This is a genomic window from Nitratireductor sp. StC3, from assembly GCF_003015025.1.
Classification (GTDB): domain Bacteria; phylum Pseudomonadota; class Alphaproteobacteria; order Rhizobiales; family Rhizobiaceae; genus Mangrovimarina; species Mangrovimarina alexandrii.
The window spans coordinates 385,307-442,514 of the sequence record NZ_PYBP01000004.1 but is presented as its reverse complement, the minus strand read 5'-3'; the positions used below and the strand labels follow the sequence as shown (position 1 = coordinate 442,514).

Below are 57,208 nucleotides of genomic sequence, written 5' to 3'. Positions count from 1 at the left end.
GTCAGGTGCCGAAAAGCTCGATGCCCATTTCTTGCCGCTTGGCGTCCAATATCGCGCGCAACAGCGACAGGAAACGCTCGCCGATTGAGCGGTGTCATCTGCAAGCCGTTTCTTGCCCACTTCGAGGAGGTCGTTCGACCAATTGTAGTAGAAGCTCTCGGCTATGCCCTCGCGCCGGCAGAGCGCGGCAATGTTGTCCTCGCCACGCAGGCCTTCCAGCACGATGCGGAACTACTCTTCCGCCGAACATTGTTTGCAGGTGGCGCGGCGGATGTCGTTGATGGTCTTTTCCGCCGGTTACGTCCGAGTCTCGGATTTTCGTCTCAACTGTGCCCCTTGAAGGGCTACGATAAGCCAGAAATCCTCCTCTATCCGTCGGGCCCACATTGCCTCATTGGCGCTGACGGCGGACGCCTTCCGCCCTCGATGACCCGGCTCACATGGCGCGACCCGCAAGAGACGGACCTGAATCGTAACGAGCGACAATCGCCCGTGTCGGCCGTCTCGAGTGTGCCGGCTATGGGGACGGCGCGGTCCTTGGCCGCCCGCCGGCCGGCCGAGTTCGCAATCCCATATCGCGCGCTTCGGCGAAAACGATTGTCGCGATGGGCAAAGTTTTTTGATCCTTCCTCGGCTTAGGAGGATCCATGAGCGACTACGATCTGATTATCACTGGACAAGTGGTGGATGCGCAGCGCGTCCGCGAAAACGGCTATGTCGCGATCCGCGGCGGACTGGTGGAGCGCATCGGCGAGGGGACGCCGCCGGCCGCACGCGAGCGCCAGGATTTCGGCGACGCCTATGTCATGCCGGGCGCCATCGACGCACAGGTCCATTCGCGTTCGCAGCGCGGCCAGGAGGATTTCGTCTGGTCGACGCGCGCGGCGGCGGCTGGCGGCGTGACGACCATCGTCGACATGCCTTATGACGACGGCGTTTTGATCTGCACCGGCGAGCGGCTTGCGACCAAGGCGCGCGAGGCGGGCGAGCAGGCGCGCGTCGACTTCGCGCTCTATGGCACGGTGCATCCCGAGGACGGCCCGCGCCACATCGCCGAGATGGTCGCCGCCGGCGCCGCAGCCTTCAAGTTCTCCACCTTCGGCACCCATCCGCAGCGTTTTCCGCGCATTGCCCCGCACATGCTGCAGGCCTGCTTTGCCGAGATCGCCCGGCACGGGCTGGCGGCCGGCGCCCACAACGAGAACGACGAGGTGGTGCGCGCCGCCGAGGCGGCGGTGCGGGCCGCCGGCATCACCGACTATCGCGCGCACGGCCTGGCGCGCCCGGCTCTGGCCGAGGCGCTGGCGACCGCCGAGGTCTACGAGATCGGCGCGGCGACCGGCTGTTCTGCCCATATCGTGCATTGCTCGATCGGCCGCGGCTACGAATTGTGCCAGGACCATCGTGCGCGCGGCCACGACGCCACCATCGAAGCCTGCATCCACTATCTCGTGCTCGACGAGGAAGAGGACGTCGCCCGGCTCGGCGGCAAGGCCAAGATCAACCCGCCGATCCGCCCGCGGGCCGAGGTCGAGGCGTTGTGGCGTCACCTGGCGGCGGGCCACGTCACAGTGGTGTCGACCGATCATGTGAGCTGGTCGGAGGATCGTAAGACCGATCCCGTCATGCTCGACAATGCCTCCGGCGTCCCGGGCCTGGAAGTGCTTTATGCACTGCTTCTCGACGGCCTGACGAAGCGGGGGCTGAGCCCGGTCTGGGCGGCGCGGCTTCTGGCCGCCAATCCGGCTCGGTTGTTCCGCATCGGCCACCGCAAGGGCGCGCTCGAGCCCGGCCGCGACGCCGACATCGTCGTCATGGCGCGCGATCCGCGTCGTTACGACGCCGGCGCCAGCGGCAACAACGTCGTCGGCTGGAGCCCGTATCAGGGCATGGCGCTCGACTACAGGCCGGTCGCTACCTTCCAGCGCGGCGAAATGGTTTTCGACGGCACGCGTGTTCTGGCCGAGCCGGGCGCGGGCCGGTTCGTCACGCCGGCGCGGGCGCTTGCGGAGAATGGCGGGCAATGACGGCGCGACGCACGAACCTGCCGGTCGACGGCGGCCGGCTATGGGCCGACCTGATGGCGCTCGGCACCATCACCGAGCCGGACAAGCCCTATACCCGGCGTTCCTTCTCGCCGCTTTTTCTGGAAGGGCGCGAGTGGCTGGCCAAGCGCTTCGCCGCGGCCGGCCTGTCGGTGCGCATCGACACTGGCGGTAACTTGATCGGTCGTATGGAAGGCGCACGCGCCGATGCCGGCACGATCATGATCGGCTCGCATTCCGACACGGTCCCGGCCGGCGGCCGCTTCGACGGCGTAGCCGGCGTGATCGTGGCGCTCGAGATCGCCCGCTCGCTGCGCGAGGCCGGCCGGCAGCTCGATTGCGCGATCGAGATCGTCGACTTCCTGGCCGAGGAGCCGAGCGAATTCGGCCTGTCCTGCGTGGGCAGTCGCGCCCTGACCGGCCGGCTGACGGACGAGCAACTCGGTTACCGCGACCCGACTGGCGAACGCCTCGATCAGGCGATCGGCCGCGTCGGCGGCGATCCGGCCCGGCTCGCCGCCGCGCGGCGCGACGACATTGTCGGCTTTTTCGAGCTGCATATCGAGCAGGGCATCGTGCTGGAGCAGCAGGGCATCGACCTTGGCATCGTCACCGCGATCGCCGGCATCGCCCGCGTCGAGATCGTGTTCGACGGCCGTGCCGACCATGCCGGCACCACACCGATGGACCTGCGCCGCGATGCCGGACTGGCCGCGGCGATCACATCGGCCTTCGTCGCCTCGACGGCACGCGAGGCCGCCGCCGGCGGCAACGGTCATTTTGTTGCCACCACCGGCGTATTCGAGCAGTTTCCGAACGCGGCCAATGTCGTGCCAGGCAAGGCGCGTCTCGTCGTCGACATCCGCGCCGAGGACCATGCCGTCACCGAGCGTTTCCTGGCCGCGCTCGATGCGCGCAGCGGCGAGATCGCCGCCGAGTGCCGCGTCGAGCGCGCCCGCTTTGCGCTTTTGTCTGACACCGATCCGGCCCCCTGCGACACCGCGCTGCAGTCGCTCTTGTCGCAAAGTGCCGACGCACTCGGCTATTCGTCCCTGCCGATGGCGTCGGGCGCCGGCCACGACGCGGCCTTCATGTCGCATATCGCGCCGAGCGCCATGGTGTTCGTCCCGTGCCGCGACGGGCGCAGCCACGCGCCGGAGGAATGGGCCGAACCGGATGCGATCGCCGCCGGCGCGGCGGTCATTCACGACGCGGTGCTGCGTCTGGACGAAAGACACAACAAGACCGAATCCGAAGGGAGCGACGCCAGATGACACGAATTCTGAGGGCCCACGATATCGAGGCCGCCGTCAAGGGCGGCGCGGTCTATGCCGCCGGCGGCGGCGGCTGGGCCGACCACGGACGTATGCTGGGAACGGCCGCCGTCAATGCCGGCGAGCCGGAACTGGTATCGATGGACGATGTCCCCGACGAGGCTTGGATTGCCACCGCCGCCGCGATCGGCGCGCCGGCCGGCACGACGGAATGGCAGATGCTGGGTGTCGATTACGTCAAGGCGGTCCGGCTGGTTGAAGAAGAACTCGGTGCGCCGATCTATGGTCTCATCATCGGCCAGAACGGCAAGTCGAGCACGCTCAACGCCTGGCTGCCCTCGGCGATCCTCGGCACCAAGGTGATCGACGCCGTCGGCGATATCCGCGCCCATCCGACCGGCGACATGGGCTCGATCGGTCTGGCCAATTCGCCCGAGCCGATGATCCAGTCGGCGGTGGGCGGCAACCGGTCCAAGAACGCCTATATCGAACTCGTGGTGCGCGGCGCGACCGCCAAGGTGTCGCCGATCCTGCGCACCGCCTCCGACATGTCGGGCGGTTTCATCGCCTCGTGCCGCAACCCGGTGCCGGCGGCCTATGTGCGCGAGCACGCCGCGCTTGGCGGCATTTCCATGGCGCTGGCGCTGGGCGAGGCGATCATCGCGGCCGAGCCGCGTGGCGGCACGGCGGTGATCGACGCCATCTGCAAGCAGACCAAGGGCGAGATCATCGGCCAGGGCAAGGTCGTTGCCAAGGACGTCGTCTACACCAACGAGGCCTTCGATGTCGGCACGATCCAGGTCGGCAGCGGCAAGGGCGCCTGCGTGCTGCACGTCATGAACGAATACATGGCCGTCGACGATGGCGAGGCAAAGCGCATCGCCGGCTATCCCGACGTCATCACCACGTTGAATACGGACGGCGTGCCGATGAGCGTCGGCGAGGTCGTCGAGGGCATGGAGCTTCTGGTGCTGCGTGTGCCCAAGACGGTGATCCCGCTGTCCTCCAGCGTCACCGACCCGGCGGTCTATCCGTCCGTCGAGGCGACGCTCGGCATCAATCTCACAGACTACGCGCTCGGCTAGGGAGACCGTCATGCATCGAGACTTTACCGTGACGAGCGGCGCGACGCTGCGTTGCAAGGGCTGGCGCCAGGAAGGGCTGCTGCGCCTTTTGGAAAACGTGCTTGCCGTCGGCGAGGACCCCGACAATCTGATCGTCTATGCCGCGCTCGGCCGTGCCGCGCGCGACTGGCCCTCGCACGACAGGATCGTCGAGACGCTGAAGACGATGGAGGATGGCGAGACGCTGATCGTCCAGTCTGGCAAGCCGATCGGCGTGGTCCGAACCCACCCCAAGGCCCCCGTCGTGCTGATGGCCAATTGCAACATGGTCGGTCAGTGGGCGAAGGCGGAGAATTTCTATCGCTGGCAGGACGAGAACCTGATCTGCTGGGGCGGGCTGACGGCCGGAGACTGGCAATATATCGGCTCGCAGGGTGTCATTCAGGGCACTTACGAGATCTTCATGCGTATCGCCGAGCAGAATTTCGGCGACGATCTCGCCGGACGTTTCGTGCTCACCGCCGGGCTCGGCGGCATGGGCGGCGCGCAGCCGCTCGCCGGTGTGATGGCCAAGGCCGCGATCCTGTGCGTGGAGATCGATCCCAAGCGCATCGAAAAGCGCATCGAGGTCGGGTATCTCGACAAGCGGGCCGAAACGCTCGACGAGGCGCTGGCGCTGATCGAAGAAGCCCGTGCCAACAAGGAACCCCTGTCGGTCGGCCTGTGCGCCAACGCCGCCGACGTCTTCGAGCAGATCCGCCAGCGCGGCATTGTGCCCGACGTCGTCACCGACCAGACCTCCGCCCACGACCTGATCTACGGTTATGTACCGGCGGATTACGATCTGGAGACGGTGCGTCGCATGCGCCGCGAGGCGCCCGACGAATTGATGGCCGCCTCGACTCGCTCGATCGTGCGCCATGTCGGCGCGATGCTGGCCTTCCAGAAGGCCGGTGCGGTGGTGTTCGACAACGGCAATCTGATCCGCACCCAGGCCAAGGAAGGCGGCGTCGACAACGCGTTCGACATCCCGATCTTCACCGAGGCCTTCCTGCGGCCGCTGTTTGCCCGCGCCATCGGACCGTTCCGCTGGATCGCCCTGTCGAACGATCCCGACGACATTCGCAAGATCGACGACTGGCTGCTGGACGAATTCAAGGACGATGCCGGCGTCACCCGCTGGATCAAGCTGGCGCGCAAGCACGTGCCGGTCGAGGGCATGCCGGCGCGCATCGCCTGGCTCGGCCACGGCGCGCGCACCAAGCTCGGCCTTGCGGTCAACCGCATGGTGCGCGAGGGCGTGCTGGCTGGGCCGGTCGCGTTCACCCGCGACCATCTCGACGCCGGCGCCATGGCGCATCCCAACATCATGACCGAGAACATGCGCGACGGCTCCGATGCGATCGCCGACTGGCCGCTGCTCAACGCGCTCGTCAACTGCGCTTCGCAGGCCGATCTGGTCGCGATCCATTCCGGCGGTGGCGGCTATTCGGGCTATATGACAAGCTCGGGCGTGACCCTGGTCGCCGACGGCTCGGCCGAAGCGGACGAAAGGCTGGAGATGACCCTGACCAACGACACCACCACGGGCGTCATGCGTTATGCCGATGCGGGCTACGAGGAGTCCTTCGACGAGATCGAGCGCAAGGAGATCCGGCATTTCCGGCTCGACACGACCGGCAAGGGCGGAGCCGGGGCATGAGCATCGACCAGAGCATGCGCGGCTTCCTGGCCGCGCTTGAAGAGAGCGGCGATCTGCACCGGATCGCCCGTCCGGTCGATCCGCGCTTCGAGCTGGCCTCGGTCCTGTCCTTGCGCGACGACGGCGACGCACAGCTTTTCGAGCGCGTGCAGGCTCACGCCATGCCGGTGGTCGGCAATCTCTATAATCGCCGCGCCCGTTTCGCCCGCGCGCTGAATATCGCCGAAGCGGACCTCGACGCGCATTGCTTGGCGGCGCTGCGCCAGCCGGTCAAGCCGGTCGTGGTCGAAGACGGGCCGGTGCAGGAGGTCGTCCACCAGGCGCCCTTCGACATCGGCGAACTCATGCCGGTGCCGCATTGGTTCGAGAAGGAGGGCGCGCCCTATATCACCGCCGGGGTGATCGTGGCCAAGGACCCCGAAACCGGCCGCCGCAACGTCTCCATCGCGCGCTTCCGGCTCGAAGGCGGGGGGCGCATGATGGCGGGCATTGCCAAGAACCACCATCTCGCGCAAATGGCCGAAAAGGCCCGTCATCTCGGACGCGATCTGGAGATCGCCGTTGCGATCGGCAATCATGCCGCCGTCCTGCTCGGCTCGCAGCTCTATCTCGAACTCGGCGATGACGAATTCGACAATGCCGGTGCGCTGCTCGGTGCGCCGATCGAACTCGTCAAGTGCAAGACGGTCGATCTCGAGGTGCCGGCCCATGCGGAAATCGTCATCGAGGGCCGGCTCAAGCCCGACGACCTGATCGAGGAAGGTGCGGTTTCCGAATTCCCCGGCTTCTATGTTTATTACGGCCCCGGAATTGGCGTCGAGGCGAGCTGCGTGACGCACCGCAAGGATGCGATCTATCAGGCAATCCTGCCCGGCTATGCGCGCGAGCACTGCCTGATCGGAGCGGTGTCGATCGGCGCGACGCTGACGCGCGATCTCAAGCGCGCCATTCCGGCCGTCCGCCGTGTCTTCGTCACCGAAGGCGGCATGGGCCGCCTGCACGCCGTCATCACCATGCACAAGCCGCGCCTCGGCGAGGGCAAGCGCGCGGTGATGCTGGCGATGGGCTCGGTCAACCTCTTGAAATTGGTCATCGTCGTCGACGACGACGTCGATCCCGAAGACTGGCGTCAGGTCGAATGGTCGCTGGCGGCCCGGTTCCGGGCGCATGAGGATTTGATCGTGCTGCCGGGCGTCAAGGCGGACCGCTGCGATCCGGTGCACGAGGACCTGGTGGTCACCAAGATCGGCATGATCGCCACCACCCGTCCGGGCGACGGCGAGCCGGGCGGCCGCTCGGAATTCGTGCGTCCGCCCGAAGAGATTTATGAAAAGGTGCGCCGCGACCTCGAGTCCTACTAGGACCGGGGGCGTCCGACGCCTTGCGAGGGCATATGACCAAACGCTTCATTGTCGCGATCACCGGAGCCTCGGGCCATGTCTATGGCATCCGGCTGCTTGAGGTCTTGCGCGCGCTCGGCTGCGAGACACATCTGGTGATGTCGCGCTCTGCCGTCGTCGCGCTGGCCCACGAAACCGATTTGAAGCAGGCCCATATCCACGCGCTGGCCGATCACGTGCACTCCAACGACGACGTCGCCGCCTCCATATCCAGCGGTTCGTTTCGCGTCGACGGCATGTTCATCGCGCCGTGCTCGGCCAAGACATTGGGCGAGATCGCGTCCGGGGCCTGCGGCACGCTGGTCTCGCGCGCTGCCGATGTGAGCCTGAAGGAACGGCGGCGGCTGGTGCTTCTGTTCCGCGAGACCCCGTTGCATCTGGGCCATTGCCGCAACATGGTCTCGGTGACGGAAATGGGCGCGATCGTCATGCCGCCGGTGCCCGCCTTCTATCCCCGTCCCGACACGGTCGAGGAAATGGTCGATCACACGGTCGGCCGGGTACTCGACCTGGTCGATATCGATGCTGGAATCGTCAAACGTTGGAAAAGCTAGGCCGCAAACCGCTCGAGCTTCGTCTTTCGTGATTGTCCAGTTTCGCAAAACCTATTTCAGCGCGGGTGCCCGCACACACGATAATTTTCGCCGTCATACGAACATAGCCGTGTTCCTGGTCGCCAGGCGCGAGCTCGAAAGGGAGAGACGATGACAACGATCAAAAAACTGACCATGGCTGCCATGCTTCTGGGCAGCGCGTTCGTGCAGCCGGCTCTGGCCGAATCGCCTGTGGTGCTGAAATTCGCCAGCGCCTTCCCGCCCGGCACGAAGACCAATTCGATTTCGATCCCCGCGTTCATCGAGGCGGTCGAGAAAGCCGCCGAAGGCACGCTCAAGATCGAGCACTATCCCGGCGGCACGCTGGGCGCCAGCCCGACCACCCAGCTCAAGCTGGTCGAGGACGGCGTCGTCGACATCGCCGAAGTTGTCGCCTCCTACACGCCTGGCCGTTTCCCGGAACTGGAAATGTTCGAGCTGCCCTTCGTGTTCGAAAACACGCGCGAGGCCAGCCTGACCGCCTATGCGCTCTACGAAAAGGGCCTGTTTACCGGCTTTGACGAGCTCGAGCTCGTCGGTATCGCCGAGGTCGGGCCTTATTATCTGCACAGCAAAAAGGAACTCGCCACGGTCGAGGATATTTCCGGCCTCAAGCTGCGCGCCGGCGGCCCGGTCCAGGGCGCGGTCGTGCAGGCGATGGGCGGCGTTCCCGTCGGCGGCATGCCGGCCACCCAGATCGCGGAGAACATCTCGCGCAACGTGGTCGACGGCACGCTGATGGATATCGGCAACATGTTCAACTTCCGCATTGCCGACGCGGCCGGCTACCACGTCATCAATGCCCCGCTGGGCAATGTCGCGGTGATGTTCCCGATGCGCAAGGACACTTATGAGAGCCTGCCGCCCAAGGCCAAGGCCGCCTTCGACAAATATCGCGGCATGTGGTTCTCCGATGTCCTGGCCGAAAACCTGGACAAGCAGAACGAGGAGTCCGCAGCGCGCCTGGAGGCCGACGCCGAGCATAATATGGTCGAGTTCTCCGCCGAGGACATCGATACGCTCAAGGATGCCTTTGCAGGCCTCAAGGAGCGTTGGGATGCCGACAAGGACGGCGTGAACCTGTATCAGGAGATGCTGTCCGCTCGCGACGCCGTGCGCGCCGACAAGTAAAAACCGGACCGGCGGTTGCGGCTTGGCCGCGGCCGCCGGGCCCCGCTGCGCGTCAGCGCGCGGCAAGCCGAGAGCTCCCCCATGACATTGCTGGCAAATATTCGCAGACTTGCCCAGTTCACGGCCACGATCGGGCTTGCCGCCCTCGTCGTCCTGTCGATCATGACCATGGTCGACATTGCCGGGCGGGAACTGTTCGGTATGCCGGTCACCGGCTTCAGCGACATCTCGGACCTGATCATCGTGATCGCCGCCGCCGCCTGTTTCCCGGCCTCGCTGGCCACCAACCAGCATGTCGCGGTGCGTTTCGCCGGCATGGCGCATTGGCGTCTGGGGGCAGTGCTCGATTTCCTCGGCCATGTCGTCATGCTCGCCGTCTTCGTGCTGATCGCCTGGCAGCTTTGCGTCTACACGATCGACGTCTACACATCCGGCCAGACCACCTGGCTGATCTACATCCCCGTCTGGCCGGTATGGGTACTGACGACGGCCTTGTTCATTCTATGTGTTCCCGTCCAGTTTTCCCTGGTCGTCGCCGCGGCCGGCGACATCCGCTCCACCGCGCAGGATCCAACCGGGCTGACGGACGCATCGGCGGTCTCCGAACGCGTCGAGAAAAAGGAGGGGCCCGATGGCACCGATTGAAGTCGGCCTCGTCGGGCTCGCCTGCCTGATTGCCGCGATCCTGTTGCATGTGCCCGTTGGCATCGCCATGGCGGCGGTAGGGGCTGCGGGTTACGTGATGTTGACCGGCAATCTGTCGGGCATGGTTTCCCTGTTCGGCACCGAAACCGTCAACATGCTCACGAACCAGGATTTCGCGGTCGTGATGTTCTTCCTGTTGATGGGCGGCTTCGCCGGTGCGGCCGGCATCTCAGCCGACATCTACCGCGTCGCCAACACCTGGATCGGCCATTATCGGGGTGGGTTGTCGATGGCGACCATTCTGGGCTGCGCCGGTTTCGGCGCCATCGCGGGGTCGTCGATCGCCACCGCCGCCACCATGGCCAAGATTGCCCTGCCGGAGATGGAAAAGCGCAACTACGCGCTGTCGCTGTGCACGGGCACGCTGGCGGCCGGCGGGACACTCGGGTCGCTGATCCCACCGTCGATCATCATGGTGATCTATGCCGTCCAAGTCGAGCAGTTCGTCATCGATTTGTTTCTTGCCGCGATCATTCCCGGCATCCTGTCGGTCGCCCTGTTCGTCCTCGCCATCCGCGTGCAATTGCTGATCTCGCCGCAATTGGCCGGCGCCGGCGAGCGCATCGCTTGGGGTGGCCGGATGCGAGAGACGGGGCGCGCCTGGGCGCCGCTCGGTATCATCGTCGTGGTGATGGGCGGCATCTATTCCGGCTTCTTCACCGTCAACGAGGGTGCTGCGGTCGGTCTGGTGCTCACGCTGATCTTTGCGCTGGCGAGAAAATCCCTGACGCGCGCCACCTTCGCCGAGACGCTGTTCGGGTCGGCCGGTTCGATCGCCATGCTTTACATGATCGTGATCGGCGCCAATATTTTCGGCTATTTCCTCACCTTGTCGCATATGCCCAGCGAAGTCGCGACCTGGGTGCAGAGCCTCGACGTGCCGCCGCTGGTGATCATCTTCCTGATCATCGCCATGTACGTGCTGTTGGGCTGCGTTTTCGACGCGCTTGCCGGCATGGTGCTGACGCTTCCCTTCGTGGTGCCGATCATCAGCGGGCTCGGATACGATCTGGTCTGGTGGGGCATCGTCAATGTCATGGTCATCGAGATCGGCATGATCACGCCGCCCGTCGGCATCAATGTGTTCGTCATCAAGGGGCTGCGCCAGGACATTCCGTTGGGAACGATTTTCCGCGGCATCACGCCGTTCCTGATCGCCAACGTGATCGCGCTTCTGCTCGTTGTTTTGTTCCCGCAGCTCGCAACCTGGCTGCCCGATCTGCTGCGCTAGGGCGCGCTTTAGAACTGGAGATGAAAATGTCTTCGTCCAAGCCCTTCGCCGGGGTGACCGTGCTCGACTTCAGCCGGGTTCTGGCAGGCCCGTTCTGCACCGCCATGCTGGCCGATCTCGGCGCCGAGATCATCAAGGTCGAGCCGCCCACCGGCGACGACCAGCGCTCCATGGGCGCCTTTTCCCACGGCATCAGCGTCAGTTTCGAGCTGATCAACCGCAACAAACGCAGCATCCGGCTCGACCTGAAGAGCGAGGAAGGCCGGGCGATCGCGCGCCGCCTGGCGGCCAAGAGCGATGTGGTGGTGGAGAATTTCCGCCCCGGCGTCGCCCGCAAGCTCGGCATCGGCGCCGAGACGCTGCGCGGCGAGCGCGCCGATCTGATCTACTGCTCGATCTCCGGTTTCGGTCAGGACGGGCCGCTGGCTCGCGCGCCGAGCTACGACGTCGTCGCCCAAGCGCTGTCGGGCCTGATGAGCATCACCGGCGAGCCCGACGGCGAGCCGATGATGGTTGGCGATTCGGTCGGCGACACGGTGTCGGGCCTTTACGCCGCCTTCGCGATCGCTGCGGCGCTTTATAGGCGCGCGACGACCGGCGAGGGGGCCACGCTCGACATCGCCATGTTCGATTCGCTGTTTTCCCTGCTTCCGACCGCTCTGGCGCAGCTTCAGGTGACCGACGTGCCGCCGACCCGGCAGGGCAACCAGCATCCGCTATCGGCTCCTTTCGGCGCCTTCGCGGCCAGCGGCGGCACCATCATCATCGCGATCGCCAACAATTCGCTGTTTGCCCGTTTCGCCGCCACCATCGGCCGGCCGGAACTGGCCGACGATCCGCGTTATGCCTCCGACCGCGAGCGCCGCGTCAATCGCGACGCGCTGCGCGTCGAAATCGAGTCCTGGTCGCGGGCGCTGGCGCCGGAAGCCGCGGTCGAACGCCTGGCCGAGGCCGGCATTCCCGCATCGGTGGTGTGGAACGTCGCTGAGGCGGCCGATAGCGCCCATGCGCATCATCGCCGGCTGATGACGACGGTCGACCACAACAGGCTCGGCACACTCAGACTGCCCGAACAGCCCGTTCATGTCGCCGGGCTCGACCGGGGCGAGGCGCGTCCGGCGCCGGAGTTGGGCGAGCATGGCGGCACGATCCTGCAAGACATGCTCGACATGGACGCGGGCGAGATCGCGCGGCTGCGGACAGCCGGCGTCATCTGACACCTGACAGCGGAACCAGACCATGACGATGATTTTTTCCGAAGAGGACAAGGCCTTCAGCGCCGAGGTCCGCGCCTATCTGAGCGACAACCTGCCTGCCGAACTGGCGCGCAAGGTGCGCTACAATCAACGACTGACCAGGGACGACTACACCTCCTGGCAGGACGTTCTGGCGGCCCGCAACTGGTACGCGGTCGGCTGGCCCGCCTCCGCCGGCGGACCGGGCCTGACCCAGACCCAGCGCTATCTGTTCGAGCGCGAATATGGCGCCCTGTCATGTCCGCATCCGTGCCAGTTCGGTATTGCGATGGCCGGTCCGGTCATCTTCACCTTCGGCAATGACGAGCAGAAGGCGCGTTTCCTGCCCGGTATCCGCGAAAACAAGGACTTCTGGTGTCAGGGTTATTCCGAACCGGGGGCCGGTTCCGATCTCGCCGCGCTGAAGACCACGGCGGTGCGCGAGGGCGACCACTATCGCGTCAACGGCCAGAAGATCTGGACCACCTGGGCGAACTGGGCCGATTGGATGTTCTGCCTGGTCAAGACCGATCTCGAGGTGAAGCCGCAGCGCGGCATCTCCTTCTTGTTGATCGACATGCGTTCGCCCGGCATCACCGTGCGCCCGATCAAGACGATCGACGGCGACGAGGAGTTCAACGAGGTCTTCTTCAACGATGTTTTGGTGCCGGTCGAAAACCGCATCGGCGAGGAGGGCCAGGGCTGGACCTATGCCAAGTTCCTATTGGAATTCGAGCGGTTTTCGATGTCGGGCGCGGCGCGCTCGCGGCGTGTCCTTTCCGAGATCCGGGCCGACGCCGAGGCACTCGGCAAGGCCGATGACGCGCGCCTGGCCGAGCGGCTGACCCGCCTGGAAATCGAGCTTCTGGCGCTGGAGCACATGGAGCTGCACCTCCTGGCACGCAGCGTCGGCGGCGAAAATCCCGGTCCGGAAGCCTCGAAGCTCAAGATTCGCGGCACCGAGATCGCCCAGGCGCTGTCGAGGCTCAGGGTCGACCTGCACGCCGAGAACTGCCTCGTCCATTCCGAGGCCTTCCTGGATGCGTTGGAACCGTCCGACAATCCGTCGGCGATGGGCGCGATCGCGACCTATCTCAACCAGCGCAAGCTGACGATCTGGGGCGGATCGAACGAGGTTCAGCGCATGATCCTCGCCAAGCAGATTCTGGAACTCGGGTGAGCGGCGATGAGCACCAATCTTGATGATGAACTCCACATGCTTACCGATACGGTGGCGCGCTACGTCGCAAACCGGTCGGAAGGCAAGGCTCAGATAGAAAACGGTTGGAAGGAACTGGCCGAGCTCGGCTGGCTCTACCTGCCCTATCCCGAAGAGGTCGGCGGGCTCGGGCTCGGCACGGCCGGTGTTTCGGCCGTCATGCAGGGCCATGGTCGCGGGCTGCTGGCAACCCCTTATCTGCCGTTCGCCGTCATGGCCGGCGGCGTGCTGGCGCGCTGCCCGCGCGCTTCGCACGCGCTTGCGGCGGTGATGGAAGGCGAGCAGCGCGTTGCGGCGGCCTTTGCGGTCGGCGCCGCCCCGACGCTTGCGGCGCACCCGGCCGGCGCCGGCTGGCGCCTGGTCGGCGCGTGCGATCATGTCCTGTCCGTCGACGAGGCCGACGCGGTGCTGGCTGTGGCGCGGATCGGCGCGACCGAGGAGACTGGCCTGTTTCTGGTGCGGGCCGACGCGCCAGGCGTGACGATCACGGTCCAGCCCCTGCCGGACGGGCGCAAGGCGGGACGTGTCGGTTTCGACGATGTCGCGGTCGACCGCCTGGACGAGGACGGCGAGGCCGAAGCGCTGCTGCGCGAAGTGGAGACCGAGGCGCTGCTTGCCGCGGCTGCCGACAATCTCGGCGCCATGCAGGTGCTTTACGAGCAGACGCTCGACTATGCGAAGTTGCGCAAGCAGTTCGGCCGGCCGATCGGTTCGTTCCAGAGCCTGCAGTTCCGGCTGGTCGACATGTGGATCAAGCTCGACGAGGTCCGTTCCCTGGTCGCCTCGGCGGCGGCTGCCCCGGATCGGAACGAGGCCGGAGCGCTGGCGGTCGCGGCCTGGATCCAGTCCGTGTGGTCGGGCCGGCTGATCGGCGAGGAGGCGATCCAGATTCACGGCGCCATCGCCATGACCGACGAGCACGCGGTCGGCCGCTACGTCAAGCGCATCCTGGTCAACGAACTGGTGTTTGGCGCGCCGGAACGGCATTTTTCCCGTTACCGTTCGATGCGCTAGCCTGGGGCGCCGCCTATGCCAGGTGGCGCCTGAGCGTGTCCACCAGGGCGCGCTCGATCTCCGTCAGGCTGCGCGACGTCGAAAAGATGATCGACAGCCGGCGGTGGATCGCCGGCTCGACGATGGTGTTGATCTGGAAGGCGCCTTCGGCCACGAACGGCTGGACCGTCGTTTCCGGCATGACCGTCACCAGCGGCATGCGGCGCACCAGCGCCAGCACCACGGCGAGTGAATTGACCTCGATGCGCGGCACGATGGAAACGCGGGCTTCCTCGGCGGCCCTGTTGATCAGTTGCCGAAGGCCGAACGTGTCGCTCGGCAGCACCAGGGGCAGGTCCGCAAGCCGCGCAAGCGGCACATCTCCGGGCGCGAGCATGGCGCGGCCGGATTTCGAGACGACCACCAGCCGGTCCTGGCTGTTCAGATCGAGCTGAACCGAGCGCGACACGTGCGCCTCGACCAGGCCGAGGCTGATCTGGCCGGTCTCGACCCAGCGGTGCAGCACCGTCGCCGCCGCCTCGACCACGTGCAGCTTGACGTCGGGATACGCCGTGGTCCAGTCCTCGAGCGCACCGGCGATGGCTTTCACCAGCGTGCCGCGATGGTTGAGAAGCGGAACCACGCCGACGGTCAGCCTGCGGCCCTGTTGCGAGGCCTGGCGGCGCGCCTCCACCGTCACGTTGCTGCAAAGCTCGACGGCTTCCTCGATCAGCGGCGCGAGAGCTTCGGCCTGCGGAGTCGGCTTCAGGCCGGTGCGCTGGCGCTCGAACAGCGGTCGGCCGATCATTGCCTCGAGTTTGCGCAACTGATTGGACAGCGCCGGCTGGACGACGTTCAGCTTGCGTGCGGCGGCGGTCATGTTCATCTGGTCGAAGAGAACCAGGAAGTAGCGCATTTGCCGCAGCGTGATGTGCGGGTCGTAGACGACCGGGCGGTCGGGCTCCTTGAGGATGCGCTTCAGGTGCTCGACATAGGCCTGACCAAGTTCGCTGCCGTCGTGAACGCTGGCCGCGACCGGGCTGACGAGTTCACGCGGCAGGCTGACATGGTCGAGTTGCAGGCGCGACAGTCCCCCGGCGACAAGACTGCGCGGCGCAAGCAGCGCGAATGGGCGGGCATCGCGCGAAAGCGTGGGAAAGGTCCCCACGTCCTCCTCCACGATTACCGGTTCGGGCAGGTTGTGACGGGCGCAATAGGCGCGCGCATGCCGCGTCTGCGCCGGCAGCAATGGCGGCAGCAAAAGGCGCAGGTTTCGCAAAGTGTCGAAATCGATCACGCGGCCCTGTTCCAGGCTGCGATCGAAATTGGTGATCGCGATCCAGTCGTCCTGAAACAGCAGATCGTCCGGATCCGCCTCGTCCACATATTCCAGCGTCACGCGTTCGACCGGGGCCGAGCGGCCGGGAATGGGCAAAGCCAGGTCGCCGTCCTCGGCCAGCCAGTTGGTTCGGAATTGAACCCGGGCGAGCGCTTGAGGGTGTGTTTTTCCCAGATCCCGCACGGCTTGGCTCGCGGCGCGCGAGAGACGCCCGAGCATGAATTGCAGCGGCGTGGTGATTTCCAGGCGCTTGAAGCGCACGTCGCGGACCCGGTCCGCTCCCGCCTCGAGGGTTTCGATCCGTTGCAGCGCCACCTCGACGCGCTGGTAGAGCCAGCGCGCGGCCTCGCTCGGATAGTGCCCGAGCGGCCCGCGCTGGAACAGCTTGATGCCCAGCTCCTCCTCGAGCAGCCGCAGGTTTTCGCTCAGCGCCGAGGCGGAAATCCCGGCATGCGCGGCGGCCTCGGCATGGTTCTTGTGCTGGCACGCGACGAGGAAATAGGAGAGCTGGCGTGTCTCTATCGTTTTGCTCCCGATATCTGTGATACCACGAATTCACCAACATAACCGGCGGCCTGACTGGAGCCGGTCCAGTCGATTAGGCCAGCCGGCCGGCGGGAGCAAGCCAAAGCCGACTCTGCGTCGGCGAACGCGCAAGCCATTGCTCGTTCGCACTCGCTCCCTGTTGAACGGAGCCGTCTTAGGCCGCCGGCCCAAGCCTTGTCTTATTGTGGTCCGTTTGCCGGTGGTGCGCAAATCCAGGTTCGTGGCGGTCTCGGCGTTTACCCACCGACGTGTCGTCGAGGCCTGTGTCCGGTGGCGAGAATGTTGAGATTGGACCTGTCGTTTCGCTCGAAACCGGCTCTGTCCGCAGGCCGCATCATCGGGTATCTGCTGGACTGTCCGGTCCGCGACCTTATCGGAGTTCAGGCGGGCGTCGGTCGAGACAGCAGGAAGGTGGCATGTCCGCAAAGCAAGGAATGCGCGCGCCGGGGCTTGAACTGCCGCGTCGCGTCCTGCTGGCTGCGGTTGGCGACCTGACTGTCCGGGGGAGACGGTGAGCGAAGAGGCGGTTCTGCGGAGCGGGACGAGCCGCCTGCGCATACGCCGTCGTGGCGCGGAGGTCGTTGCATGGCGTGTGGGCCCGGATGAGCTCGTGTGGTCCGCAGGGCCGCAATGGCCGCGGTCGAGCCCGCTGCTGTTTCCGGTCGTCGGCCGGGTCAAGGACGGCATGATCAGGGTCGATGGCCGCCGCTATCCCATGCCCACGCACGGTTTTGCGGCCGGCCAGGATTTCGTGCCGGTCGAACGCACCGAAACGACGCTTCGGCTAAGGTTGCGCGACAATGACGAGACCCGCGCCGCCTATCCGTTCGCGTTCTGCCTGGAGGTGTTCTATCGCCTCGGCGAACGGGCGGTCGAGGCCGTCTTTACGCTGACCAACCCGGGTTCGGGCCCGCTGCCCTATGCGCTCGGCCTGCATCCCGGCTTTCGCTGGCCGTTCGCCGACGGCGAACCCGAAGACTATCGCATCCTGTTCGAGAGCGCTGAGCAGGCCTCGGTGCCGGCGATCGACCCGGACGGGCTGTTTACCGAGGCGCGCCGCGCGCTCCCGCTCGAGGGGCGCGACCTGCCGCTGGCCGGCGATCTGATGGCGCGCGAGGCTTTGTGTTTTCTCGACGCCCGCAGCCGAGGCCTGCGTTTCGTCTCGCCCGGCGGTGCGGCGATCGCGGTCGAGACGGAGGGGTTTGCCCATTTCGCGCTGTGGGCCCGCCCGCCCGCCCGGTTCCTGTGCATCGAGGCCTGGACCGGTCACGGCGATCCGAGCGGTTTTGCCGGGGAACTGGCGCAAAAACCCTCGATGGTTTTCCTCGCCCCGGGTGGAGACGCGCGTCACATCATGCGCTGGCGTTTCGAGGCGGGGTCGGCGTGACCGGAGCGCGAAACGAAAAGCAAGCGGGCCGAAGCGGCCCGACGGGAGGACGGACATGCCGACGGTCTTGATTACCGGCTGCGACACCGGGCTCGGGCGCGAGTTTGCCCGCCAATATGCGCGCGACGGCTGGGCGGTGATCGCCACCCATCGCGATCCGGCGAACGCCATTGATGCTCAGCCGTCGATCCGCAACCACGCGCTCGACGTGACCGATCCGGCCCAGTTCGCCGCTCTGAAGCGCGAACTCGGCGACGAACCGGTCGATCTTTTGATCTCCAACGCCGGCGTGGGGCTGGATACCGGCCGTCTCGGCAGCCTCGATTTCGACTATGTGCGCCGGATGTACGAAGTCAACACGATCGGGCCGTTGCGGCTTGTCGAAACCTTCGTCGACAATGTCGCGGCCAGCACGCAGCGCCGCGTGGCCGTCATCACCAGCCGGATGGGGTCGATCGGCCTCAACCTGTCGGGCGGGCATTACGGCTACCGGGCCAGCAAGGCCGGCCTCAACGCCTTGACCCGCAGTCTTGCGGTCGACCTGTTCGCCCGCGGCATCACCATGCTGCTCATTCATCCGGGCTGGGTCGACACGGCCGGCGGCGGCGGAGGCGGCGCGTTGTCGGTCGACGTCAGCGTGACCTCCATGCGCGGCGTGATCGGTCGGCTCGGCAATCACGAAACCGGCCAGTTCCTGTCCTATGACGGCACGCCGCTGCAATGGTGAGCGAGGCACCGCCGCACGACCTGCTTCTGACCGGCGCAAGGCTGGTCGATCCGCGCAACGGCATCGACGGGGTGCGCGACATCGCGATCTCCGATGGCAGGGTCGCGGCGGTCGCAGCCAGCCTCGATCCGGGGTCCGCGCGCGCGGTTCGCGATCTGCGCGGCCTCCTCGTGACGCCGGGACTGATCGACCTGCACACCCATATCTACCACCGGGCCACCTCCTACGGGGTCGCGCCCGATCCGGTCGCCGAGCGGTCGGCCGTGACCTGCATGGTCGATGCCGGCAGCGCCGGCGCCGGCAATTTCGCCGGGCTCAGGGACTTCGTCATCACGCCTTCGCGCTCGCGCGTCCTGGCTTTCCTCAACATTTCCTTTCCCGGCATCTTCGCGTTCGACAGAGGCTTGATGTTCGGCGAGGCGAGCCTTTCCGAACTGCTTTCAGTCGAGCGCTGCGTGGCGGTTGTTGGTGAAAATCGCGACGTCGTCGTCGGCATCAAGGTGCGCCTCGGCGCCGGCACGTCGGGCCGGATCGGTCTTGAGGCGCTGGAGCGGGCTCTCGAGGCGGCGCGGCAGACCGGCCTGCCGGTGATGACCCATGTCGGCAAGCCGCCGCCCGGCTATGACGAGATCCTGGCCCGGCTGCGGCCGGGCGACATTCTTACCCATTGCTTCCGGCCGGCGCCCAACGCGCCGGTCGACGATGCCGGCCGTCTCTTGCCGGCGCTGCTGGAGGCCCGGCGGCGCGGTGTGCTGTTCGATATCGGCCACGGCATGGGCGCCTTCGGCTTTTCCAGCGCCGAGGCGGCGATCGCGCACGATTTCGCGCCCGATATCGTCTCCAGCGACGTGCATATGTTGTGCGTGGACGGCCCGGCCTTCGATCTCCTGCACACGATGAGCAAGCTGGCGACCTGCGGCGTCGGCCTGTCGGATGTGATCGCCATGGCGACCGACGCGCCGGCGAAAGCCATGCGGCGCCCGGATCTCGGTCATCTCTCGGTCGGCGCGCCGGCCGACATCAGCCTGCTCGAGACGGTCGAGGCGCGCTATCCCTTCGTCGACGTGGCCGGCGTGGAGCGCGAGGGGGCGATGCTCTTTCGCCCACGCGGCCTGCTGCACGCCGGTCAATTTTGCGAGCCCGTCCCGCGCTTGTGGGAGACGCCGTATTATCGAGATGGAGTGTTGCACGATCACTGACACGGTCGCGCGGCGGCCGGGCGGTCGCCTTGTCGCTGCCGGCTTACCTGCAAAGCCTCGCCAAACACGCAAAACGAAAGGCCAGTCCATGACCACAAATGTCACGCGCGTCGCCCTTGCCGGTTTCGGAGCATGGGGGCAGATGCATGCCAAGGCGCTGTCGGCGATCGCCGATGCCGAGATCGTCGCCCTTTATTGCCATGGCGAGAATTCGGCCAGGGCGGCCGCCGACAAGCTGCCTGACGTGCCACGCTACACCGACTACGACGCCATGCTTTCGGCCGGCGGGTTCGACGTTGTCGACATCACCGTGCCCAACCATGTTCACAGCCGTTTCGCCACCGCCGCGCTCGACGCCGGCGCCAACGTGTTCCTGGAAAAGCCGCTCGGCCTGACGCTCGACCAGTGCGACGAAATCATCGCCGCCAGCGCGCGCAGCGGCGGCCTGGTGGCGGTCAATCACGAATTGCGGGTGTCGCGCCAATGGGGCGCCATGCGCGACATCGTCGCTTCGGGCGACCTCGGCAAGGTGCGCTATCAGCATTTGTCGCTGTTCAGACACAAATTCCGTCAGGGTTCCGGCGGCTGGCGCTACGATCCCGAGAAGGTCGGCTCCTGGATTCTGGAGGAGCTGGTTCATTTCTTCGATCTGGTGATGTGGTACGCGGCCGAAAACGGCAAGCCGGCCCGGGTGCGGGCGATCGGCAATGGCGGCGAAAGCGGGTTGGTGCGCAATTTCGCCACCACGCTGGAATGGGAGGACGGGTCGATGGCCCTGCTCAGCCAGTGCCTGTCCGGCTTCGAGCATCACACGCTGCTGGAGGTCGCCGGCGAGGCGGGCGCGGCCCGCACCTGGTGGTCGGGCGCGATGGACCGCACCGAACATCCCGATTTCCTTTTGAAGGTGCAGCGGCGGGACGGCGAGCCGGAAGAGGTGGCAATCCCGCAGTCGGGCGAGGTCTTCGAACTGGAGGAAAACCTGCGCCGCGCCTTTGCCGGCTTTCGCGAGGGCCGATCGATCTTTTCGCCCGTCGAGGCCAGGCTCGCCGTCGAGATCTGTCTGGCCGCCGAGGCCGCCTTTCGCAGCGGCGGGACGGTCGAGATCCCCGCATCATCCGCGCAGTAGCGGATCGGCAGGGCCGTTTGGGCGCTTCAGCCGGCGGCCGGCCGCTCGTTGCGGTAGTCCTCCATGATCGCGGCCAGCCGCGCCGCCGCGTTTTTCATCTCCACGGCGGTGAAATTGCCGAAGCCGAGAAGCAGCGCCGGCGGCAGCGTGCGGTCCACGGTCAGTCGCGACAGAGGCGTCATTTCAAGGCCGGCTGCCGCCGAACGTCTTGCGATTTCGGCATCGTCCCAGCCGTCCGGCAGCCAACCGAGCATTTGCAGCCCCGTGTCGGACGGTCGTAACCGCAGATGATCGGGAATGGCCTGGCGGAAGGTCTCCATCAGCACCGTCCGTCGTTCGGCGTAGAGCCGGCGCATGCGCGCGATATGGCGCGCGAGATGGCCTTCGGTCATGAATTTCTCGACCAGCACCTGTTCGAAGGTCGGCGACTGCCGGCCGGCCACGATCCGGGCGTTGACGAACAGGTCGACATAGGGTTTCGGCACGACGAGATAGGCGAGCCGCAATCCGGGAAACAGCACCTTGGAAAACGTGCCGATATAGACGACCCGCACGCCGCCATCGAGCCCCTGGAGCGACCGCACCGGGCGGCCGCGATAGCGGAATTCGCTGTCGTAGTCGTCCTCGATGATCCAGCCATCGTGCCGGCGGGCCCATTCGATCAACGCCAGCCGGCGCGCCAGAGACAAGGTGCTGCCGAGCGGAAATTGCGAGGACGGGCACACGACCGCGAGGCGCGCATCGGGATGAAGCCGCATGCCGGTCTCCACGTCGATGCCGTCGGCGTCGACCGGCACGGCGCCGATCGTCGCCCCGGCGGCTAGCAGCGCGGCAACGGAGCCGGGAAAGCCCGGATCCTCGCACCACACCTTGTCGCCGGGGTCGAGCAGCAGGCGTGCGGCGAGATCGAGCCCCTGTTGCGCGCCGGCCACGATCACCACCTGCTCGGGCGTGCAGGTGACGCCGCGGCTGATCATCAGGTAGCGTGCGATCGCCTCGCGCAGCGGTCCGTACCCGGCCGGCTCGGTTTCGCCCAGAAGGTAGCCGGCGCCAACGCCGCTTTCCGATAGGAGCGACTTCATCAGCCGGCGCCACAGCGCCACCGGAAAGGCGTCGACGGCCGGCATGTTGATCCTGAAGGGAACCGGTTTTTGCGGGATGCGCAGCGACCGCGCGACAACGGAAAACCGTTCCGCGCGCCGTGCCAGCCGCGCGGCGGCGGTCTCCTCGTCCTGCGGCACGCGCAGCCGGCCGCCGCTGCCGGCGTCGGGCAGTTGCGAGGAGACGAAGGTGCCCGAGCCGTGGCGCGTCTCGATGAAGCCCTCGACGGCGAGTTGTTCGAATGCCCAGGTCGCGGTGTTGCGGGCAACGCCAAGCGTCTTTGCCAGTTCGCGCGTCGACGGCAGCCTGTCGCCCGGACGCAACTGGCCGTCGAGGATCGCCGTTGCGAAACGCTCATAAACCCGACGCTGCAGGGGAATGGACGGGTCGCTTTCGATCGCCCGGAAAATGCCTCCCGATTTCTCCTCGTCGGCGTCCATCGGACTGCTCCCTTTCATTTTCCCGGAGTGGCCCCATGACAATAGCCGGCAATGGCTCTTTCTCAAGGACACTTGTTGCTCGATAGTCACTGCAATGCGTGAGTGAGGGAGAACGTCATGCGAAGAAGAACCACAATGGGATTGATAGGCCGCCTGATGGCGGTCGTGTTTGCGCTGGCCCTTGCCGGGGCAGGTGCTGCGCGCGCCGAGCCGCAACAAGGAGGAACGCTGAACTCGACGCTCTGGCCGGAACCGCCGGGCATCGTCATCGGCATCCACCTCAACGCGCCGACGCTGCTGCCGTCGAGCAAGATTTTCGAAGGGCTGCTCACCTACGATTTCGCGCTGTCGCCGCAGCCCATGCTGGCCGAAAGCTGGGAGGTCAGCGAAGACGGGCTGACCTATACGTTCAAGCTGCGCCAGGGCGTGAAATGGCACGATGGCGAGGATTTCAACGCTGAGGACGTGGTCTATTCGCTGACGAAGTTCATTCCCGAAGTCCATCCGCGCTCGCGCCCGACCTTCGCGCGCACGAAAGTGACCGCGCCGGACGACCACACCGTGGTGTTGACGCTCGAAGAGCCCTACGGACCGCTGATCCGCAGCTTCGACGTGATCGGCGCGCCGATCGTTCCCGAGCATGTCTATAACGGCTCCGACATTCGCGAGAATCCGGCCAACCGGGCGCCGATCGGCACCGGGCCGTTCAAGTTCTCGGAATGGGCGAGCGGCGAGTATATCCATCTGGTGCGCAACGACGCCTACTGGCTGGACGGCCGTCCCTATCTCGACGAGATCTACTACCGCTTCATCCCCGACAGCGCCTCGCGCGCCCTGGCGCTGGAAACGGACCAGGTCCATCTCGCGACCCAGAACGATATCGAACTCGTCGACGTCGCGCGGCTTGCCGCCATGCCCCATCTGGAGATGACCACGAAGGGCTGGGAATGGGGCGCGCCGATCTCCTGGCTGGAAATGAACCTGCGGCGCGAGCCGTTCAACGACGTGCGGTTCCGCAAGGCGGTCATGCACGCGCTCAACCGCGAATTCATCCGCGACAGCATCTTCTTCGGCCTGGCCGCCATTCCCACGGGGCCGATCCATTCCTCTTCGCCGTTCTACACGGACGATGTACCCACCTATGAATACGATCCGGAAAAGGCCAAGGCGCTTCTCGACGAGATGGGACTGGAAGCCGACGCCGACGGCGTGCGCGCCAAGATCGGCCTGCTCGGCCTGCCCTATGGCGAGCTGTGGGACCGGCTGTCGCAATATATTCGCCAGGCGCTCGGCGAGGTCGGCGTCGAGGTGACGATCGAGACGTCCGACGTGGCCGGCTGGGGCAGCCGCATCTCCAATTGGGACGTCGACATGTCGACCACCTATCTCACGACCCTGTCGGACCCTGCCCTGGGCGTGGCGCGAAGCTACATCACTGAAAACCAGCGCAAGGGTGTCCTGTTCACCAACACCGCCGGCTACTCCAACCCCGAGGTGGACCGCTTGTTCGCCGAGGCGGCCAGCGAGCCCAACGAGGACAAGCGGCGCGAGCTGTATCATCAGGTCCAGAAGATCGTGGCCGACGAAGTCGCGCTGGCCTGGCTGGTGGAGTTGCAATGGCCGACCATTCACAGCGCCAAGCTGAAGAATGTGGTGCGCAACGGGCTCGGTCCGAACGACAATTTCGCCGAAGCCTATTTCGAGGAATAGGCAGAGATGCCGCAACTGGGCTTCGTCCTGCAATGGGTGGTGAAGGCGCTCGCCGTGGTGCTCGCCATCACCATTCTCAACTTCTTCCTCATCCGTCTTGCTCCCGGCGATCCCGCCGTGGTCATGGCGGGTGAGGCGGGAGCCGCAGACCAGCAATTTCTCGATCAGGTCCGTCGCGATTTCGGTCTCGACCAGCCGCTGGCCGTGCAGCTCGCAACCTACGTCAAAAACGTGCTGACCCTCGATCTCGGCCAAAGCTTCCGCACCGGACGACCGGTCGCCGACATGATTTTCGAACGTCTTCCCGCCACGCTGCTTCTCACCGGCACGGCCTATGTCTTCGCGCTGATCGTCGGCCCGCTGCTCGGCGCGATCGCGGCGATGCGGCCGCGTTCGGTTTTCGACAGTCTTTTGATGGTGGTGGCGCTGGTCTTCTATGCCACCCCGATCTTCTGGGTCGGCCTGCTGTTGATCCTGGTGTTTTCGGTCCAGCTCGGCTGGCTGCCGCCCTTCGGCATGCAAAGCATGATCCCGGTCAAGGGTGCCCTAGCCGGCACGCTCGACGTCATCCGGCATCTGATCCTGCCGGCGGTTACGCTCGGCCTGTTTTACATCGCCGTCTATGTCCGTCTCACCAGGGCCTCGATGCTGGAAACCGCCACCCTCGACTACGTCAAGACCGCGCGGGCCAAGGGCCTGCCGGAATGGCGCGTCGCCACCGCCCACATTCTGCGCACCGCGCTCATTCCCATCATCACCTTCGCCGGCCTGCAGGCGGGCCATCTCGTCGGCGGCGCGATCGTGGTCGAGACGGTGTTCGCCTGGCCGGGTATCGGTCGGCTCGCCTTCGACGCGTTGTTCCAGCGCGACTACAATCTGCTGCTGGGCGTCTTTCTGATCTCGGCGCTGATGGTGGTGTTCTTCAACATGGTGACGGATCTCGTTCTGCGTATCGCCGATCCGCGCATAGCGGGGCGGGCGTGATGGATTTCCTGAAGCGTTTCGCCGAAAACCGCGGTGCGGTCGCCGGCGCGATCGCATTGGCGTTGATCGTCGTCATGGCCATCACCGCGCCGCTGATCGTCCCCATAGACCCGATGTCGACGCGCGGCCGGCCGCTGCTGCCGCCTGGCGGCGAGTTCGCCTTCGGCACCGACATGCTCGGCCGGGATGTACTGGCCGGCATCGTGCACGGCGCGCGCATCTCGTTGATGATCGGACTGATCTCGACCGTCATCGCGGCGGCGATCGGGGTTTCGGTCGGCGCGATCGCCGGCTTCTTCGGCGGCTGGATCGACGATCTTTTGGTGCGGATCACCGAGTTCTTCCAGACCATACCGAGTTTCATCTTCGCAATCCTGCTAGTCGCCATCATGACGCCGGGGCTGACCTCGATCGTCACCGCGATTGCCGTCGTCACTTGGCCGCCGATCGCCCGTCTGGCGCGCTCGGAATTCATGGGTCTGCGGCGGCGTGAATTCGTCGAGGCTGCCGTGCTGTCGGGCGTGTCGCGCTTCCGTATCATCGTCTCCGAGGTGCTGCCCAACGCAGTCTCGCCGCTGATCGTCATGGGTTCCTTGATGATCGCCACCGCCATCCTCACCGAATCCGCCCTGAGCTTCCTTGGACTGGGCGACCCCAACCGTATCTCTTGGGGTTACATGATCGGCGCGGCGCGCACCGTGTTCCGCCAGGCCTGGTGGCTGTCGGTGTTTCCCGGGCTGGCGATCGCCGTCACCGTGCTTGCCATCAATCTCGTCGGCGAGGGGCTCAACGACGCGCTCAATCCGCATCTCAAGGGTCGGGTCAGGATCCAGACATGAACCCCCGTGTTGTCGCCGAACCGCTCGTCGCGATCGAGAACCTGACCGTGCGCCTGCCCGAGGGCGGCGACCGGCTCAAGGCCGTCGACGGCATCGATCTCGACATCGCCCCCGGCCGCATCCTGTGCGTTGTCGGCGAATCCGGCTCCGGCAAGTCGATGACGGCGCACGCCATCATGGGACTGGTGCCCAAACCGCTGGTCTCTTCCGGAACGATCCGCTTCGACGGCGAAAACCTGATCGGGCTTGCCGCCGAAAAACACCGCGCCATCCGCGGTCGCCGCATCGGCATGATCTTCCAGGAGCCGATGGCCGCGCTCAACCCGGTGATGCGTGTCGGCCGCCAGATCGAGGAGGTGTTTCGCTTCCACGGCGTGCCCGGTCCCTATGACGAGCGTGTCGTCAAACTGCTGGACGCCATGGGGCTTCCGGAGCCCGAATTGCTGCGCCAGGCCTTCCCGTTCAGCCTTTCGGGCGGCCAGCGCCAGCGCGTCATGATCGCCATGGCGCTCGCCCTCGATCCGGAACTGCTGATCGCCGACGAACCGACCACGGCGCTCGACGTCACCACGCAGAAACAGATCCTGGCCCTGCTCAAGCGCGCCCAGGCCGAGCGCGGCATGGGCATCGTGCTGATCACCCATGATTTCGGCGTCGTGGCCGAGATCGGCGACGAGGTCGCCGTCATGCAGCACGGCAGGATCGTGGAACGCGGGACGGTGGCCGAGGTGTTGGGCAATCCCAGCCACGACTATACCCGCACCCTGCTTGCGGCGGTTCCCAAGCTGGCAAAGCGCCCGGCCGTCGACAAGACCGGCGGCGCGCCGCTCCTGTCGGCCAAAGGCGTGACCAAGACCTATTCCAGCCGCACCGGCTTGTTCGGTCCGCGCCGCACGGTGGAGGCGGTGCGCGACGTAGGCTTCAGCCTGGCGCGCGGCCAGACGCTCGGCATCGTCGGCGAATCGGGTTCCGGCAAATCGACCCTGGCGCGCATCATCGTGCGGCTTCTGACCGCCGATGCCGGCGATGTGCGGCTTGCCGGCGTGGAGCGCAATCTGCTCGATCTCGGCAGCCGCGACCTGGCGCCGCTGCGCCGCCGCGTGCAGATGGTCTTCCAGGACCCGTTCGCCTCGCTCAATCCGCGCCGCACCGTCTTCGAGATCATTGCCCAGGGGCTGCTGGCACACGGCATGTCGCGCGCCGATGCACGGCGGCGGGTCCATGAACTGCTCGAGCTGGTCGCGCTCGATCCGGGCTCGGCCCTGCGTTATCCGAACGCCTTTTCCGGCGGTCAAAGACAGCGCATCGGCATTGCCCGGGCGCTCGCGCTGGAGCCGGACGTGATCGTCGCCGACGAACCCGTTTCCGCGCTGGACGTGTCGATCCAGGCGCGGGTGCTCGACCTTCTCGCCGACCTGCAGCGCCGACTCAGCCTGGGCATGTTGTTCATCACCCACGATCTGCGGGTCGCCGCCCAGGTCTGCGACCACGTCGCCGTCATGCAGCGCGGCCGGATCGTGGAAATGGGCCCCTCGGCCGACGTGTTGTTCAGGCCCACCCAAGATTACACCAAGCTCCTGATCGACTCCATTCCGGGACGTGGCGCGTTCGCCGCACCGGAAGCGGGTCCGACCGCAAACTGAACGAGGATAAGACATGGAAAAGAAGACTGTCTGGCAGGCGGTTGCCGAAGCCCTCGATGCCGAGGGCACCGACTATGTGTTCGGGCTGCCGGGCAATCCCAAGCACCTCGTCTACGACCTGACCGAACGCACCCCGATCAAGTTCGTGCTGGTGCGCGACGAAAAATCGGCGGTTTCCTGCGCCTATGCCTATGCGCGGCTGAAAAGGCGGCCGGGCATCGTCTTTTCCAATCCCGGTCCCGGCATCACCACCCTGGTGACCGGCTTGCTTGAGGCGACCTCCGGATCGCTGCCGGTGATCGCCATCGTCAACGGCGTGGTCGAAAACCATGACGGCATGGGCGCTTTCCAGGAACTGGACGCCGTGTCGCTGATGCGTCCGGTAACGAAATGGGCCGTCAGGGTGACCGATGTAAGCAAGATCCCGTGGATCATGGAGCGCGCCTTTGCCGTTGCCATGAACGGCCGCCCGGGCGCGGTCTTCATCGAGGTGCCCTCGGATCTGGCCGACGTCGCCGCAGAGATGGCCGCCTATCGTCCCGGCATGCGCCGGCATTTGTCCAGGCCCGACGCCGACGCCGTTTCGGCCGCCGCCGCCGCCATCGCCGAGGCCGAGCGTCCGCTTCTCGTCTGCGGGTCGGGCGCGGTGTTTTCCGGTGCGGCCGACATCGTCGCGGAACTGGCCGACCGTGTCGGCATGCCTGTCCTGACTACACCAGGCGGGCGCGGCATCTATCCCGAAGACGGCCCTTATGCGCTTGGCCAGACGGGCCTCTACTTCACCGAAGCCGGCAAGCGCTGGTGGGACGAAGCCGATCTGATCGTGTCGGTCGGCTCGCGCCTGGAAGCGTTTTCCACCAATAGTTGGCAGTTCTGGCCGTCCGATGCGCGTTTCGTCCAGATCGACATCGATCCCGAGACGATCGGCATGAACATGCGTCCCGACATCGCGCTGGTCGGCGATGCCCGGCTGTCGCTGCGCGACATCTTGGCCGCGTTGCCGGACATCGATGCCGACGAGCGCGCCGCGCGCCGCGAGGCCGTCGAGGCGCTGCGCGAGGACTATCGACCCAAGCTCGAGGCCGCCAACACCGACAATTCCACGCCGATCCGCGTGCCGCGCGTGCTCGACGCTGTCAATCGCATCTTCGGCCGCGACACGATCCTGATGAAGGAGAACGGCGGCGCCGATCTGTGGTGTTATTATTGGCCGCATTATCGCGTTCTCGACGTCGACGACTGCGTACCGATGGGCGAGCAGACGGCGATGAGCATGGGCATCATCGGTGCGATCGGCGCCAAGCTCGCCAAGCCGGACAAGAAGATCGTCTGCTTCGCCGGCGACGGCGCCATGCAGATGTCGCTGGCCGAACTGGCGACGGCGGCCGAGCTCAAATGCGGCATCACCTGGGTGGTGCTCAACAACCACGCTTTCGGCTGGGTCCAATACAACCAGCTTCTCGGACAAAAGCCCTTCGTGGCCACCGGCTTCGAGGTCAACAGCGACTTCGCGCAGATCGCCAGGGCGCAGTCCTGCCTCGGCATCAAGGTCGAGCGCGCCGACCAGATCGACGCCGCGGTGGCCGAAGCGCTGAAGGCGAATGCCGAGGGCGTGCCGGCGCTGATCGACGTGGCGATCGAACCGCATCATTATCACGAGCATTTCGAGCGGGTGCACCGCGCCCGCTTCGATCACTGATCCAATACGAAAGGAAAAATGCGTGACGACGTTCGATGGCGGGCAGGCTGTGCCTCGGGATCTCTTGGAGGAGTTTTTGGCCGCGCCGTACGGCGACCACGGTCCCGCTCTGCAGCGGCTCTTGCTCAAGCTGCGCAGCCTGCCGGCGGAGGGCAAGCACGTTCTGGTCGAGGTGGTTCCGTTCAGGCAATGGCGGCTGGCGCGACTGCGCGGCCGTGGCCAGCCGGTCGAACTGCTCGACGAGGTGTTCGACACGCTTGAAGATGCCGAGCGCCATGTCTTTCGCCTGCGCTGCGCGATGTTGGAAAGCGGTGCCGCGTCATGAGGCTGGCACCTGATTTCGGCATCGTCGGCTACACGCCGCGCTGGCAATACCGTCCCGGCGAGACGGTAGCGCTACACCTGTCAAGCGATGAGGTCGGGAAGGCCGATATACGGCTGCACCGGTTTCGCGCGCTGCGCCCCCATGGCGAGGAGCTCGAACTCGACGCCGACCCGGTCGATCATCCGGCTCTGAGTTGCTCGGTCGCACCGCAACGCACCTTGATCGGCTCGTGGTTCGAGGCCCGGCTCGACGCCGGTCTGCTCGCCGACGGTTTCACGCTCGCTCTTCTGGCCATGCCGACGGTCTTCTCGCCGGGCGGTTCCTGTCTGGCGTCGCTGGCGCTCGGCGAATGCGTGATGACGGCGCTGATCGAAGCCGACGGCCGGCCCGTGCTGCTGGCCGAGGCGCCGGCGACAGAACCGCGTCGTGCCGAGGCGCCGTTCCGGCTGCGTGCCGGCGCATGGGTTGCAATGGTTTTGAGCCGGGACGGTCCTGGCGGCGATCTCGTGCTCACCGTTCGCGACGATGGCAGGGACAGAACTTTCCGCCTTCCGGTTCCCGTACGCACCGGGTCGGGAGAGGCCGTTCTGCGGCTCGCCTCCGGCGCGCCGTCGTCCAGCCTGTCCGCGGTCCGTTTCGATGGCCGGCTCGAGGCGCCGGTTTTGTGGGCCGGAGCGGTGGACACGCAAGCGGCGCTGCAACGCCTCGATGCGTTTGCCGACGGCGGGGAAGCGCGCGATCCAGGCCTCGTCGCCGCCTGGGATTTCAGCCGCGCTATCGACAGCGCGCGCGCCGAGGATGTCGGTCCGCGATCGCTGCACGGTCGCCTCATCAACCTACCCACGCGGGCGGTCAAGGGCACGCGCTGGTCAGGTGGCGAGCAGAGCTTTCGCCACGCCCCGCGCGACTACGCCGCCATCCATTTCCACAGCGACGATCTCGCCGACGCGGGCTGGCCGGTCGTGGCCGAACTCGCCCTGCCGGAGAATTTGGCGAGCGGGGTCTATCTTATCGAGATCAGCGGCCAGGCCGGGCGCGACGCGCTGCCGATCCTCGTGCGTCCGCGCGCGCCCAGGGCCGATCTCGCCTTCCTCGCCTCCACCTTCACATGGCTTGCTTACGCCAATGACCGCTGCCTGCTGCATGGCGCCAATCCGGAAATGTTCGCCAGTCGCCTGCTGGTGTTGACCGCCGGCGATTGCGCGCTCGCCGCGCATCCCGAATACGGGTTGTCGCTCTACGACACCCATGCCGACGGCAGCGGCGTGTCCTATGCCTCGCGCCGGCGGCCTTGCCTGACCCTGCGCCACACCCAGCGCGCCTGGCAGGGCGGGCTCGGCAGCGGCCTTTGGAACTTCAGCGCCGACCTTTTGATCTTGTCCTGGCTCGACCGGGAAGGGTTTGCCTTCGACATCGTCACCGACGACGATCTCGATCGCGAGGGGGCGTCGGCGTTGCGGCCCTATCGCTGCGTGATCACCGGGTCGCATCCCGAATATCACACCACCGCCAGCCACGACGCGCTGGGCGGATTTCTCGATGGCGGCGGCCGGCTGATCTATCTGGGCGGCAACGGGTTTTACTGGCGCGTCTCCACCCATCCCGATCATCCCGAGACGATCGAATTGCGGCGCGCTGAGGACGGCAACCGCAGTTGGGCCTCCGAACCCGGCGAATACTACCACGCTTTCGACGGCGCCTATGGCGGGCTGTGGCGACGCAACGGCCGCCCGCCGCAGAAGCTCGCCGGCACCGGCTATACGGGGCAGGGGTTCTACCGTTCCCATCCCTACCGGCTTTCGGCCGACGCTGCCGACCCGCGCCTTGCCTTCCTGTTCGACGGGGTGGCGGTCGCGGACGGGCTGATCGGCGATTTCGGGCTCAGCGGCGGCGGCGCGGCCGGCATCGAGATCGACCGCGCCGACACCGCCTTGGGCACGCCGGCGCACGCGCTCGTGGTCGCCACCTCGGAGCGGCTTGACGACAGCTACGTGCTCGCCAACGAGGAAGTGCTGGTCAACCGGCCAACGGTCACCGGCGATATGAGCCCGATCCTGCGCGCCGACATGGTGTTCTTCGAGACCCAGGCTGGCGGCGCGGTCTGGTCGACGGGCTCCGTCGCCTGGGCCGGCGCGCTGGCAGAGCCGCGATCCGGCAATGAGATCGCCGCGATCACCCGAAACGTCCTGACGCGATTTCTCGCGCCCGTCCCCTTCGCCTTGCCGGGGGCGGAACCGGGCGACTGATTCCGGTCGTCCTCCCTGTGAGCATGATCCCGGAACGGACCGGTTTCCGGCAAGGGTCGTGCTCGACCACGGCTGGGTCGCGACGGTGCTTTTCGAAAAGGCGCTGCCCTGGCCCTGCGCAGCAACGGAGCATCCTGCAATGGATATCGCCACGCCGACCGACTACCGCGCCATCGCCGCCGGTCTCGCCTTCCCGTCAGAAGCCTTCATCAACGGCCGCTTCGTCGCGGCCCGCTCGGGCGCGCGGTTTACCAATCTCAACCCGGCGACGGCCGCCATCCTGGGCGAGGTCGCGGCCTGCGACGAAGACGATGTCGATGCCGCCGTTGCCGCCGCGCGCCGTGCCTTTGACGCCGGCGCCTGGTCTCGCGCCGCGCCCGAGGCGCGCAAGGACGTGCTTTTGCGGCTGGCCGCGCTGTTGCGCGAACACGCCATGGAACTCTCGGTGATGGAAAGCCTCGATTCGGGCAAGACAATCACCGACTGCCTCAACGAGGTCGGGCACGAAGTGCCGAATTTCTTTCAGTGGTACGGCGAGTTGATCGACAAGAGTTTCGGCAAGGTTGCGCCGACGGACGAGAGCGCGCTGGCGCTGATCGTGCACGAGCCGGTCGGCGTCGCCGGTCTGGTCCTACCGTGGAATTTCCCGCTCTTGATGGCGGCCTGGAAACTGGCGCCGGCACTTGCCGCGGGCTGCAGCGTCGTCGTCAAGCCGGCCGAGCAGACGCCGCTGACCGTGTTGCGCCTGGCCGAGCTTGCCGCGCAGGCCGGCCTGCCGGACGGCGTGCTCAACGTTGTGCCGGGTTTCGGCGAGACCGCAGGCCAGGCCATCGGCCGGCACCGGGATATCGACGTGGTGTCGTTTACCGGCTCGACCGAGGTCGGCGCCCTGTTCCTGAAATATGCCAGCGAAAGCAACCTCAAGCCGGTCGGCCTGGAGATGGGCGGCAAAAGTCCTTTCATCGTGCTCGATGATGCCCCGATCGACGACGCGCTGGTGTCCAACGCGGTATCGGCGGCGCTATGGAACGGCGGCCAGAACTGCTCGGCCAATATGCGCCAGTTCGTGCCGCGCGCACGCAAGGACGAGTTCCTCGACAAGGTGCTGGCCAGGGTCGCGGCCCTCACGGTCGGCGACCCGCTCGACCCCGCGACCGAGATGGGCGCGATGGTGAGCGCGGACCATCAGCGTCGCGTGCTGGGCTACATCGAGGCGGGCCTCGGCGAGGGCGCGCGTGTCGTTGCCGGTGGTGGCGCGCTCGAGGGCCATGACGGTTATTTCGTCAAGCCGACCGTGTTCGACGACGTCGTCCACGGCATGACGATAGCCACCGAGGAGATTTTTGGCCCGGTGCTGGGCGTGATCGCGTTTTCGGAGCCGGAGGAGGCGCTGCGCATGGCTTCCGATTCCGTCTACGGTCTGCACGCCACCGTGTTCACGCGCGACATCGACCGCGCCCTGCATTTCGCCCGGCGGCTGCCGTGCGGAACCGTGTCGATCAACCGGTTCTCGGAAGGCGACATCAAGACGCCTTTCGGTGGCTACAAGCGGTCCGGCTCGCTGGCGCGCGACAACGGTACCGAGGCGATCGCGCAATATCAGCAAACCAAGACGATCTGGATCGGCGGCCCGGAGGGTTAGGAAAACAGCGCGTCGGGCGCAATCCCGATCCCCGGCAGGTCGGATAGCCGCAGACGCCCGTCATGCGGGCGCAACACGGCGCCGGCCAGCTCGTCGCGCAGGGGATTGGGGTTCACGTCGATCTCCAGCATGCCGTCGCCGCCCTGGGCGGCGAGCAGGTGGGCGGAGGCGGCCAGGCCGATGCCGCCGCCCAGGAAATGCGGACAGTAGACCGTCCCAGTGCCGGTCGCCGCAGCCGCGACCTCATAGCACCCCGACACGCCGCCCCATTTGGCGACGTCGGGCTGTATGAACGCCAACACGCCGCCGTGCATCATCGCGTCGAATTCGGCGCGGGCGTTGAGGTTTTCTCCCGCCGCGATCGGAATCGGCGAGCGGGCGGCCAGGTCGGACCATTCCCGAAGCGGCCGGTCGGCGCGCAGGGGCTCCTCGATCCATGTCAAGTCGAAGCCGGCATAGTCCGCGACCCTGGCGACGGCCTCTTCGAGCGTCCATCCCTGGTTGGCGTCGGCCATCAGCCTCGCCTGCGGGCCGATCGCCTCGCGGATCGCGGTGAGCGACGTCAAATCGGTGTCGCGGTCGAAGCCGACCTTGACCTTGAAGGCCGCGTGTCCGCCTTCGCGGGCGTGTTCCGCGGTGGCGCCCGGCGTCTCGGGCCCGATCCCGCTGGCATAGGCCGCGATATCGCCGGACGCGGCGGGGTTGAGGTAGCGGAACAGGGGCAGGCCGGCGCGCCGCGCCGCCAGGTCATAGATCGCCGCGTCGAGTCCGGCCGCGACCTGGCGCAGCGGACCCCATTCGCCGCTTTGCAGGGCAAGCACGTGCAGCCTGTCCATCAGCCTGTCGAACGGCGCGGTCTTTCCGTCCGGCTCCATCTCGATGAGAGCCGGCCCGACAATTTCGTCGACGAGGCGCTTGCGGTGCTCGGCCGCCACCGTGGGGAAGTTGCACCATATCTCGCCATAGCCGCGGCGGCCGTGGTCATCGCAAACGCGCAGGAAGACGGCGGGCCGGTCGCGCATCGTTCCGAACGAGGTCCTGACCGGGACCGGAATCGGCGCGCGCAGGACGACGGCCTCGACGGATGCGATCCGGAAGTCGGGAATGGAAGGTTCCATGGTTCCTCCGTCAAGGCGGGCGTGATGCCGGTCGCCATACGCGGTCAAACAATCAGACTTGGCGTATATTTTCAAGATGTGGAACAAGATGCCGTATGTTGAAAATATGCTTGAGGTCACCGGATGGCTGTTGTAGGGTCGGCCAGGAAGTCGGTGCTGCCGCGGTGCCGGACTTCGGAGCAAGCTGGCCCTTCGCGCGACAATGGCGTGCCGGAGGCGTCCGATCAACGCGGCATCTCGTGTGGGGCTCTCATATTGCCAGCCATTCGGCGGATGGAAGAAGATGTAGCGGAGGGCGGCGCGCCGGTCACCATGCTCGAGGTGGTCGATCTGCGGGTCGATTTCGGTCAGGCCGGCGGAGTGACGCGGGCTGTCGACGGCGTGTCCTTCAAGGTTGCCCAGGGCGAGACGCTTGCCGTCGTCGGTGAATCCGGCTCGGGCAAGTCCGTTACCATGTTGTCTGTGATGCGCCTGCTCGACGGGCGCGACATCAAGACCTCGGGCGCGGTGCTGTGGACGGGCGCCGATGGTGCCAGCCGCGATCTGCGCGGCCTGGACGAGCGCGGCTTGAACGCGCTGCGCGGCAGCGAAATCGCCATGATCTTCCAGGATGCCAGCGCCAGCCTCAACCCTTTGCTGACGGTCGGAGACCAGATCGCCGAGACGGTGCGGCTGCACGAGGATGCGGGCCGGGCGCAGGCTTGGGCGCGCGCGGTCGAGCTTCTGACCCAGGTCGGCATCGCGGCACCGGAAAGCCGCGCCCACAGCTATCCGCACCAGCTTTCCGGCGGCATGCGCCAGCGGGTGATGATCGCGATCGCCCTGGCGGGCCGTCCGCGCCTGCTGATCGCCGACGAGCCGACGACGGCGCTGGACGTCACCATCGAGGCGCAGATCCTGCAGCTTCTGGAGGATATCCAGCGCCAGCAGGGCCTGTCGATCGTCATCGTCACGCACGATCTCGGCGTGGTCGGCGAAATCGCCGACCGGGTGGTGGTCATGTATGCGGGCCAGATCGTGGAGAGCGGCGCGGCGCGCGACGTGCTGGGGGCGCCGCGCCATCCCTACACGGCCGCGCTTTTGGCCTGCCTGCCTCAGCTCGCCGGCGACGGCGAGGTCGAAAGCCCGTTCAGACGCGCCAAGCCCGGCGTCGTTCCAAGGATCGGTGAAGGTTTTTCCGGCTGCCGCTTCCGCAGCCGTTGTCCGCTCGCGCGGGCGGAGTGCGAGCGCGAGGTGCCGCTGGTTGAAACCGCGCCCGGCTGGCAGTCGCGCTGCTTCTTCTGGGAGGAGGCGTCATGAGCGGCGCGAACGGGCGGGAGTTGCTGCGCCTGGAAGGCGTCAGCAAGGTGTTTGCGCAGCGCCGCGGGTTCAGCCGCACGGCCGGCTTGCGGGCCGTCACCGATGCCAGCTTCACGCTTGCCGGCGGCGAGGTTCTGGCCCTGGTCGGGGAATCGGGTTCGGGCAAGTCGACACTCGGCCGCACCGCGATCAGGGTCGTGGAGCCCACCGCCGGCGACATCTGGCTCGAAGGCGAGCGCATCACCGACCTCGACCGCAGGCAGTTGCGGCCGCTCAGGCGCAAGATGCAGATGGTCTTCCAGGACCCCTATGGCAGCCTCAATCCCCGCATCCGGATCGGCGCGGCTGTCGCCGAGGGCATGCGCCTGCACGGCCTCGCTTCGGCGCGCACGCTGCGTGACCGCGTCGCGCAGGCGCTCGAGCAGGTCGGTCTGCGCCCGGAAATCGCCGACCGCTTTCCCGCCGCGCTCTCCGGCGGTCAGCGCCAGCGCGTGGCGATCGCCCGGGCCCTGGCGGTCGAGCCGACCGTGATCGTCGCCGACGAGCCGACCTCCGCCCTCGACGTTTCGGTGCAGGCCGAGATCATCGATTTGTTGAAGGCGCTGCAGACCCGGCAGGCGCTGTCGATGCTGTTCATCAGCCACGACCTGCGTGTTGTCGGCGATATTTCGGACCGGGTGATGGTGCTTTATCTCGGTCGGATCGTGGAGGCTGGTCCGACCGGGCAGGTGTTCCGCGATCCCGCGCACCCCTATACGCGGGCGCTTCTGCAGGCCGTGCCCAAACATGTCGGCGCGGCACACGGAAAGCGGCAATTGCTCAAGGGCGAGCTGCCGAACCCGGTGTCGCCGCCGTCGGGCTGCGTGTTTCATCCGCGCTGCCCGTTCGCTATCGAGGCCTGCCGCAGCGCCGACATGAGCCACCGCGAGGTCGCGCCTGGACAGGTGACGGCCTGTATCCGCGACGATCTGCCGGCTTTCGACGCACAAAGGGACGACCGGACATGACCGCCCGGCGCCTTCTTGTCATCGGTTGCAACGGGTTCATTGGCCGCCATGTGGTGATCGCCGCGGCGCGCGGCGGTATGGAAGTTCACGGTTTCGACCGCGCGGCCCCGTCGCGTCAAAGCGCGCTTGCCGGTTTTCATGTCGGATCGCTGGCCGACCCGGCGTCCCTGGAACGCGTCTTCGCGGCGGTCCGGCCTGAGCGGGTGATCTCGCTTGCCGCTCATGCCGGCGCGGGCAGCGGCCCCGGCCTGTCGGCCGAGCGCGACATCGACGCCGCCTTCGCCGTCAACGTCGAGGGGTTTCGCAGCCTTGTCGGGACATGCCGCGCCCACGGCGTGTCGCGGCTGGTCTGGGCGAGCTCGACGACCGTGCTGGGCCAGCAGGCGGACCACGCCTCAGGCCTCGTCGACGAGGCGGCGCCCCGTTTTCCGGCAGGGATCTACGGGCTGACAAAAAGCCTTGCCGAGGAGATCGGCACCTTCGCGCACCGTCATTGGGGGCTGGAGGTCGTGGCCGTCCGGCCGACCCTCGTGCTGGGGCCGGGCCATTCCTATGGTGGCTTGCTCGATCCGCTGAAGGCGCTGTTCGAGGCTTGCCGCCCGGCCGCGCCGGCGACACTGACGATCGGCTGGGGACGCCATCGCTTCGATATCGTTCACGTCGGCGACGTTGCCGAGGCCTGCGTGGCGCTCGCCGCCGCGCCGCCCGGGCTGCGGCCGCTCTACCACGTCAACGGCGGAACGACCGACATCGGCGCCATCGCCGCCCTTGCCCGCGCGGCCCGGCCCGAACTGGACCTGACGGTACGCGACGAAGCGCCACCGGTCGTCTTTCCACTCGTAGCGGCCGACCGCATCGCCGCCGATATCGGCTTCCGGGCCCGATACGGGGCGGACGACACCATTCGCCGCTGCATCGAACATGCCAGAAATAGGGAGGAATGTTATGGCTGAGACCTTCGATACCGACCGCCGCAGGCTGCTGAAATCGGTGGCCGCAATCCCGCTCCTGTCGCTGTTGGGGATGTCGCTGACGGGCGTTTCGGCTCGGGCCGCCGCCGCCGATCTCGTCTATGGGGCATCCGACCCCGCGGCCAAGCAGGGCGGCTCGCTGACCGTGGGTTCGCTGATCGAGCCGCCATCCTTCGACATCTACCACCAGGCCGGCGAGGCGGTAAACTTCGTCGCGCCGCTGATGTATCAGACGCTGGTCTATGCCGACCACGATGGCAATCCGCATCCGCTCCTGGCCGAAAGCTGGGAGATCAACGAGGATGCCAGCGTCTACACGTTCACGCTGCGTTCGGGCGTGACGTTCCACACCGGCCAGCCCTTCGAGGCGGCGGACGTCAAGTATAGCCTCGACTACATGCGCAATCCCGAAAACGGCACCATCGGAGCGCTCGATTTCGCCGATATCGACACGGTCGAGGCGGTTGATCCGCTGACGGTGAGAGTGACCCTCAAACAGCCGAACTCGGCCTTTCTGATCACGCTCACCCACCGCAACGGCTCGATCATTCCGCGCGACTGGTATGCAGGAGAGAACGCGCGCGCCAAGCTCAACAGCACCAGTGTCGGCACCGGCCCGTTCCGTCTCGTCGAATTCGTCCAAAACAGCTATATGCGGCTCGAGCGCAATCAGGAGTATTGGCAGCCGGGCCTGCCCTATCTCGACGAGATCGTCGTCAATTTCATCCCCAACAGCGCCGGCATGCTGGTCGCGGTGCGCAACGGGCGCGTCGACATGGCGGTCCTCGTGCGGCCGCAGGACGCCGAACAGCTCGAAGGCGTTGGCGGCCTGACCGTGCAGCGGTCGCGCTCTCTCAACCAGAAGAGCCTCGATCTCGACAGCGAATACGGGCCGCTCAAGGACGAGCGCGTCCGCCAGGCGATCGCGCTTCTGATCGACAAGCAAGCGGTCATGCAGGCTGCGATCTCGGGCTACGGCCAGGTTCTGGGAACCACCGTTCCGGGTCTGCAGGAACGCTGGGGCGTGCCGCTTGGCGAATTGCCCAACCAAACGGTCGACGTGGACCGCGCCAAGGCCTTGCTGGCCGAGGCCGGACATCCGGACGGCATCGACATCGAGCTGCGCACCATCATCGGCTATGATTGGATGGAACCGGCCGCCCTCACGCTGGTCGAACAGCTTGCCAAGGGCGGCGTCCGCGTGGCCATTCAGCGGCTCGATCTCGGTACGTGGCTGCAGAACTTCCGGGCGCGCCAGATGGGCTTCACGCTCAACGATTGGGGTACGCCGCCCGACCCCAACATTCTCTACTACCGGCATTTCCACAAGAAGCCGGAAGGCGCCGATTTCCGCAACTGGGCCAATGACGAGGCGAGCACACTGCTCGACGAGGGCCGGCAGGCCCTGGCCTACGAGGATCGCAAGGCGATCTACGACCGGTTCCAGAAACTGCTCGCCGAAAGCGTGCCGACGGTGATGATGTTCGGCGCCGACCACATCGTGGTCGTGTCGGACACGGTCAAGAACCACGCCATGCATCCGATCGGCTGGCATTTCGGCCTGGTCAAGACCTGGGTCGACAAGTAGGCGGGCATGACGCGTTTCATCGTCTTTCGGTGCCTGGCGGCAGTCCTGACCGTATGGCTGGCGAGCATGGTCGTGTTCGCCATGGTCAGGGCGGCGCCCGGCGACATCATCGAGATGATGATGGGGCAGATGGGCAGCAGCGAGGGCGAGGCGGCGCTGCGGCGCTTCTTCGGCCTCGACCAGCCCGTTTACGTCCAGTATCTCGACTGGCTCGGCCGGGTCGTCACCGGTGATTTCGGCTCCTCCTGGCGGCAGGGAACTCCGGTTACCGAGTTGGTGTTCAACGCCTTCACGGTGTCGTTCGAGTTGGCGTTGCTGGTATTGATCGTTTCGTCGCTGATCGGCGTTCCGCTGGGCTTGCTCGCCGGCTATCGGGCCGGCGGCGCGGTCGATACCATCATCCAGGCCTTCAACGTGCTGTTTCTTGCGACGCCGGTCTTCTGGCTGGCGTTGATGTTGCTGTTTGGCGTGTCCACCTTCTTCTATTGGTCGCCGCCCACCATCTATGTCTCGCCGCTGCGTTCGTTGGCCGACAATCTGATCATTCTGGCCATGCCGATGGCCAGCCTCGCCTTTCTGCAGATCGCCGCCTACGCGCAATTCGTGCGCCAGCACGTTGTCGAGGCGCTGCGGCAGGATTATGTGCGCGCGCTCAAGGCGCGCGGTGTGCCGGCCCGCACCATTCTGGGCAAGCATGTCCTGCGCAATATTCTGGTGCCGCTCATCACCTTCATGGGACTGATCTTCATTCAGATCCTGGGCGGCGTCGTGGTCATCGAATCCCTCTTCGGACTGCCGGGGCTTGGGCGGCTGCTGGTCAACGCGCTTTATGCGCGCGATTTCCCGGTGGTGCAGGGGGCGCTGGTCATGGTGCTGATCTCGGCAATCGCGATCAATCTACTCGTCGACATTCTCTATCGTGCCATCGATCCGAGGCTGCGCTCATGACCGCTCAATTTGCCTCGACAATCGCCAGACGCCCCGCCCTGGTCATAGGGATGACCCTTGCGTTGGCGATCGCGGCAGTGGCGCTGCTGCCCGGCCTGTTCGCGCCGCAGCCGCCCAACGCCATTGATGTCGGACGCGCTTTGCTGCCGCCGTCGGCCGAGCACTGGTTCGGCACCGACCATGTCGGCCGGGACGTCTACACCCGCGTCGTCCACGGCGCACGGGTGACCTTGGGCATTGTCGCCGGATCGCTGGCGCTATCGGCCCTGTTCGGAGGGCTGGCGGGAACGATCGCCGGCTATCTGCGCGGCTGGAGCGACCTTTCTTCCGGGCAACTCGTGGAGGTGATCCTGAGCTTTCCGCCGATCTTCCTGGGCGTGATGATCACCGGCATCATCGGCTCCAATGTCGCCAATCTCATGCTGGCGCTGTCGATCGTCTATCTGCCGCTTTTCTTCCGCGCCGCCCGCTCGGCGGCGATGGTGGAAAGCGCCAGGCCCTATGTCGAGGCCGCGCAGGTTCTGGGCGCCGGCGACGGACGGATCCTGTTCCGGCATCTGTTGCCAAACGTGCTGCCGGCCGTGCTGACGCAATATATCATCCTGTTCCCGCTCGCCCTGCAGATCCAGGCGGCGCTTGGCTTCCTGGGTCTCGGCGTGCAGCCGCCCACGCCCGATTGGGGCGCGAGCCTGCAGGAAAGCAAGGACTATGTGCTTTACGCGAGCTGGACGGCGATTTTCCCCGGCCTCGCGCTCGTTGTCTCGTCTCTGGCGGTGATTCTGATCGGCCGGGGACTGCAGTCCAGGACTTGAAGCTTACGGAGAAGGCGATGAAGATCGAATGTGCCGCGCAGACCGGCGATGCGCTGGGAGAAGGGGTGATATGGAACGTCGCCCAGCAGAAACTCTACTGGGTCGACGCGTTTGGCCCGCATATACGCTGTCTCGACCCGCTGACGGGAAAAGTCGACTCCTGGCAAATGCCCGAAGTGATCGGCTCGCTGGTGTTCGACAACAACGGCGGCATCGTTGCCGGGCTGGAATCGGGTTTCTGTCGTGTCTCTCTCGATCCGGTGCGGGTCGAGCCGGTGGTCAATCCGCAGCCAGAAACGGGCATCATCTTCAACGACGGCAAATGCGACCGGCGCGGTCGGTATTTCGTCGGCACGATGCATCGCGAGTTCCGCGCCGGCGCGGGCGTGCTGTGGCGGCTGGACCCGGACTGGTCGGTGCATCGCATCGATTCAGGCATCAGCGTGTCGAACGGGCTTGCCTGGTCGCCGGACAACAAGACCATGTATTTCGCCGACACGCGGTCTCTGGTCGTTTATGCCTATGACTACGACATCGAGACCGGCGCGGCGGAGAACCGCCGGGACTTCTTTCGCACCGACGATATGGTCGGGCGCGTCGACGGCGCGACCGTCGACACCGAAGGCTATTACTGGTGCGCCATGATCCATGACGGCTCGGTGTGCCGCTACTCGCCCGCCGGCAAGCTCGACCGGCGCATCGAATTGCCGGTCAAGCATCCCACGATGTGTTCCTTCGGCGGCGCCGATCTCGACACGCTCTACGTTGTCACCGCCCGCCGTTTCCTGAAGCCCGGCGAGGAGGCTGGGCAGCCGTTGGCCGGCAATGTGTTCGCGATCACCGGGCTGGATGCCAGAGGCATCGCCGAACCGACGTTCGCGGGATGAGCACCATGGACTGGAGAGCCCTCGACGCCGCAGAACTGGAATATCAGTTCAATCCGCAGAAATCCGTTGCCGACTTCTCACGCTTCCAGGTTCACCGCTCGGCGATCAGCAAGGTGTGCCGCCAGGTGATGACGGCCCATCTCGACATCGCCTATGGCGACGGCGCGCTCAACGGCGTCGACATCTTCCCCGCCGGCGACAACGCGCCGGTGCACATGTTCTTCCACGGCGGCTACTGGCGCACGCAGGACAAGGCCAATTTCGCCTTCATTGCGCGCGACCTCGTCCAGCGCGGCGTTACGCTGGTGATCGTGAACTACGATCTGTGTCCGACCGTCAGCCTCGACCGGGTGTCGGGATCGGCGCTCGAGGCGATTGCCTGGTGCTACCGAAACATCGCGTCCTATGGCGGCGATCCCGAGCGCATCAGCATTTCCGGCAACTCGGCCGGGGCACATCTGTGCTCGATGGCGGTCGCCACCGACTGGCCGGCGCGCGGCCTGCCGGCGGATATCGTCAAGGGCGCGGTGATGATCAGCGGGATCTTCGATCCGTTCCCCGCAAGCCTGATCAGCGTCCGTTCGGAACTGAAGCTGCGCGACGACATCATCGCTCGCAACAATACCGAGGCGCTGCCGCCGCGGGTCGATTGCCGCTGTTTCATTTTCGCCGGCGGGCTGGAACCCTGGGCGTGGATCGACCAGAGTTTCCGTTATTCGGCGCATCTGCGCCGGCATGGCTACGACCCCGACGTGCAGGTGCTGCCGGGCTATCACCACTTCAACATCATGGATCAGTATCTGGAGCCCGCCAGCCCGATCGCGCGGGCGGTGCAGACGGTCTCTGCCCTTTGAAGGGCAGCGACGGCCGGCGGTGCGCGCCGGCAGCGGCGCGAAGAAAACCCCGAAACCTGGTCTCCGGTTTCGGGATCGTGCTTGGTCAGTGAGGCCGCAGCGTTGCCCTCGGATCAATGTCCTTCGGCTCGTACGGCCTGGAAGCGCGAGGCGAGCGCGCTCGCGCCCGTAAACAGAACGGCGGCGTCGTTGGCCACCGACACGAAGTCGAAACCGTGGCGCACGAAGCGCTCGGCCAGTTCGGGATTGGGAGCGAGGACGCCGACCTTGACCGGCTTGTCCTTGAGGCGCGCATGACCGTCCAGGATGGCATCGACCACCGCCGGTTCGGCCGGCTTGCCCAGATAGCCCATCGTGGCGGCGAGGTCGCCTGGGCCGAAGAATACCGCGTCGACGCCGTCGACGCCGGCGATCGCCTCGAGATTGTCGAGCGCCTGCTGTGTCTCGATCTGAACGATCAGCGCCACCGCGTCCCCGGCCTCGGCAAGATAGGTCTTGTCGGTTCCGTAGCGGCTGGCGCGGTGCATGGCGGCAACGCCGCGCGTGCCGCGCGGCGGATAGTGCATCGCGGCGACCGCGGCCTCGGCTTCGGCGGCCGACTGAACATAAGGCAGCATCAGCGTCGTTGCGCCGGCGTCCAGATATTGCTTGATGAGCACCGGCTCGTTCCAGGGAATACGGATGATCGGAACGATGTCGGCGCCCTTCGCGGCCCGCATATGGGCGATCGCGTCGGGCAAGGTGACGGGCGAGTGCTCACCGTCGATCAGCACCCAGTCGAAGCCGCACTCGCTCAGCCCCTCGACCGCGTTCGACGAGTTCAGCATCGACCAGATGCCGAGCAGCGGTCGGTCTTGCGACAGCGCCCGACGAAACGGATTGCGGGAACGGGCGTGGGGGCGGTTCTCAGACATTGCGACCTCTTCCTGTGATCGAGCCACCATAGTCTCTGGCCGCTTTCGAGGCAATATTGTTTCACATTACGGAAGTTTGTTTCATATAGTAAAAACATAGAAATTACCCATGCTCGCGGGCCGGGCGACGGGATCGCCCGAGAACTCGGCCGGGAATTAGGAAGATTGCTGCCCGAAGCGGCGTCAGGCCGACGGGAGGGGGGCGTGCCAGCCCATCGCGCGCGAGATTTCGTCGGCGGCGGCCAGGTTGCGGGCGATGATGTCGGCGAACGTCTCACCGGCGATATCGAGACCGATCGTCGACACGCTGATCGCGGCGACGATGTTGCCGCCGGCGTCGCGGATCGGCGCGGCGGAACACTGGATGGCACGATTATACTCGCGCCGGTCGAGACTGTAGCCGCGCTGCCGCGCCTCGGCGACCTCGCGGATCAGCGTTTCGGGATCTGTGATCGTCTGATCGGTGTGACGTTCGAAGCGCAGGCCGGCGACCGTTTGCGCCAGCGCCTGTTCGTCGAGGCCGGTCAACAGCGCCTTGCCGAGCGCGGTGCAATAGAGCGGACGTCGGCTACCGACCTCCGACAGCACGCGGATTTCCTGATCGGGCGGTTCCACCTTGTCGAGATAGCAGACTTCCGCGTCGACCATCGTGGCGAGCTGGACGGTTTCGCCGACCGCCTGGGAAAGCGCTTGCATCACCGGCCGGGCGACCTGGCGCAGATCGGTGCTGGCGCGCGCGCCGGCCTGAAGCCGCAGCACGGCCGGGCCGACGGTCCAGCTTTTCGTCTTGGCCTGGAATGCGGCATAGCCGTCCTCGGCGAGCGTGCGCAGGATGCGCAGCGTCGTGCTGCGGTGAAGCGAGACCCGCTCGGCCACCGTCGTCAGCGACAGCGGCGTTTCCGCTCCGGCAAGCGTCTCGAGCACGCGCAGGGACCGGTGCACGACCTGAATGGACGAATAAAGCTCGTTCCCGCTTTGCTTCTCGGCGGACTGCGTCAACGGACGGAACTCCGATGCTGATACCTGTCGTGCACCTATCACAAGGCGCGGCCAAGCAAAATCCCCGCCGGTTGCGGCTGGAAGCGCAACAATGCTCTGCGCGACCTGTTGGCGCGCTTGCCGGGCGCGCTCTTGCGCAGCCTTCTCCCCCATGGCCTATATTTGTGTCCGTGGACACACCGGCACACGGCGCGTCAAATGCGCTGGCAAGCCGGCCGTCTTGGTACGGGAACGATAGCCGATGCCCAAAATCCTCATACTGTGCGTTGCCGCGCTGTTTGCGGTTCTTGTCCACACGCCAACCCTGTCGGGGCAGTCGATGACCGAACTATCCGGGCTGCACGAGGCGGCGGCCAGCAATGACGTTACCGCCATCCGTGCGCTTCTGTCCGCCGGCGCCGATATCGACGCCCGGGACCGGAAGGGCCGTACCGCGCTGCTGGTGGCCACGCATGGCAACGAGGTCGAGGCCGCCGCCGCGCTGATTGAGGCGGGTGCCAACGTCAACGCGAAGGACGATATCGACGACAGCCCTTATCTTTATGCCGGCGCGCGCGGCCATCTCGAGATCTTGAAAATGACGCTTGCCCATGGCGCGGACCTTCAAAGCACCAACCGCTATGGCGGAACCGCGTTGATCCCGGCGGCCGAGCGCGGCCATGTCGAGACGGTGCGCACGCTGATCGCGGCGGGCGTCGAGGTCGACCACGTCAACAATCTCGGCTGGACGGCTCTGCTCGAGGCGGTCATTCTCGGCAATGGCGGCCCCGCGCATCGAAGGATCGTCGCGCTTCTGGTGGAGGCGGGCGCCGATGTCGATCTGGCCGATCGTGATGGCGTAACCCCGCTCGCCCATGCCCTTGGCCGTGGGTACGAAGAGATCGCGCAGGTTCTTGTTAAAGCCGGCGCACGCGGAGGAACAAGCCCATGAACGCCGCAATCCCTCCCGATGACGAACAGCGTTTCCTGCGCGAAGCGATAGAGCTCGCCCACGCCAACGTCGAGAAGGGCGGCCGCCCGTTCGGCGCCGTCGTCGTCAAGGATGGTGCTGTCGTCGCCACCGGCGTCAACGAGATCGTGGCCACCAACGACCCGACCGCGCATGCGGAACTGACTGCATTGCGCGCCGCCTCCCGGAAGCTGGGCGCGCCGGATCTGGCCGGCTGTACCGTCTATGCAAGCGGCCATCCGTGTCCGATGTGCATGGCCGCGATGCGCCTGGCCGGCATCGATGCCGTCGTTTACGCCTATTCCAACGACGACGGCGCGCCTTTCGGCCTGTCGACCGCGGCGATCTATGACGAGCTCGCCAGGCCCTTTGCCGAGCAGTCGATGGCGATCAGCCACGTTCCGGTTCGTCTCGAGGCGCGTCCCGATCTTTACGCGGACTGGAAACGGCGGCAGGCCCGGTGACGTCGATGGCGCGCGCGTTGGCCTCGTCCAGGCACTCGGTTTCGATCTGCAGCGTGACGAAAAAGAACTCGTAGCGGGCGGACAACAGCGCGTGCGCCTGCCGCAGCACGGCGGCGGGATCGCCTCGCCAGTCCGGCTCCAGTCGCAAATGTGCGGAAAATACATAACGCCCGCTGGTCAGCGCCCAGCTATGCACATGGTGCACATCGGCCACCCCGTCGAGAGCGTTGAGTGCGTCGATGACCGCGTCGAGCGCGATGTCGGGCGGCGTCCCGTCCATCAGCAGATGAACCGCGTCGCGCAGGATGCCCCAGCTTGCCCACAGAAGCACGAAGCCGAAGCCGATGCCGAGCAGCGGGTCGATGCCGAGAAAGCCGGTGAAATGGATCACCAAAGCCGCCACGATGATGATCAGGCTGCCGACGAAGGTCTGGATGATGTGCCAATAGGCGCCCCGCACGTTCAGGTCCTCGCCCTGCTGGCGGTAGAGCAGGGAGAGCGAGATCACCTCCGTCACGATGCCGCCGGCGGCGATGATCAGCATCGGCGTGGTCGGCAGGTCGATCGGTGCGCCGAGGCGCATCACGCCCATCACGATCACCAGGATCGCCATCGCCAGCAAGAAGGCGCCGTTGACGAGGGCGCCGACGATCTCGGCGCGGTACCAGCCGAAGGTACGTTTCAGGTCGGCCGGCCGGCGGGCGATCCGCGCCGCGACGATGGCGACGAGCACGCCGCCGACGGCCGAGAAGGTGTGGAAGGCATCGGAAATGACCGCGATCGAGCCCGTCCACAGGCCGGCGATCAGCTCGGCGACGAAATAGAGCCCCGTCAGCCACGCCGAGATCGTCAGCGCCCGCCCGCTGGACGGCAGATGGCCGCCGTGACCGGCCGGGTGCGGAGCGTCTTTGCGCGCCATGCTGGCGTCTCCGGATAGGCGGTGCCGTCGGCGGGGGATCCCGGCGGGGCCTGCGGTTAGCTTGCCGACACCGGCCGCTGCGTCGGCGCGGGGCCGGCCGCAGCCGTCCCGCCCGCCGCCAGCGGCGCGGCGAAGCGGCGCAGGCGCAGCGCGTTGCCGAGCACGAACACGCTCGACAGCGCCATGGCGGCGGCCGCCAGCATCGGCGACAGCAACAGGCCGAAGGCCGGGTAAAGCACGCCGGCGGCGACCGGGATCAGCGCCGTATTGTAGGCGAAAGCCCAGAATAGGTTCTGCCTGATATTGCCCAGTGTTGCCTGCGACAGCGCGATGGCGTTGGGCACGCCGCGCAGGTTGCCGGCCATCAACACCACGTCGGCGGCCTCGATCGCCACGTCGGTCCCGGTTCCGATCGCCAGGCCGACATCGGCTTCCGCCAGCGCCGGCGCGTCGTTGATGCCGTCGCCGACAAAGGCGAGCGTGCCGTGCTCGGCCTTCAGCCGGCGCACTGCGTCGACCTTGCCGTCCGGCAGCACCTCGGCGACCACCTCGTCGATGCCGAGCTTTCCGGCGATGGCTTCGGCGGTGCGGCGGTTGTCGCCGGTGATCATCGCCACCTTGAGGCCGAGCTCGTGCAGGGCCGCGATCGCCTCGGGCGTCGTCTTTTTGATCGGGTCGGCGACCGCGATGATGGCGGCGAGCTTGCCGCCGATCGCGGCGTAGAGCGGCGTCTTGCCCTCGTCGGCCAGTCGTTGCGCCGTCGCCGCGAAGCGATCGGCATCGTGGCCGAGGCGTTTCATGTAGCGGTCGGCGCCGATTTCCACGCGCGTCCCGGCGACTTCGGCGACGACACCGAAGCCGGTGACCGACTGGAACCCGCTCGCCTCCGGCAAGGCGAGGCCGTCGGCCTCCGCCGCCTCGACGATGGCGCGCGCGATCGGATGTTCGGAACGGGTCTCTACGGCCGCGACCCTGGCCAGCGTCTCGTCCCGCGCGAACCCCTCGGCCAGGTCGAAGTCGGTCAGAGTCGGCCGGCCCTCGGTCAGCGTGCCGGTCTTGTCGAAGGCGACGATGCTGGCCTGCTTGAGCAGTTGCAGCGCCTCGCCCTTGCGAAACAGCACACCCATTTCCGCACCGCGGCCGGTACCGACCATGATCGAGGTCGGGGTCGCCAGACCCATGGCGCAGGGGCAGGCGATGATCAGAACCGCGACCGCATTGACCAGGCCGAAGGTCAGCGCCGGCTCGGGCCCGAACACCATCCACACCAGGAAGGTCAGCGCCGCCGCCGCCATCACGGCGGGGACGAACCATAGCGTCACCCTGTCGACCAGCGCTTGGATCGGCAGCTTCGAGCCCTGCGCCTCTTCCACCATGCGAATGATCTGGGCAAGCATGGTATCGGCGCCGACGGCCGTCGCGGTGAAGGCCAGCGCCCCGGTCTGGTTGACGGTGCCGCCGACGACGGTCGCGCCCGCGGACTTGGCGACCGGCATCGGCTCGCCGGTGATCATCGATTCGTCGACATAGCTGTCGCCCTCGATCACCGTGCCGTCGACCGGCAGGCGCTCGCCGGGGCGCACCTCGACGATGTCGCCGGGCCTGACCTGGGAAACGGCGATGTCGGCGGTCGTGTCGTCGCGGCGTACGCGGGCCGTCTTGGCCTGCAGGCTGACCAGGCGTTTGATCGCTTCGGAGGTGCGGCCCTTGGCGCGCGCTTCCAGCCAGCGGCCGAGCAGGATCAGCGTGACGATCACCGCCGCCGCCTCGTAATAGACGTTGACCGTGCCCGCCGGCAGCAGAGCGGGAGCGAAAGTGGCGACCAGCGAATAGAGGAAGGCGGCAGCGGTGCCGACCGCGACCAGCGAGTTCATGTCCGGCGCGCCGCGCGCCAGTGCGGGAATGCCGTGCGTGTAGAAACGCCGGCCCGGCACGAAAAGCACGAAGGCGGTCAACGCGAACTGGATCAACCAGTTGGTCTGCGTGCCGATCGTCGCTTCGATCCAGCCATGCATGCCCGGGACGATCTTGGCGCCCATTTCGAGCACGAAGACCGGCACTGTTGCCAGTGCCGCCAATATCAGGTTGCGCCGCAGTTCCGCTTCCTCGGCATCCTTGCGCGCGGCGCTGTCCTGGCGTGCCTCCGCGCTTGTATCCACCGGCCGCGCCTGGTAGCCGGCCGCCGCGATCGCCGCGACCAGCGCATCGGTGTCGGCCATGCCTTTCACGCTCGCCTTTTCCGTGGCCAGATTGACGCTGGCCTCGGTTACGCCGGTCACGGCGGCAAGTGCCTTCTCGACGCGGCCGACGCACGACGCGCAACTCATGCCGGTGATCGCCAGCGTGGTCGAGGCGGACGGCACCGCATAGCCGGCCTTTTCGATCGCTTCGACCAGCGACCGGTGCTCGACCGGGCTCGAAAGCGTGATGTCGGCCTTTTCCGTGGCCAGATTGACGCTCGCTCCGGCGACGCCGGGCACGGCGGTAAGCGCCTTCTCGACCCGGCCGATGCAGGAGGCGCAGCCCATGCCTTCGATCGCCAGGGTCACGGTCTCGCGCATATCGGGTTTGACTGGGGCGTTCATCAAGCTTCCCTCGAAATCACTGTCGGCGCCGAAGATGGAGCTTCCAGTATTGGGAAGGTCAAGGGCCGGCCGGGCGTTTTTGCCTGCGCCGTCGGATGAGCGCCGCACTGCCGAGGCGATGCGTCCGGAACGCCGTTTCGTCAGGCCGCATCGGAATGGAGCGGTGCAAACGATGCGTGGCGCCGGGCGTCGCCCCCGGGGCGAAAATCGTCTCGGCGGCGTGATGTGGTCACAGCAGGCCGACAATTGCGGCCACGACGAAGACGAAGGCAAGGCCGGCGACGATCGGCGGCAGGATGCGCGTGAGGCGAGCGCGTCTTGCGCTTCTGGCTGCGGGTCGCGCCTGGCGCCCGGTTGCGTCCGGTCGGCGATGGCCGGTGCCGCTCATGTCGGTGCGGGCGGGGCGGCTTGGCGCCGGTCCGGCGGCGCGGTCCAGGTGAGCGAGGGCGTAAGTCGGTGCAGGAACACGTCGAAGCGCCGGGCCGCGTCGGGGGTGTCCAGCCGCAGGGCCGCATAGGCGCGTCCCGCCAGCCGGCAGGCCGCCTCCGTCTCGCCGGTCTCGGCCAGGCGTGCCAGGCTGGCCAGCAGGATGTCGCAAAGCTGCGCGTTCGGGTCGGGTTTGGAGATCATCGCCGCCCGCCGGTGCTGATCCCGAAATGGGCCTTGGCGCCGTCGCTCATCAGTTCCGTGGACCAGCGCGGCTCGTAGGTGAGCTTGACCTCGGCGCGCGAAATACCTGCAACCGACGCGGCGCGCTCGCGTGCCCCGTCGCTCAGATAGCCGGTCGCCGGACAGCCGGGCGAGGTCGTGGTCATCGTGACCGTGGCGAGCCCGTCAGTGTCGACATCGACATGGTAGATCAGGCCGAGATCGACGATATTGTAGCCGAGTTCCGGGTCGATCACATGCCGCAGCGCCTGGGTGATTTCTTCGACCAGTTTCCCGGTCGCCTCGGAGACGGGCGCGGCGGCGGCGTGCGCCGGTTCCGACAGCACCGGCGCGCCCGACAAAAAATGCTCCATCATGGCGCCCAGCAGGGCGGGCTTGAGGTGCTGCCAGTCGCCGCTTTCCTTGGTGATGGTGATGTAGTCGGGCCCGAGCGCAAGCGCGGCGACGCCGCGCACGTCGAACAGCCGGGCGGCCAGCGGCGAGCGCGCGGCCGCGGCGCGGTCGTTGATCGTCAAGGTCCCGTGCGGCAGAACCGCGCGACCTGGCAGAAAGGTCAGGCGTGCGGGATCGGATGTGGCTTCCGTCTGGATGAACATCGTCGCTGCCTCCTTGTGGCGTGCGTGTCAGGCATCGCCGCCCGCTTGTCCGACACGCACGGTGATCTTGTAGGTTTCGCCGTCGGGCTCGAAGCCGCCGCGCCAGGCATGGCCGCGTTTTTCGAGTTCGGGCAGCAGGAACATCGGCTCGCGGCAAAGCAGCGCCGACAGGACCTCGCCGGGACGCATTTTTTCGATGGCGGCGAGGATGCGCACCATCGGCTCGGGCGGTTCCAGTTCGCGATTGTCCATTTCCTGGACGGGAGCAGGCCAGTCGGAGGCGCCAGCGGCGGACGGGATGGCGGGCGCCGGGTTGGCTGCGGGTGCCGCCTCCGCCGGAATGTCCGTCCGGCTGAAAAGCACCTCCCAGTCGCCGCCGCCGATTTCCCGTGCCGCGTAACCGAAACCTTGCCGGCCCAGCACCTGGAACAGAGGAACCGGCTTGAAGGTGGCGTAAAGGCGCAGACCCTGGTCGGGCGCCAGCGCGGCGACGGCCTCCATGATCTTTTCGAACGGCTCGCCGCCGTCGCGAAGGATCGGGCGAACGTCAAGGTCGAGATAGTCCTGTGTCATCGCAATGTCTCCCTTCTCATCGGCTTGGGTGGGGTATGGACATGAGCAGATGTGGGCGCTGGGCACCGGCGGGCAGCCGGATTTCGGCGGATACGTCGGCCAGCCGGCGCGCGCGTATCAGTTCTGCGGCGATGGCCAGTGTTGCCAGGGTCATGGCGCCGGCCGCCAGCCGGAAAGCGAGCACGTGGGCCGCCAGCAGCGCCACCGTCGCGCTTGCGACCGCCAGATAATAAAGCAGGAACCAGGTGCGCGCGCGCGCTTCCACGACCAGATCCTGCACGCGCGGGGTCGCCGCCCTGCCGAGGGCCGGACCGTAACATTCGAGCCAGGTCAGGAAGGCGACGATCTTGTAGAGCTTGGCGAGGCCGAGCCCGGTGAGCCATCCGAAGGCGACAAGGAAAACCAGCGCGCCGACCTGCTCGCTCAACCGGCCGAGGACGATCAGCGTCACCGCCAGCGCGGCCGCGACAGCGAGCGCGGCGAAGGCGAAGACGGCCATCTGGCTGTTCAGCTCGATGATGCGGCGCTTGCGGGCGCGGTAGAGATGGACGATGTCGGCGCCGTAGAGCACCAGCGCGACGAGACCGAGGATCCCGCCGCCGACAAGCGCCGGCGCGAGCGCGGCGTCGAAAGCAAGCGCGGCAAGCCCGCCCAGTACGGCGAGCGCCAAGCCGGCGGTGCCGGTCCAGAATACCGCCCGGGAGCGGGTCCCCTCGAGTTCGGGCGCCAGCATGAACATTGCCAGAAGACGATAGCTGACACCGATCGCGGCCAGGGTCAGCCAGCCGGCGAGCCCGGCCACGACATGCAGCGGCAGTCCCGCACCGGCGATCGCAAGCAGCGGCTGCGAGCCCAGGCCCGTCGTCAGGGCGAAGCTGAACAGCGCGCCGAGCGTGACGGTGGTGGCGAGGAAGAAAAGCGCGACCGCAACGAACCGCGCCGGCAGCGGCAGAGGCCGTGCCGGCCACAGCGTGCGAGCGAGATCGTAGAGCGCGAGCGCGAACCCGCCCGCCAGCAACGACGCGGCCACGGGCAGGAGCGGCGGCGCGGGATCGAGCGTTCCGGCGAGTTGTAGAAAGCCGGCAAGCAGCGCGCCGAGGCCCGCCAGAAGCAGCACCAGCGCCGGCAATGGCAGGGTGTTGCTGTGCAGCGGGCGCGCAATCAGCACCGGAACGAACTGGAACAGCGCGCCGCACAGCAAAAGGCTGAGCCAGCCGATCGCGACCACATGCACCACGACCAGCGTTTCGGGGGCGCGTAGCGGCGCGGAGGGGAAGCCGTATCCGGCTGTCATCAGCCCCTGGCCCACCAGCAGCGCAGCGAGCGCGGCGGCGAAATAGGACATCGTCCAGCGTGACAGCGTGACACCGAGCATGGTCGTTTCCCTGGGCCGTGACGCCGGCCGTGCCGGCGCCGCGGCGAGGCCGGTCAGGCGGCCTCGGTGTGTTTGCCGATCTCCACGCGCCAGACCTGCGGGCCCTGTTCGACATAGTCCCACGAGAACTGGCCGGGATACTCGGCCTCGAGCTGGTAATAGAGCGGCTTTGGATCGTGATCGTTGACGAGCACGAACGACGTTCCCGGCTTCAGCGCGTCGACGAGCTGGAAGATTTTGGCATGCCGGTCGGCGGGCACGAGGCTGCGTACGTCGACGACATCCGCGCTCTGGGCTGTATCGCTCATTGGCGTTCTCCTTGGCTTGAACGGGTTGGGGCGAGGCGGCCATGCCGGCCACGCAACGAGTGTTGATCTAAAAAGATATATTGTCAATGTATCTTTTATCGATTAGACACGATCCGCCCAACGGCGATGCCGCGCCTTGTCCGGCTTGCCGCAAAACCAGCGCGAGGAGAGGTCGATGACGATGGTTTTTGCCGAGATCGCGCCCGTCGACCCGGGCCGGCCGCGCGCCCGGCAGGTCGTGACGGAGGGCAGGCTGGCCCTGCCGAGCGGTAAGGCGGCGTCCGAGGCCGGTAGGCTCGACCCGGCCACCATGGCGGGCATCGCCACCAGTGCTTTCCGCGCTCACGGGCATATCTGCAACGTGATGACCCATATTTCCGGCGGACGCTGGGACCATGTCGAGGACGCTCTGCGGCTGATCCTGGATCCGCGCGCTGGCCGGGCGGACCTCACGCCCTTGGCCGAAAACGTCGTCGAGCTGCTTAGCGCCGATGCCGGCGTCACCGGTCGCATCGTGAAACCCTATTTCGAAACGCTGATGGCGCGGCTTCTGCCGGCGGCCGCGGCCGCGACCCTATGCGCTCACCTCGCCTGCCTTTCGGTGGAAGCGGGCGCGCGCACCGGCCCGGTCGGGCGCTGCGGCAGATGAGCGGCGCGAAGGGCAGGCGGCATCGCGTCAAGTCCGCGCTGACGCGGTGTGGCGGGGCGATCATGGCCGGTTTTGCCGCGTGCGGCCCGCGTGCCGGGCGCCGGCCGCGGCGCTGCGAATGTCCGCCCGGCCGCTGCGAGCGGCTTCATGTCTTGGCCAATGTCGGCCAGTGGGGCGATCTCGCGCCGCTGATCGCGGCGGCGGACCTCTATCGGACAAGGGATTGAGCCGGAAGAGGCGATGACGGAAGCGGTTGACGGCCGGCTTTTCATGTCGGCGAACGGGATCAAGCAGGCGCTGGGGCCGGATGATCCGGTGCTGCGCGCCCGGTACGAGAGCCTGGTCCGCGACGACTACGAACGCGCGCACCCGCATGATTCCTTCGACGACCTGAAACGGCGCGCACGGTTTTCCAAGGAGGATCAGGGGCTGTTACGCGATTGGATGGACGTTGCGGCGGCCAGGATTCGGCAATGCCGGCGCGCCGAAGTCAACGACCCCGCGCATTCGCCGGAACCCTAACGGCCCGGCAAGGGAGCCGGCGATCGCCTGCGTTCCACGCATTGGCTGCCTGTTGCGGAGCCAAACCGCTGCCAATGTCAGAAATTGTCATGCAATTGTCGAATTTCGCCATGGCCCGGCGTGGCGGCTTCGTCTCTTTTCCCGCCGTTTACGGGAAGGAGATGATCGCAATGGTCGTAAACCGCAGAACTATCCTGAAAAATGCAATCGGTGCGACGACGCTTCTGTCGGCGCCTTTCCTGATGAGAACCGCCGCGCTCGGCTCCGATCCGATCCGCGTCGGCGTTCTGCTCGATCTGTCCGGTCCGTTGGAGGTGCTGGGCCGTCCCAAGGTCAACTGCATCCAGCTCGCCGCCGAAACGCTGAACGCGGCTGGCGGCGTGCTCGGGCGCGAGGTGGAGTTGAAGATCTACGACACCCAGTCCGACAACCAGCTTTACGCGCAATATGCCCAGCAATCGGCCCTGCGCGACCGCGTCGCGGTGGTGCATGGCGGCATCACCAGCGCCGCGCGCGAGATCGTTCGTCCGATTCTCAGCCGGGCGCAGACGCTTTATTTCTACAACATGATCTACGAAGGCGGTCTGTGCGACCGCAACACCTTCGTCACGGGCCCGACGCCGCCGCAGCTCCTGGCCAAGCTCATTCCCTACATGATCGAGAAGTTCGGCCCCAGGATTTACACCGTCGCGGCCGACTATAATTTCGGCCATGATTCCGCGGCCTCGGCCGCCAGCATCGCCGCGCAGCATGGTGGCGAGATCGTCGGCGAGGAGTTCTTCCCGCTCGATGCCAACGATTTCTCCGCCACCATCGGTCGCATCCAGCAGGCCAAGGCGGACAGCGTCTTCAACATCTTCATCAGCCCGCCTCAGGAAGCGTTTTACGGACAGTGGGCCGCTGCCGGCCTGTCGGGAAAGATCGGGCTTGCCGGTCACGCTTTCGGCGATTCCGGAGAGGTGCGACGCCTTCCGGCCAACGTCGTCGAGGGCATCACCGTCGCCAAGAACTATCTGGACGAGATCGACACGCCGGCCAACGCCGCGTTCCGCGCCAGATACAAGGAACGCTTCCCCGACGAGGCGGTCATCGGCACGCTCGGCCCCACCGATTATCAGGGCATGATGCTGTGGGCTGCCGGCGTCGAGAAGGCGGGAGACACTGCGCGCGAGAGGGTTGTCGAAGCGTTGGAGACGGGCCTGTCGATCGACGGTCCGAGCGGCGGCGTCACGGTCGATCCCGCGACCCATCATTGCATTCTCGACGTCTACCTCGCCGAGGTTCGGGAGGGTCGCTTCGCCATCCAGGAACACTGGGCCGCGCAGCGACCGGTCGAAAACGACGACAGCTGCAACCTGACCGCAGGGTAGGGCCGAACCGGTCATTCGGGCGGTCGGGCCGCGGCATCGGGTCCGTTTACCGGCGGCGCCGGTGGTGCGATACGGACCTGGATACGCGCACCGATTCCGGTTCGACGAACGATGAGCCGCGGGGCGCGGAAGGGCTTTGCCCTGCCGCTCTCGCCGGCATGGCGGTCGGCGTGCCGGCCGGACGCCTCATCTGGGAATTTTTCTCATGGAAATCATTGCACTATCCGGCATCAACATCGTCTATGCGGTCGCCAGCCTGTTTTTGCTGGCGGCCGGCTTGTCGATCATTTTCGGAATGATGGGCGTCATCAATCTGGCACACGGCGAATTCCTGATGCTCGGCGGCTTCGCGTTCGTGCTGTCGGTGAATGCGGGCATCAACATCTGGATCAGCATGTTCGTCGTCGCGCCGCTTGTCGTCATGGTGATCGGCATGGTGATGGAGCGGCTGATCGTGCGCCATCTCTACGGGCGAACGGTCGAGACGATCCTGGCGACTTGGGGCGTAAGTCTGCTGCTGATCGGCGTGACCTCGGTGACGCTGGGCTATCAGCAGCTTGGCGTGAGCGCGCCGCTGGGCAGCTTGGAGATCGGCGACTACCGCGTCGGCGGCTACACCTTCTTCATCATAGGGCTGGCATTTGCCGTCCTCGCCTTCCTCTACGCGATCCTGCGCTGGTCGTCCTTCGGCCTGAAGGCGCGCGGCACCATGCAGAGCGCCAGCACCGCCGCGACGCTGGGGGTCAATGTCGGTTATGTCTATTCGGCGACGTTCGGCCTGGGTGCGGCCATCTCCGGCCTGGCCGGCGCGGCTTTCGCGCCGATCGCCGGCGTCACGCCGGTCTCCGGGCTGACCTATATCGGCAAGGCCTTCATCACCGTGATCGCCGGCGGGCCGCTGCCGCTGATCGGCACCTCCACGGCCTCGCTGCTGCTCGGTTTCATCAACGCGGCGGTCACCGCTATCTCGACGCCCGTTCTGGGCGAGATCGCCCTTCTGGCCGCCGCCATTCTGCTCCTGCGCCTGCTTCCGGCCGGCATCACCGGCAGATTCTTCAGAGGTGGCCTGTGAAAACCGAACTGACCAGCCCGACCTTCATCGCCGCGCTCGTGATCGGCGGCGCGATCGTCTTCGCGGCTCCGTTGTTTCTGGAAACCTACGACCTGTTCAATTTCACCGTCTTCGCGATCATGGCGATGCTGGCCATCAGCCTCAATTTCGTCTGGGGCATCGGCGGGATTCTCAGCCTCGGTCAGGCGCTGTTTTTCGGCCTGGGCGGCTACGCC

The 57,208-nt window shown here is 66.4% G+C and carries 51 protein-coding genes and 1 pseudogene (1 of these 52 only partly in view); 39 read left to right on the top strand and 13 right to left on the bottom strand.

Features of this window, described 5'->3' with window-relative positions; translation table 11 throughout:
* Positions 1-75: 75 nt before the first annotated feature.
* Positions 76-282: pseudogene (locus tag C7T96_RS11620) on the bottom strand (IS3 family transposase); the annotation flags it as partial.
* Positions 283-647: 365 nt separating this feature from the next.
* Here C7T96_RS11620 and C7T96_RS11615 point away from each other — a divergent pair.
* The 12 genes from C7T96_RS11615 (at position 648) to C7T96_RS11560 (ending at position 14,613) form a co-directional block, all read left to right on the top strand.
* Positions 648-2,027 (top strand): dihydroorotase family protein, encoded by a 1,380-nt coding sequence (locus C7T96_RS11615; protein WP_106571380.1) that lies wholly within the window; start codon positions 648-650, stop codon positions 2,025-2,027.
* On the top strand, positions 2,024-3,319 hold the full coding sequence (locus C7T96_RS11610; RefSeq protein WP_106571379.1) for a Zn-dependent hydrolase: 1,296 nt from the start codon (positions 2,024-2,026) through the stop codon (positions 3,317-3,319). Before C7T96_RS11615 ends, C7T96_RS11610 begins: the two co-directional genes overlap by 4 nt.
* Entirely contained in the window at positions 3,316-4,404 is a 1,089-nt protein-coding gene (locus C7T96_RS11605) for a DUF917 family protein (RefSeq protein ID WP_106571378.1), read from the top strand. The genes C7T96_RS11610 and C7T96_RS11605 overlap by 4 nt, the downstream gene beginning before the upstream one ends.
* Before the next feature lie 10 nt (positions 4,405-4,414).
* Entirely contained in the window at positions 4,415-6,085 is a 1,671-nt protein-coding gene (locus C7T96_RS11600) for a urocanate hydratase (RefSeq protein WP_106571377.1), read from the top strand.
* Positions 6,082-7,446 carry a UbiD family decarboxylase gene (locus tag C7T96_RS11595; RefSeq protein ID WP_106571376.1) on the top strand — a complete coding sequence of 455 codons (1,365 nt, stop codon included), beginning with the start codon at positions 6,082-6,084 and terminating at the stop codon, positions 7,444-7,446. Before C7T96_RS11600 ends, C7T96_RS11595 begins: the two co-directional genes overlap by 4 nt.
* 32 nt (positions 7,447-7,478) lie before the next feature.
* Entirely contained in the window at positions 7,479-8,039 is a 561-nt protein-coding gene (locus tag C7T96_RS11590) for a UbiX family flavin prenyltransferase (protein WP_106571375.1), read from the top strand.
* Between the two features lie 150 nt (positions 8,040-8,189).
* Entirely contained in the window at positions 8,190-9,209 is a 1,020-nt protein-coding gene (locus C7T96_RS11585) for a TRAP transporter substrate-binding protein (RefSeq protein ID WP_106571374.1), read from the top strand.
* An 81-nt stretch (positions 9,210-9,290) separates the two neighbouring features.
* The gene (locus C7T96_RS11580; protein WP_106571373.1) at positions 9,291-9,854 is read left to right on the top strand and encodes a TRAP transporter small permease subunit; all 564 of its coding nucleotides are present in this window, start codon (positions 9,291-9,293) and stop codon (positions 9,852-9,854) included.
* Positions 9,841-11,145 (top strand): TRAP transporter large permease, encoded by a 1,305-nt coding sequence (locus tag C7T96_RS11575; RefSeq protein WP_106571372.1) that lies wholly within the window; start codon positions 9,841-9,843, stop codon positions 11,143-11,145. The genes C7T96_RS11580 and C7T96_RS11575 overlap by 14 nt, the downstream gene beginning before the upstream one ends.
* 26 nt (positions 11,146-11,171) lie before the next feature.
* Positions 11,172-12,362 (top strand): CoA transferase, encoded by a 1,191-nt coding sequence (locus C7T96_RS11570; RefSeq protein ID WP_106571371.1) that lies wholly within the window; start codon positions 11,172-11,174, stop codon positions 12,360-12,362.
* A gap of 22 nt (positions 12,363-12,384) precedes the next feature.
* Positions 12,385-13,560, top strand: a complete 1,176-nt coding sequence (locus C7T96_RS11565) for an acyl-CoA dehydrogenase family protein (protein ID WP_106571370.1) — start codon at positions 12,385-12,387, stop codon at positions 13,558-13,560.
* 6 nt (positions 13,561-13,566) lie between these two features.
* Positions 13,567-14,613: an acyl-CoA dehydrogenase family protein gene (locus C7T96_RS11560; RefSeq protein WP_106571369.1), complete on the top strand. Its 1,047-nt coding sequence runs from the start codon at positions 13,567-13,569 to the stop codon at positions 14,611-14,613.
* Positions 14,614-14,626: 13 nt separating this feature from the next.
* Here C7T96_RS11560 and C7T96_RS11555 read toward each other — a convergent pair whose 3' ends face one another.
* Complete coding sequence (locus C7T96_RS11555) at positions 14,627-16,246, bottom strand: LysR family transcriptional regulator (RefSeq protein ID WP_106571368.1); 1,620 nt, start codon at positions 16,244-16,246, stop codon at positions 14,627-14,629.
* Positions 16,247-16,988: 742 nt separating this feature from the next.
* Between C7T96_RS11555 and C7T96_RS11545 the strand changes: the two genes are divergently transcribed.
* The 4 genes from C7T96_RS11545 (at position 16,989) to C7T96_RS11530 (ending at position 20,916) form a co-directional block, all read left to right on the top strand.
* Entirely contained in the window at positions 16,989-17,864 is an 876-nt protein-coding gene (locus tag C7T96_RS11545) for an aldose 1-epimerase family protein (RefSeq protein ID WP_106571367.1), read from the top strand.
* Positions 17,865-17,919: 55 nt separating this feature from the next.
* On the top strand, positions 17,920-18,591 hold the full coding sequence (locus C7T96_RS11540; RefSeq protein ID WP_106571366.1) for an SDR family oxidoreductase: 672 nt from the start codon (positions 17,920-17,922) through the stop codon (positions 18,589-18,591).
* On the top strand, positions 18,585-19,790 hold the full coding sequence (locus tag C7T96_RS11535) for an amidohydrolase/deacetylase family metallohydrolase (RefSeq protein WP_106571365.1): 1,206 nt from the start codon (positions 18,585-18,587) through the stop codon (positions 19,788-19,790). The genes C7T96_RS11540 and C7T96_RS11535 overlap by 7 nt, the downstream gene beginning before the upstream one ends.
* Positions 19,791-19,878: 88 nt before the next feature.
* Positions 19,879-20,916: a Gfo/Idh/MocA family oxidoreductase gene (locus C7T96_RS11530; RefSeq protein WP_158264350.1), complete on the top strand. Its 1,038-nt coding sequence runs from the start codon at positions 19,879-19,881 to the stop codon at positions 20,914-20,916.
* A 26-nt stretch (positions 20,917-20,942) separates the two neighbouring features.
* Here C7T96_RS11530 and C7T96_RS11525 read toward each other — a convergent pair whose 3' ends face one another.
* The gene (locus C7T96_RS11525) at positions 20,943-22,457 is read right to left on the bottom strand and encodes a PLP-dependent aminotransferase family protein (protein WP_158264349.1); all 1,515 of its coding nucleotides are present in this window, start codon (positions 22,455-22,457) and stop codon (positions 20,943-20,945) included.
* 117 nt (positions 22,458-22,574) lie between these two features.
* On the opposite strand from C7T96_RS11525, the gene C7T96_RS11520 reads away from it, so the two are divergent.
* The 8 genes from C7T96_RS11520 to C7T96_RS11485 are packed head-to-tail and all read left to right on the top strand — an operon-like array spanning position 22,575 to position 33,545.
* Entirely contained in the window at positions 22,575-24,167 is a 1,593-nt protein-coding gene (locus C7T96_RS11520; RefSeq protein WP_199190461.1) for an ABC transporter substrate-binding protein, read from the top strand.
* 6 nt (positions 24,168-24,173) lie between these two features.
* On the top strand, positions 24,174-25,151 hold the full coding sequence (locus C7T96_RS11515) for an ABC transporter permease (protein WP_106571361.1): 978 nt from the start codon (positions 24,174-24,176) through the stop codon (positions 25,149-25,151).
* A complete protein-coding gene (locus C7T96_RS11510) occupies positions 25,151-25,990 on the top strand; it encodes an ABC transporter permease (RefSeq protein WP_106571360.1) in 840 nt (279 codons plus the stop codon). Before C7T96_RS11515 ends, C7T96_RS11510 begins: the two co-directional genes overlap by 1 nt.
* Positions 25,987-27,633 (top strand): ABC transporter ATP-binding protein, encoded by a 1,647-nt coding sequence (locus C7T96_RS11505; protein ID WP_106571359.1) that lies wholly within the window; start codon positions 25,987-25,989, stop codon positions 27,631-27,633. Before C7T96_RS11510 ends, C7T96_RS11505 begins: the two co-directional genes overlap by 4 nt.
* A 13-nt stretch (positions 27,634-27,646) precedes the next feature.
* The gene (locus tag C7T96_RS11500) at positions 27,647-29,332 is read left to right on the top strand and encodes a thiamine pyrophosphate-binding protein (protein WP_106571358.1); all 1,686 of its coding nucleotides are present in this window, start codon (positions 27,647-27,649) and stop codon (positions 29,330-29,332) included.
* Positions 29,333-29,354: 22 nt separating this feature from the next.
* Positions 29,355-29,657, top strand: a complete 303-nt coding sequence (locus tag C7T96_RS11495; RefSeq protein WP_106571357.1) for an ABC transporter permease — start codon at positions 29,355-29,357, stop codon at positions 29,655-29,657.
* The gene (locus C7T96_RS11490; RefSeq protein WP_106571356.1) at positions 29,654-31,903 is read left to right on the top strand and encodes a N,N-dimethylformamidase beta subunit family domain-containing protein; all 2,250 of its coding nucleotides are present in this window, start codon (positions 29,654-29,656) and stop codon (positions 31,901-31,903) included. Before C7T96_RS11495 ends, C7T96_RS11490 begins: the two co-directional genes overlap by 4 nt.
* Before the next feature lie 58 nt (positions 31,904-31,961).
* Positions 31,962-33,545, top strand: coding sequence for an aldehyde dehydrogenase family protein (locus C7T96_RS11485; RefSeq protein ID WP_348627233.1), 1,584 nt, complete (start codon positions 31,962-31,964; stop codon positions 33,543-33,545).
* Here the strand turns inward: C7T96_RS11485 and C7T96_RS11480 are convergent.
* Positions 33,542-34,663 carry a mandelate racemase/muconate lactonizing enzyme family protein gene (locus C7T96_RS11480; RefSeq protein ID WP_106571355.1) on the bottom strand — a complete coding sequence of 374 codons (1,122 nt, stop codon included), beginning with the start codon at positions 34,661-34,663 and terminating at the stop codon, positions 33,542-33,544. The two genes, C7T96_RS11485 and C7T96_RS11480, sit on opposite strands and share 4 nt — an antisense overlap.
* 273 nt (positions 34,664-34,936) lie before the next feature.
* Here C7T96_RS11480 and C7T96_RS11475 point away from each other — a divergent pair, with 273 nt between their 5' ends.
* Genes C7T96_RS11475 through C7T96_RS11440 form a run of 8 tightly spaced genes read left to right on the top strand, consistent with a single transcriptional unit; the run spans position 34,937 to position 43,029 of the window.
* A complete protein-coding gene (locus tag C7T96_RS11475) occupies positions 34,937-35,962 on the top strand; it encodes an ABC transporter ATP-binding protein (protein WP_106571354.1) in 1,026 nt (341 codons plus the stop codon).
* Entirely contained in the window at positions 35,959-36,969 is a 1,011-nt protein-coding gene (locus C7T96_RS11470; protein WP_106571353.1) for an oligopeptide/dipeptide ABC transporter ATP-binding protein, read from the top strand. Before C7T96_RS11475 ends, C7T96_RS11470 begins: the two co-directional genes overlap by 4 nt.
* The gene (locus tag C7T96_RS11465; RefSeq protein WP_106571352.1) at positions 36,966-37,922 is read left to right on the top strand and encodes an NAD(P)-dependent oxidoreductase; all 957 of its coding nucleotides are present in this window, start codon (positions 36,966-36,968) and stop codon (positions 37,920-37,922) included. The genes C7T96_RS11470 and C7T96_RS11465 overlap by 4 nt, the downstream gene beginning before the upstream one ends.
* The gene (locus tag C7T96_RS11460; RefSeq protein ID WP_158264348.1) at positions 37,915-39,528 is read left to right on the top strand and encodes an ABC transporter substrate-binding protein; all 1,614 of its coding nucleotides are present in this window, start codon (positions 37,915-37,917) and stop codon (positions 39,526-39,528) included. Before C7T96_RS11465 ends, C7T96_RS11460 begins: the two co-directional genes overlap by 8 nt.
* Before the next feature lie 6 nt (positions 39,529-39,534).
* Positions 39,535-40,476 carry an ABC transporter permease gene (locus tag C7T96_RS11455; RefSeq protein WP_106571350.1) on the top strand — a complete coding sequence of 314 codons (942 nt, stop codon included), beginning with the start codon at positions 39,535-39,537 and terminating at the stop codon, positions 40,474-40,476.
* 50 nt (positions 40,477-40,526) lie between these two features.
* Complete coding sequence (locus tag C7T96_RS11450; RefSeq protein ID WP_199190460.1) at positions 40,527-41,288, top strand: ABC transporter permease; 762 nt, start codon at positions 40,527-40,529, stop codon at positions 41,286-41,288.
* A 17-nt stretch (positions 41,289-41,305) separates the two neighbouring features.
* Positions 41,306-42,175 (top strand): SMP-30/gluconolactonase/LRE family protein, encoded by an 870-nt coding sequence (locus C7T96_RS11445; RefSeq protein ID WP_106571348.1) that lies wholly within the window; start codon positions 41,306-41,308, stop codon positions 42,173-42,175.
* A 5-nt stretch (positions 42,176-42,180) separates the two neighbouring features.
* Positions 42,181-43,029: an alpha/beta hydrolase gene (locus tag C7T96_RS11440; RefSeq protein ID WP_158264347.1), complete on the top strand. Its 849-nt coding sequence runs from the start codon at positions 42,181-42,183 to the stop codon at positions 43,027-43,029.
* A gap of 113 nt (positions 43,030-43,142) precedes the next feature.
* Here C7T96_RS11440 and C7T96_RS11435 read toward each other — a convergent pair whose 3' ends face one another.
* Positions 43,143-43,943 (bottom strand): aldolase/citrate lyase family protein, encoded by an 801-nt coding sequence (locus C7T96_RS11435; RefSeq protein WP_158264346.1) that lies wholly within the window; start codon positions 43,941-43,943, stop codon positions 43,143-43,145.
* 183 nt (positions 43,944-44,126) lie between these two features.
* Entirely contained in the window at positions 44,127-44,942 is an 816-nt protein-coding gene (locus C7T96_RS11430) for an IclR family transcriptional regulator (protein WP_158264345.1), read from the bottom strand.
* A gap of 241 nt (positions 44,943-45,183) precedes the next feature.
* On the opposite strand from C7T96_RS11430, the gene C7T96_RS11425 reads away from it, so the two are divergent.
* Together C7T96_RS11425 and C7T96_RS11420 are read left to right on the top strand one after the other, a co-directional pair.
* The gene (locus C7T96_RS11425; protein ID WP_106571344.1) at positions 45,184-45,873 is read left to right on the top strand and encodes an ankyrin repeat domain-containing protein; all 690 of its coding nucleotides are present in this window, start codon (positions 45,184-45,186) and stop codon (positions 45,871-45,873) included.
* Positions 45,870-46,355 carry a nucleoside deaminase gene (locus tag C7T96_RS11420; protein ID WP_106571343.1) on the top strand — a complete coding sequence of 162 codons (486 nt, stop codon included), beginning with the start codon at positions 45,870-45,872 and terminating at the stop codon, positions 46,353-46,355. Before C7T96_RS11425 ends, C7T96_RS11420 begins: the two co-directional genes overlap by 4 nt.
* On the opposite strand, the gene C7T96_RS11415 is transcribed toward C7T96_RS11420, so the two are convergent.
* The 7 genes from C7T96_RS11415 to C7T96_RS11385 form a co-directional block, all read right to left on the bottom strand.
* A complete protein-coding gene (locus tag C7T96_RS11415) occupies positions 46,282-47,274 on the bottom strand; it encodes a cation diffusion facilitator family transporter (protein ID WP_106571342.1) in 993 nt (330 codons plus the stop codon). The genes C7T96_RS11420 and C7T96_RS11415 overlap by 74 nt on opposite strands.
* Positions 47,275-47,330: 56 nt before the next feature.
* Positions 47,331-49,859, bottom strand: coding sequence for a heavy metal translocating P-type ATPase (locus C7T96_RS11410; protein WP_106571341.1), 2,529 nt, complete (start codon positions 49,857-49,859; stop codon positions 47,331-47,333).
* A 384-nt stretch (positions 49,860-50,243) separates the two neighbouring features.
* Positions 50,244-50,489: a hypothetical protein gene (locus C7T96_RS11405; RefSeq protein ID WP_106571340.1), complete on the bottom strand. Its 246-nt coding sequence runs from the start codon at positions 50,487-50,489 to the stop codon at positions 50,244-50,246.
* Entirely contained in the window at positions 50,486-51,124 is a 639-nt protein-coding gene (locus tag C7T96_RS11400) for a NifU N-terminal domain-containing protein (RefSeq protein ID WP_106571339.1), read from the bottom strand. Before C7T96_RS11400 ends, C7T96_RS11405 begins: the two co-directional genes overlap by 4 nt.
* 27 nt (positions 51,125-51,151) lie before the next feature.
* Entirely contained in the window at positions 51,152-51,697 is a 546-nt protein-coding gene (locus C7T96_RS11395) for a DUF2249 domain-containing protein (RefSeq protein WP_106571338.1), read from the bottom strand.
* A gap of 16 nt (positions 51,698-51,713) precedes the next feature.
* Complete coding sequence (locus C7T96_RS11390) at positions 51,714-53,072, bottom strand: hypothetical protein (protein ID WP_106571337.1); 1,359 nt, start codon at positions 53,070-53,072, stop codon at positions 51,714-51,716.
* Between the two features lie 53 nt (positions 53,073-53,125).
* Positions 53,126-53,380: a DUF2249 domain-containing protein gene (locus tag C7T96_RS11385; protein ID WP_106571336.1), complete on the bottom strand. Its 255-nt coding sequence runs from the start codon at positions 53,378-53,380 to the stop codon at positions 53,126-53,128.
* Between the two features lie 175 nt (positions 53,381-53,555).
* On the opposite strand from C7T96_RS11385, the gene C7T96_RS11380 reads away from it, so the two are divergent.
* The 5 genes from C7T96_RS11380 to C7T96_RS11355 form a co-directional block, all read left to right on the top strand.
* Complete coding sequence (locus tag C7T96_RS11380) at positions 53,556-54,029, top strand: hypothetical protein (protein WP_106571335.1); 474 nt, start codon at positions 53,556-53,558, stop codon at positions 54,027-54,029.
* Between the two features lie 240 nt (positions 54,030-54,269).
* Positions 54,270-54,551 (top strand): hypothetical protein, encoded by a 282-nt coding sequence (locus C7T96_RS11370; protein ID WP_238719681.1) that lies wholly within the window; start codon positions 54,270-54,272, stop codon positions 54,549-54,551.
* A 74-nt stretch (positions 54,552-54,625) separates the two neighbouring features.
* The gene (locus C7T96_RS11365) at positions 54,626-55,921 is read left to right on the top strand and encodes an ABC transporter substrate-binding protein (protein ID WP_199190459.1); all 1,296 of its coding nucleotides are present in this window, start codon (positions 54,626-54,628) and stop codon (positions 55,919-55,921) included.
* A 205-nt stretch (positions 55,922-56,126) separates the two neighbouring features.
* Complete coding sequence (locus C7T96_RS11360; protein ID WP_106571333.1) at positions 56,127-56,993, top strand: branched-chain amino acid ABC transporter permease; 867 nt, start codon at positions 56,127-56,129, stop codon at positions 56,991-56,993.
* Positions 56,990-57,208, top strand: partial view of a branched-chain amino acid ABC transporter permease gene (locus C7T96_RS11355; RefSeq protein WP_106571332.1) — the 5' portion only. 783 nt of this gene lie beyond the right edge of the window; only the first 219 of its 1,002 coding nucleotides appear in the window; its start codon is at positions 56,990-56,992; its stop codon lies off the right edge, out of view. The genes C7T96_RS11360 and C7T96_RS11355 overlap by 4 nt, the downstream gene beginning before the upstream one ends.

Bases quoted from the DNA above. Each gene is read 5' to 3' on its own strand.
- C7T96_RS11615 (WP_106571380.1), top strand. From the start codon at position 648: ATGAGCGACTACGATCTGATTATCACTGGACAAGTGGTGGATGCGCAG.
- C7T96_RS11610 (WP_106571379.1), top strand. From the start codon at position 2,024: ATGACGGCGCGACGCACGAACCTGCCGGTCGACGGCGGCCGGCTATGG.
- C7T96_RS11605 (WP_106571378.1), top strand. From the start codon at position 3,316: ATGACACGAATTCTGAGGGCCCACGATATCGAGGCCGCCGTCAAGGGC.
- C7T96_RS11600 (WP_106571377.1), top strand. From the start codon at position 4,415: ATGCATCGAGACTTTACCGTGACGAGCGGCGCGACGCTGCGTTGCAAG.
- C7T96_RS11595 (WP_106571376.1), top strand. From the start codon at position 6,082: ATGAGCATCGACCAGAGCATGCGCGGCTTCCTGGCCGCGCTTGAAGAG.
- C7T96_RS11590 (WP_106571375.1), top strand. From the start codon at position 7,479: ATGACCAAACGCTTCATTGTCGCGATCACCGGAGCCTCGGGCCATGTC.
- C7T96_RS11585 (WP_106571374.1), top strand. From the start codon at position 8,190: ATGACAACGATCAAAAAACTGACCATGGCTGCCATGCTTCTGGGCAGC.
- C7T96_RS11580 (WP_106571373.1), top strand. From the start codon at position 9,291: ATGACATTGCTGGCAAATATTCGCAGACTTGCCCAGTTCACGGCCACG.
- C7T96_RS11575 (WP_106571372.1), top strand. From the start codon at position 9,841: ATGGCACCGATTGAAGTCGGCCTCGTCGGGCTCGCCTGCCTGATTGCC.
- C7T96_RS11570 (WP_106571371.1), top strand. From the start codon at position 11,172: ATGTCTTCGTCCAAGCCCTTCGCCGGGGTGACCGTGCTCGACTTCAGC.
- C7T96_RS11565 (WP_106571370.1), top strand. From the start codon at position 12,385: ATGACGATGATTTTTTCCGAAGAGGACAAGGCCTTCAGCGCCGAGGTC.
- C7T96_RS11560 (WP_106571369.1), top strand. From the start codon at position 13,567: ATGAGCACCAATCTTGATGATGAACTCCACATGCTTACCGATACGGTG.
- C7T96_RS11540 (WP_106571366.1), top strand. From the start codon at position 17,920: ATGCCGACGGTCTTGATTACCGGCTGCGACACCGGGCTCGGGCGCGAG.
- C7T96_RS11535 (WP_106571365.1), top strand. From the start codon at position 18,585: ATGGTGAGCGAGGCACCGCCGCACGACCTGCTTCTGACCGGCGCAAGG.
- C7T96_RS11530 (WP_158264350.1), top strand. From the start codon at position 19,879: ATGACCACAAATGTCACGCGCGTCGCCCTTGCCGGTTTCGGAGCATGG.
- C7T96_RS11525 (WP_158264349.1), bottom strand. From the start codon at position 22,457: ATGGACGCCGACGAGGAGAAATCGGGAGGCATTTTCCGGGCGATCGAA.
- C7T96_RS11520 (WP_199190461.1), top strand. From the start codon at position 22,575: ATGCGAAGAAGAACCACAATGGGATTGATAGGCCGCCTGATGGCGGTC.
- C7T96_RS11515 (WP_106571361.1), top strand. From the start codon at position 24,174: ATGCCGCAACTGGGCTTCGTCCTGCAATGGGTGGTGAAGGCGCTCGCC.
- C7T96_RS11510 (WP_106571360.1), top strand. From the start codon at position 25,151: ATGGATTTCCTGAAGCGTTTCGCCGAAAACCGCGGTGCGGTCGCCGGC.
- C7T96_RS11505 (WP_106571359.1), top strand. From the start codon at position 25,987: ATGAACCCCCGTGTTGTCGCCGAACCGCTCGTCGCGATCGAGAACCTG.
- C7T96_RS11500 (WP_106571358.1), top strand. From the start codon at position 27,647: ATGGAAAAGAAGACTGTCTGGCAGGCGGTTGCCGAAGCCCTCGATGCC.
- C7T96_RS11490 (WP_106571356.1), top strand. From the start codon at position 29,654: ATGAGGCTGGCACCTGATTTCGGCATCGTCGGCTACACGCCGCGCTGG.
- C7T96_RS11480 (WP_106571355.1), bottom strand. From the start codon at position 34,663: ATGGAACCTTCCATTCCCGACTTCCGGATCGCATCCGTCGAGGCCGTC.
- C7T96_RS11475 (WP_106571354.1), top strand. From the start codon at position 34,937: ATGGAAGAAGATGTAGCGGAGGGCGGCGCGCCGGTCACCATGCTCGAG.
- C7T96_RS11470 (WP_106571353.1), top strand. From the start codon at position 35,959: ATGAGCGGCGCGAACGGGCGGGAGTTGCTGCGCCTGGAAGGCGTCAGC.
- C7T96_RS11465 (WP_106571352.1), top strand. From the start codon at position 36,966: ATGACCGCCCGGCGCCTTCTTGTCATCGGTTGCAACGGGTTCATTGGC.
- C7T96_RS11460 (WP_158264348.1), top strand. From the start codon at position 37,915: ATGGCTGAGACCTTCGATACCGACCGCCGCAGGCTGCTGAAATCGGTG.
- C7T96_RS11455 (WP_106571350.1), top strand. From the start codon at position 39,535: ATGACGCGTTTCATCGTCTTTCGGTGCCTGGCGGCAGTCCTGACCGTA.
- C7T96_RS11450 (WP_199190460.1), top strand. From the start codon at position 40,527: ATGACCCTTGCGTTGGCGATCGCGGCAGTGGCGCTGCTGCCCGGCCTG.
- C7T96_RS11445 (WP_106571348.1), top strand. From the start codon at position 41,306: ATGAAGATCGAATGTGCCGCGCAGACCGGCGATGCGCTGGGAGAAGGG.
- C7T96_RS11440 (WP_158264347.1), top strand. From the start codon at position 42,181: ATGGACTGGAGAGCCCTCGACGCCGCAGAACTGGAATATCAGTTCAAT.
- C7T96_RS11435 (WP_158264346.1), bottom strand. From the start codon at position 43,943: ATGTCTGAGAACCGCCCCCACGCCCGTTCCCGCAATCCGTTTCGTCGG.
- C7T96_RS11425 (WP_106571344.1), top strand. From the start codon at position 45,184: ATGCCCAAAATCCTCATACTGTGCGTTGCCGCGCTGTTTGCGGTTCTT.
- C7T96_RS11420 (WP_106571343.1), top strand. From the start codon at position 45,870: ATGAACGCCGCAATCCCTCCCGATGACGAACAGCGTTTCCTGCGCGAA.
- C7T96_RS11415 (WP_106571342.1), bottom strand. From the start codon at position 47,274: ATGGCGCGCAAAGACGCTCCGCACCCGGCCGGTCACGGCGGCCATCTG.
- C7T96_RS11410 (WP_106571341.1), bottom strand. From the start codon at position 49,859: ATGAACGCCCCAGTCAAACCCGATATGCGCGAGACCGTGACCCTGGCG.
- C7T96_RS11405 (WP_106571340.1), bottom strand. From the start codon at position 50,489: ATGATCTCCAAACCCGACCCGAACGCGCAGCTTTGCGACATCCTGCTG.
- C7T96_RS11400 (WP_106571339.1), bottom strand. From the start codon at position 51,124: ATGTTCATCCAGACGGAAGCCACATCCGATCCCGCACGCCTGACCTTT.
- C7T96_RS11395 (WP_106571338.1), bottom strand. From the start codon at position 51,697: ATGACACAGGACTATCTCGACCTTGACGTTCGCCCGATCCTTCGCGAC.
- C7T96_RS11390 (WP_106571337.1), bottom strand. From the start codon at position 53,072: ATGCTCGGTGTCACGCTGTCACGCTGGACGATGTCCTATTTCGCCGCC.
- C7T96_RS11385 (WP_106571336.1), bottom strand. From the start codon at position 53,380: ATGAGCGATACAGCCCAGAGCGCGGATGTCGTCGACGTACGCAGCCTC.
- C7T96_RS11380 (WP_106571335.1), top strand. From the start codon at position 53,556: ATGACGATGGTTTTTGCCGAGATCGCGCCCGTCGACCCGGGCCGGCCG.
- C7T96_RS11370 (WP_238719681.1), top strand. From the start codon at position 54,270: ATGACGGAAGCGGTTGACGGCCGGCTTTTCATGTCGGCGAACGGGATC.
- C7T96_RS11365 (WP_199190459.1), top strand. From the start codon at position 54,626: ATGTCAGAAATTGTCATGCAATTGTCGAATTTCGCCATGGCCCGGCGT.
- C7T96_RS11360 (WP_106571333.1), top strand. From the start codon at position 56,127: ATGGAAATCATTGCACTATCCGGCATCAACATCGTCTATGCGGTCGCC.